At 66.5% G+C, this 56,727-nt stretch carries 49 protein-coding genes (1 of these 49 only partly in view); 16 read left to right on the top strand and 33 right to left on the bottom strand.

Annotation, left to right across the window (positions count from 1 at the left end):
- Window positions 1-109, top strand: partial view of a HEPN domain-containing protein gene (locus KBY86_RS12235; RefSeq protein ID WP_255141244.1) — the 3' end only. 440 nt of this gene lie to the left of the window's left edge; 109 of the gene's 549 nt are visible here — the last part of the coding sequence; its start codon lies beyond the left edge, outside the window; its stop codon occupies window positions 107-109.
- Window positions 110-417: 308 nt separating this feature from the next.
- On the opposite strand, the gene KBY86_RS12230 is transcribed toward KBY86_RS12235, so the two are convergent.
- The 3 genes from KBY86_RS12230 to KBY86_RS12220 are packed head-to-tail and all read right to left on the bottom strand — an operon-like array spanning window position 418 to window position 2,324.
- Window positions 418-1,257 carry a DNA-binding domain-containing protein gene (locus tag KBY86_RS12230; protein WP_255141243.1) on the bottom strand — a complete coding sequence of 280 codons (840 nt, stop codon included), beginning with the start codon at window positions 1,255-1,257 and terminating at the stop codon, window positions 418-420.
- Window positions 1,224-2,054 carry a DUF692 domain-containing protein gene (locus KBY86_RS12225; RefSeq protein ID WP_255141242.1) on the bottom strand — a complete coding sequence of 277 codons (831 nt, stop codon included), beginning with the start codon at window positions 2,052-2,054 and terminating at the stop codon, window positions 1,224-1,226. Before KBY86_RS12225 ends, KBY86_RS12230 begins: the two co-directional genes overlap by 34 nt.
- A 21-nt stretch (window positions 2,055-2,075) precedes the next feature.
- Window positions 2,076-2,324, bottom strand: coding sequence for a DUF2282 domain-containing protein (locus KBY86_RS12220; protein ID WP_255141241.1), 249 nt, complete (start codon window positions 2,322-2,324; stop codon window positions 2,076-2,078).
- 224 nt (window positions 2,325-2,548) lie between these two features.
- On the opposite strand from KBY86_RS12220, the gene KBY86_RS12215 reads away from it, so the two are divergent.
- Window positions 2,549-5,455 carry a valine--tRNA ligase gene (locus KBY86_RS12215; RefSeq protein WP_255141240.1) on the top strand — a complete coding sequence of 969 codons (2,907 nt, stop codon included), beginning with the start codon at window positions 2,549-2,551 and terminating at the stop codon, window positions 5,453-5,455.
- A gap of 30 nt (window positions 5,456-5,485) precedes the next feature.
- Here KBY86_RS12215 and corA read toward each other — a convergent pair whose 3' ends face one another.
- A complete protein-coding gene (gene corA, locus KBY86_RS12210; protein WP_255141239.1) occupies window positions 5,486-6,574 on the bottom strand; it encodes a magnesium/cobalt transporter CorA in 1,089 nt (362 codons plus the stop codon).
- Window positions 6,575-6,768: 194 nt separating this feature from the next.
- On the bottom strand, window positions 6,769-7,161 hold the full coding sequence (gene mscL, locus KBY86_RS12205; protein WP_094512204.1) for a large conductance mechanosensitive channel protein MscL: 393 nt from the start codon (window positions 7,159-7,161) through the stop codon (window positions 6,769-6,771).
- A 204-nt stretch (window positions 7,162-7,365) separates the two neighbouring features.
- Between mscL and KBY86_RS12200 the strand changes: the two genes are divergently transcribed.
- Window positions 7,366-7,707, top strand: a complete 342-nt coding sequence (locus KBY86_RS12200; RefSeq protein ID WP_094512211.1) for a YciI family protein — start codon at window positions 7,366-7,368, stop codon at window positions 7,705-7,707.
- Window positions 7,708-8,967 carry an RNA polymerase sigma factor gene (locus KBY86_RS12195; RefSeq protein ID WP_255141238.1) on the top strand — a complete coding sequence of 420 codons (1,260 nt, stop codon included), beginning with the start codon at window positions 7,708-7,710 and terminating at the stop codon, window positions 8,965-8,967.
- 472 nt (window positions 8,968-9,439) lie between these two features.
- Here the strand turns inward: KBY86_RS12195 and KBY86_RS12190 are convergent, their stop codons facing one another.
- From KBY86_RS12190 to KBY86_RS12170, 5 genes are all read right to left on the bottom strand, one after another.
- Window positions 9,440-10,861 (bottom strand): cell wall metabolism sensor histidine kinase WalK, encoded by a 1,422-nt coding sequence (locus tag KBY86_RS12190; protein WP_255141237.1) that lies wholly within the window; start codon window positions 10,859-10,861, stop codon window positions 9,440-9,442.
- Window positions 10,862-10,880: 19 nt separating this feature from the next.
- The gene (locus KBY86_RS12185) at window positions 10,881-11,576 is read right to left on the bottom strand and encodes a response regulator transcription factor (protein WP_255141236.1); all 696 of its coding nucleotides are present in this window, start codon (window positions 11,574-11,576) and stop codon (window positions 10,881-10,883) included.
- 195 nt (window positions 11,577-11,771) lie between these two features.
- A complete protein-coding gene (locus KBY86_RS12180; protein WP_255141235.1) occupies window positions 11,772-14,189 on the bottom strand; it encodes a T3SS effector HopA1 family protein in 2,418 nt (805 codons plus the stop codon).
- Window positions 14,190-14,962: 773 nt separating this feature from the next.
- The gene (gene ligA, locus KBY86_RS12175; RefSeq protein ID WP_255141234.1) at window positions 14,963-17,080 is read right to left on the bottom strand and encodes an NAD-dependent DNA ligase LigA; all 2,118 of its coding nucleotides are present in this window, start codon (window positions 17,078-17,080) and stop codon (window positions 14,963-14,965) included.
- Between the two features lie 37 nt (window positions 17,081-17,117).
- Window positions 17,118-17,540 carry a hypothetical protein gene (locus tag KBY86_RS12170; protein ID WP_094512234.1) on the bottom strand — a complete coding sequence of 141 codons (423 nt, stop codon included), beginning with the start codon at window positions 17,538-17,540 and terminating at the stop codon, window positions 17,118-17,120.
- Window positions 17,541-17,622: 82 nt separating this feature from the next.
- Between KBY86_RS12170 and KBY86_RS12165 the strand changes: the two genes are divergently transcribed.
- From KBY86_RS12165 to KBY86_RS12150, 4 genes are all read left to right on the top strand, one after another.
- Window positions 17,623-18,165 carry a SprT family zinc-dependent metalloprotease gene (locus tag KBY86_RS12165; protein WP_094512239.1) on the top strand — a complete coding sequence of 181 codons (543 nt, stop codon included), beginning with the start codon at window positions 17,623-17,625 and terminating at the stop codon, window positions 18,163-18,165.
- A 9-nt stretch (window positions 18,166-18,174) separates the two neighbouring features.
- The gene (locus KBY86_RS12160; protein ID WP_255100248.1) at window positions 18,175-18,303 is read left to right on the top strand and encodes a hypothetical protein; all 129 of its coding nucleotides are present in this window, start codon (window positions 18,175-18,177) and stop codon (window positions 18,301-18,303) included.
- Window positions 18,304-18,366: 63 nt separating this feature from the next.
- On the top strand, window positions 18,367-19,044 hold the full coding sequence (locus KBY86_RS12155) for a hypothetical protein (RefSeq protein WP_255141233.1): 678 nt from the start codon (window positions 18,367-18,369) through the stop codon (window positions 19,042-19,044).
- A gap of 99 nt (window positions 19,045-19,143) precedes the next feature.
- A complete protein-coding gene (locus tag KBY86_RS12150) occupies window positions 19,144-19,665 on the top strand; it encodes a DUF1269 domain-containing protein (protein WP_094512391.1) in 522 nt (173 codons plus the stop codon).
- A 13-nt stretch (window positions 19,666-19,678) separates the two neighbouring features.
- On the opposite strand, the gene KBY86_RS12145 is transcribed toward KBY86_RS12150, so the two are convergent.
- The 4 genes from KBY86_RS12145 to mnmG all read right to left on the bottom strand — a co-directional run bounded on the left by KBY86_RS12145 (window position 19,679) and on the right by mnmG (window position 23,848).
- Window positions 19,679-20,206, bottom strand: a complete 528-nt coding sequence (locus KBY86_RS12145; protein WP_198948272.1) for a hypothetical protein — start codon at window positions 20,204-20,206, stop codon at window positions 19,679-19,681.
- A 58-nt stretch (window positions 20,207-20,264) separates the two neighbouring features.
- Window positions 20,265-20,939: a chorismate lyase gene (locus KBY86_RS12140; protein ID WP_255141232.1), complete on the bottom strand. Its 675-nt coding sequence runs from the start codon at window positions 20,937-20,939 to the stop codon at window positions 20,265-20,267.
- 81 nt (window positions 20,940-21,020) lie between these two features.
- Window positions 21,021-21,899: a hypothetical protein gene (locus KBY86_RS12135; protein ID WP_255141231.1), complete on the bottom strand. Its 879-nt coding sequence runs from the start codon at window positions 21,897-21,899 to the stop codon at window positions 21,021-21,023.
- Between the two features lie 35 nt (window positions 21,900-21,934).
- A complete protein-coding gene (mnmG, locus tag KBY86_RS12130) occupies window positions 21,935-23,848 on the bottom strand; it encodes a tRNA uridine-5-carboxymethylaminomethyl(34) synthesis enzyme MnmG (RefSeq protein ID WP_255100256.1) in 1,914 nt (637 codons plus the stop codon).
- A 99-nt stretch (window positions 23,849-23,947) separates the two neighbouring features.
- Between mnmG and moaB the strand changes: the two genes are divergently transcribed.
- Window positions 23,948-24,550 carry a molybdenum cofactor biosynthesis protein B gene (moaB, locus tag KBY86_RS12125; protein WP_255141230.1) on the top strand — a complete coding sequence of 201 codons (603 nt, stop codon included), beginning with the start codon at window positions 23,948-23,950 and terminating at the stop codon, window positions 24,548-24,550.
- Window positions 24,551-24,600: 50 nt separating this feature from the next.
- Window positions 24,601-25,455: an MOSC domain-containing protein gene (locus KBY86_RS12120; RefSeq protein ID WP_255141229.1), complete on the top strand. Its 855-nt coding sequence runs from the start codon at window positions 24,601-24,603 to the stop codon at window positions 25,453-25,455.
- A gap of 13 nt (window positions 25,456-25,468) precedes the next feature.
- Here the strand turns inward: KBY86_RS12120 and KBY86_RS12115 are convergent, their stop codons facing one another.
- The 3 genes from KBY86_RS12115 to KBY86_RS12105 all read right to left on the bottom strand — a co-directional run bounded on the left by KBY86_RS12115 (window position 25,469) and on the right by KBY86_RS12105 (window position 31,010).
- A complete protein-coding gene (locus tag KBY86_RS12115; protein WP_255141227.1) occupies window positions 25,469-27,460 on the bottom strand; it encodes an alpha-amylase family protein in 1,992 nt (663 codons plus the stop codon).
- Window positions 27,461-27,855: 395 nt separating this feature from the next.
- Window positions 27,856-28,716 (bottom strand): HAD-IIB family hydrolase, encoded by an 861-nt coding sequence (locus KBY86_RS12110; RefSeq protein WP_255141226.1) that lies wholly within the window; start codon window positions 28,714-28,716, stop codon window positions 27,856-27,858.
- A complete protein-coding gene (locus KBY86_RS12105) occupies window positions 28,713-31,010 on the bottom strand; it encodes an HAD-IIB family hydrolase (protein WP_255141225.1) in 2,298 nt (765 codons plus the stop codon). The genes KBY86_RS12110 and KBY86_RS12105 overlap by 4 nt, the downstream gene beginning before the upstream one ends.
- A gap of 1,053 nt (window positions 31,011-32,063) precedes the next feature.
- On the opposite strand from KBY86_RS12105, the gene KBY86_RS12100 reads away from it, so the two are divergent.
- Window positions 32,064-34,331: an FdhF/YdeP family oxidoreductase gene (locus KBY86_RS12100; RefSeq protein ID WP_255141223.1), complete on the top strand. Its 2,268-nt coding sequence runs from the start codon at window positions 32,064-32,066 to the stop codon at window positions 34,329-34,331.
- A gap of 175 nt (window positions 34,332-34,506) precedes the next feature.
- On the opposite strand, the gene KBY86_RS12095 is transcribed toward KBY86_RS12100, so the two are convergent.
- The 3 genes from KBY86_RS12095 to KBY86_RS12085 are packed head-to-tail and all read right to left on the bottom strand — an operon-like array spanning window position 34,507 to window position 37,594.
- Window positions 34,507-35,697 (bottom strand): MFS transporter, encoded by a 1,191-nt coding sequence (locus KBY86_RS12095; RefSeq protein ID WP_255141222.1) that lies wholly within the window; start codon window positions 35,695-35,697, stop codon window positions 34,507-34,509.
- Window positions 35,694-36,077 (bottom strand): hypothetical protein, encoded by a 384-nt coding sequence (locus tag KBY86_RS12090; RefSeq protein ID WP_255141221.1) that lies wholly within the window; start codon window positions 36,075-36,077, stop codon window positions 35,694-35,696. The genes KBY86_RS12095 and KBY86_RS12090 overlap by 4 nt, the downstream gene beginning before the upstream one ends.
- A gap of 59 nt (window positions 36,078-36,136) precedes the next feature.
- On the bottom strand, window positions 36,137-37,594 hold the full coding sequence (locus tag KBY86_RS12085) for a glutamine synthetase (RefSeq protein ID WP_255141220.1): 1,458 nt from the start codon (window positions 37,592-37,594) through the stop codon (window positions 36,137-36,139).
- A gap of 13 nt (window positions 37,595-37,607) precedes the next feature.
- Here KBY86_RS12085 and KBY86_RS12080 point away from each other — a divergent pair, with 13 nt between their 5' ends.
- Window positions 37,608-38,219 carry a cysteine hydrolase family protein gene (locus tag KBY86_RS12080; RefSeq protein WP_255141219.1) on the top strand — a complete coding sequence of 204 codons (612 nt, stop codon included), beginning with the start codon at window positions 37,608-37,610 and terminating at the stop codon, window positions 38,217-38,219.
- Window positions 38,220-38,680: 461 nt separating this feature from the next.
- Here KBY86_RS12080 and KBY86_RS12075 read toward each other — a convergent pair whose 3' ends face one another.
- From KBY86_RS12075 to KBY86_RS12055, 5 genes are all read right to left on the bottom strand, one after another.
- Complete coding sequence (locus KBY86_RS12075; protein WP_255141218.1) at window positions 38,681-39,790, bottom strand: GTP 3',8-cyclase MoaA; 1,110 nt, start codon at window positions 39,788-39,790, stop codon at window positions 38,681-38,683.
- A 4-nt stretch (window positions 39,791-39,794) separates the two neighbouring features.
- Window positions 39,795-40,451 (bottom strand): molybdenum cofactor guanylyltransferase, encoded by a 657-nt coding sequence (locus tag KBY86_RS12070; RefSeq protein WP_255141217.1) that lies wholly within the window; start codon window positions 40,449-40,451, stop codon window positions 39,795-39,797.
- Window positions 40,448-41,188 carry an alpha/beta fold hydrolase gene (locus tag KBY86_RS12065; protein ID WP_255141216.1) on the bottom strand — a complete coding sequence of 247 codons (741 nt, stop codon included), beginning with the start codon at window positions 41,186-41,188 and terminating at the stop codon, window positions 40,448-40,450. The genes KBY86_RS12070 and KBY86_RS12065 overlap by 4 nt, the downstream gene beginning before the upstream one ends.
- A 23-nt stretch (window positions 41,189-41,211) precedes the next feature.
- Window positions 41,212-41,817, bottom strand: coding sequence for a phosphate-starvation-inducible PsiE family protein (locus KBY86_RS12060; RefSeq protein ID WP_315855863.1), 606 nt, complete (start codon window positions 41,815-41,817; stop codon window positions 41,212-41,214).
- 304 nt (window positions 41,818-42,121) lie between these two features.
- Window positions 42,122-43,225, bottom strand: a complete 1,104-nt coding sequence (locus tag KBY86_RS12055) for an META domain-containing protein (protein WP_255141215.1) — start codon at window positions 43,223-43,225, stop codon at window positions 42,122-42,124.
- A 412-nt stretch (window positions 43,226-43,637) separates the two neighbouring features.
- Between KBY86_RS12055 and KBY86_RS12050 the strand changes: the two genes are divergently transcribed.
- Complete coding sequence (locus tag KBY86_RS12050; protein ID WP_255100275.1) at window positions 43,638-43,793, top strand: hypothetical protein; 156 nt, start codon at window positions 43,638-43,640, stop codon at window positions 43,791-43,793.
- Window positions 43,794-44,632: 839 nt separating this feature from the next.
- Here the strand turns inward: KBY86_RS12050 and KBY86_RS12045 are convergent.
- The gene (locus KBY86_RS12045; RefSeq protein ID WP_255141214.1) at window positions 44,633-44,827 is read right to left on the bottom strand and encodes a hypothetical protein; all 195 of its coding nucleotides are present in this window, start codon (window positions 44,825-44,827) and stop codon (window positions 44,633-44,635) included.
- A 223-nt stretch (window positions 44,828-45,050) separates the two neighbouring features.
- Between KBY86_RS12045 and KBY86_RS12040 the strand changes: the two genes are divergently transcribed.
- The gene (locus KBY86_RS12040; protein WP_255141213.1) at window positions 45,051-47,195 is read left to right on the top strand and encodes a molybdopterin oxidoreductase family protein; all 2,145 of its coding nucleotides are present in this window, start codon (window positions 45,051-45,053) and stop codon (window positions 47,193-47,195) included.
- Window positions 47,196-47,198: 3 nt separating this feature from the next.
- Here the strand turns inward: KBY86_RS12040 and KBY86_RS12035 are convergent, their stop codons facing one another.
- The 7 genes from KBY86_RS12035 to KBY86_RS12005 form a co-directional block, all read right to left on the bottom strand.
- The gene (locus tag KBY86_RS12035) at window positions 47,199-47,789 is read right to left on the bottom strand and encodes a Crp/Fnr family transcriptional regulator (RefSeq protein WP_255141212.1); all 591 of its coding nucleotides are present in this window, start codon (window positions 47,787-47,789) and stop codon (window positions 47,199-47,201) included.
- A gap of 8 nt (window positions 47,790-47,797) precedes the next feature.
- Window positions 47,798-48,631 (bottom strand): nitrate ABC transporter ATP-binding protein, encoded by an 834-nt coding sequence (locus tag KBY86_RS12030; protein ID WP_255100279.1) that lies wholly within the window; start codon window positions 48,629-48,631, stop codon window positions 47,798-47,800.
- 34 nt (window positions 48,632-48,665) lie between these two features.
- The gene (locus tag KBY86_RS12025) at window positions 48,666-50,669 is read right to left on the bottom strand and encodes a nitrate ABC transporter ATP-binding protein (protein WP_255141211.1); all 2,004 of its coding nucleotides are present in this window, start codon (window positions 50,667-50,669) and stop codon (window positions 48,666-48,668) included.
- A 3-nt stretch (window positions 50,670-50,672) separates the two neighbouring features.
- On the bottom strand, window positions 50,673-51,518 hold the full coding sequence (gene ntrB / locus KBY86_RS12020) for a nitrate ABC transporter permease (RefSeq protein WP_255141210.1): 846 nt from the start codon (window positions 51,516-51,518) through the stop codon (window positions 50,673-50,675).
- 36 nt (window positions 51,519-51,554) lie between these two features.
- Window positions 51,555-52,865 (bottom strand): CmpA/NrtA family ABC transporter substrate-binding protein, encoded by a 1,311-nt coding sequence (locus KBY86_RS12015; RefSeq protein ID WP_255141209.1) that lies wholly within the window; start codon window positions 52,863-52,865, stop codon window positions 51,555-51,557.
- Window positions 52,866-53,040: 175 nt separating this feature from the next.
- Window positions 53,041-53,529, bottom strand: a complete 489-nt coding sequence (locus tag KBY86_RS12010) for a nitrate reductase associated protein (protein ID WP_094512317.1) — start codon at window positions 53,527-53,529, stop codon at window positions 53,041-53,043.
- Window positions 53,526-54,539 (bottom strand): anthranilate phosphoribosyltransferase, encoded by a 1,014-nt coding sequence (locus tag KBY86_RS12005; protein ID WP_255100695.1) that lies wholly within the window; start codon window positions 54,537-54,539, stop codon window positions 53,526-53,528. The genes KBY86_RS12010 and KBY86_RS12005 overlap by 4 nt, the downstream gene beginning before the upstream one ends.
- 221 nt (window positions 54,540-54,760) lie before the next feature.
- Here KBY86_RS12005 and KBY86_RS12000 point away from each other — a divergent pair, with 221 nt between their 5' ends.
- Both KBY86_RS12000 and KBY86_RS11995 read left to right on the top strand, forming a co-directional pair.
- Window positions 54,761-56,287, top strand: coding sequence for a ferredoxin--nitrite reductase (locus KBY86_RS12000; RefSeq protein ID WP_255141208.1), 1,527 nt, complete (start codon window positions 54,761-54,763; stop codon window positions 56,285-56,287).
- A gap of 69 nt (window positions 56,288-56,356) precedes the next feature.
- On the top strand, window positions 56,357-56,727 hold a 371-nt coding region (locus KBY86_RS11995), incomplete at its 3' end, for a hypothetical protein (protein ID WP_255141207.1).

The raw sequence follows: 56,727 nt of genomic DNA, 5'->3' as shown, positions 1-56,727 counted from the left end.
CCAGAATGACAATGCGGCAGACCTGACGCTGGATGACATTGTTGGGTATGCTGATCAGTTTCTTGTATACATGCAAGCCATTCACAATCTGGTTGTAAGTGGAAGATAAATCGCCATCCAACAATGCCATACACCTGGCCCGCCGCCAAAGGCTCAGGTATTTTGTGCAGTCCCACTGCGGCCAGGTGATGGCAAGCGTTGGATCAACCAAAGAAGCACCCCAAACGTCTACCTCTAAGCCCGCAATCTTCTTGCCTCTTCCATGTGGGCACTTGAACCTTCTCAACGTCAGGTCCCCACAGCAGTCCATAAACCTGTCCTACTGCCTCTCCCCTGAGTTCTCCCCACCCATCAACCCGATGGACACGGGCCACCCATTCAGACCATGACCTCCCGCGACTCTCCTCCTGAGAGTCGTCAGCCGCAGCCCACCTCAAACCCCTTCACCCAACCTCGCGCCACCACCATCGGCAGCAACACAGCGGCATCCACGCACCCCTGCCCATCCGCCTCCAGCGAGTTGCTCCCTGAATCCAGCTCCATGCAGAGGTTGCCAAAGCTCATACGGGCAGCAAAACCCTGCAACAGCTGCCACGCTCCAGTGTCAAGCCGCTCCATGCGCGTTTCCATGCCATCCCTCCAGATGAGGAGCGTCGCGCCGCCCTGATCCAGATCAATCGGTTCGGAATCCGTCGCGTCTGGCTGGTTGGCGGCCCAGATCCGATCCACCGGATAGGCCGAGGCCAGCAGCGCACTGGCTTGAGGCAGCTGGAACACCAGGTGCTCCCACTGCTCTGGAGCCACGCGGGAGAGGGCCGTCAGGTCGAGGCCGTGCTCATCGGGGGCATTGAACACCCGGTGCCAGTGCCATTCCAGCTGGGCCACATCGGCCAGGTAGGGCAAGCCAGCCGCAGGGGGGAAGGCGCGCAGAAAGGCCGGCAGCTCGCCGCCGTAATCCCCCAGATCCGGTGAGATGGAAGCGTGCGCGCTCGCGTAGCGGGCGGCCATGGCAGCAAAGAAAGGCTCACCCACCAGGCGCTCACAGACGGGATAGATCTCCTGCAGGCAACGGATTAACTTGCCCTTCACGCTGCCCTGATAGGCAGCGATGCCCTCATGCACGCTGAGGCTGCCGGTGCACAGCAGCCGCGGCGCCAGCGCCTCCAGGCTGGTCGGATCCCCCCCGCCGCTGATCGCCGCGTGGAACAACTGCTGCAGCTGGATCAGATCGCCTGGAGCTGGCGTTGGCGTTGGCATAAGCACTGCTCGGCTTTGTTGGCTTCGTCGAGGAGTTGATCGAAGCTGGGGATGTCGGTGTCCCATTCGATCAAGGTGGGCACCGGGCCAAAGTGTTTAAGGGCCTGGCGATACAACGCCCATACGCCGGGTTGCACCGGCCGGCCGTGCGTGTCAAACAGAAAGGAACCCTGCTGCTCATAACCCGCCAGGTGAATCTCCTTCACCCGATCCAGCGGCAGGGCCGCCAGATACTCCAGCGGGTCAAAGCCGTGATTGGCCGCATTTACATACAGATTGTTCACATCCAGCAGCAGGTCGCAGTCGGCCCGCCGGGCCAGCTCGGCAAGGAACTGCCATTCGCTCAGGTCGTTGCCGGCAAACTGCAAGTAGGGCGAAAGGTTCTCGATCAGGAGTCGCCGTCCGAGAAACTCCTGCACCTGTTGGATGCGATCAGCCACATAGATCAGCACCGGCTCGGTGTAGGGCAAGGGGGCCAGATCGTTGAAGTAATGCCCGTCGCACGACACCCAGGCCAGATGATCGGAGACGTGCACAGGCTCGACCCGATCGGCCAGGGCTTTCAACCGCTGCAGATACTCCCAATTCAGCCCATCGGTGGAGCCGATCGACAGACCCACGCCATGCAGCGTGAGTGGATAGCGCTCCCGGATCAGGCCGAGATGGTGCAGCGGCAGCCCCCCGCCGAGGTAGTTGTCGGAAAGCGCCTCGAACCAGCCGATCGGCGGCGTTGTGCTCAAGATCGTGGCGTAGTGCTGGGAACGCAGGCCCAGGCCCACCCCTTGAAGCGTCGTCACGGCTGGCTCCGGCGCTCGTGGTCAGCTGGCGGTCTTGAGCTTGCCGCCAACAATCTTGTTGCAGGTGCCGGTGGGCACGAACACCCACTCCTCGGGATCTCCCGACACGCTCGCCTTGCCGGCACAGCTGTGCTTGCTGGTGCCGCAGTCATTCATGCCCGCCTTGGCGATGCCGGCGCACTTTTCCATGCCGGCTTTGCCCGCCTGGGCTTCGCCGCCGGTGGCACCCACCAGGCCGAGGGCCAGCACGCCCGCGAGGGCTGTGTTCATGGCGGTTTTCGCAGCTGAAGATGTCATGGTCGAAAGGCTCCGTCAGGAGGCTGGGAAGGGGCGGTCGTGGGCAGCGCGCGCCTTGCCCGGCTGCGCTCCCGAGCTACTTACCGCTGGCAGCCACCAACGGATTGGCGCGGCGTCACCGGGCGCCCCCGCAAGCCGCCCCCACCGCTTGGCTCGCCGTCCTTTGAGAGCATGGACGGATCTCCCTGACCCCAGCTGTGACCGAGGCCTCCGCCGCCCCCAGCCCTGATGGCGCCGCTGCCGCCGAGGCCCTGCCCAAGACCTACGACCCGAGCGGCACGGAAGCCCGCTGGCAGGCGGCCTGGGAGGCGGCGGGCGCCTTTCACCCCGACCCCAACGCGCCCGGCGAGCCGTTCTCTGTGGTGATCCCGCCGCCGAACGTGACCGGCAGCCTGCACATGGGTCACGGCTTCGAGACGGCACTGATCGACACGATCGTGCGCTTCCAGCGCCTGCGCGGTCGCAACGTGCTGTGCCTGCCCGGCACCGACCACGCCTCGATCGCGGTGCAGTCGATCCTGGAGAAGCGGATCAAGGCGGAAGGTGGCAGCAAGGACGACCTGGGCCGCGACGCCTTCCTCGAGCGCGCCTGGGCCTGGAAGGCCGAGAGCGGCGGCACGATCGTGGGCCAGCTGCGCCGGCTCGGCTATTCGGTGGATTGGCGGCGCGAGCGCTTCACGCTCGATCCCGGCCTCAACAAGGCGGTGGTGGAAGCCTTCGTGCGCCTGCACGAGCAGGGGCTGATCTACCGGGGCGAATACCTGGTGAACTGGTGCCCGGCCTCGGGATCGGCGGTGAGCGATCTGGAGGTGGAGATGAAGGAGCTCGACGGGCACCTCTGGCACTTCCGCTACCCGCTCACCGATGTCGCAGCTGGTGAGGCCGCCGGTGACGCCGCCGGCCTGGATCATCTGGTGGTGGCCACCACCCGCCCCGAAACCCTGCTGGGCGACACCGGTGTGGCCGTGCACCCGGACGACCCCCGCTACGCCGCCCTGGTGGGCCGCACGATCACCCTGCCGCTGGTGGGGCGTCAGATCCCGATCGTGGCCGATGCGCACGTGGATCCGGCCTTCGGCACCGGCTGCGTCAAGGTGACCCCGGCCCACGACCCCAATGACTTTGCGATCGGCGCCCGCCACGGCCTGCCGCTGATCACGGTGATGGCCAAGGACGGCTCGATGAACGCCGCCGCCGGCCGCTTCGCCGGGCTGGATCGCTTCGAGGCGCGCACGGCGGTGGTGGCGGCGATGGAGGCGGAAGGGTTCCTGGTGAAGGTGGAGCCACACCGCCACAGCGTGCCCTTCTCCGATCGGGGCAAGGTGCCGGTGGAGCCGCTGCTCTCCACCCAGTGGTTCGCGCGGGCCGAGCCGCTGGCCGCCCGCTGCCGCGCAGCGCTCGATCAAGGCGAACCCCGCTTCGTGCCGCAGCGCTGGGAGAAGGTCTACCGCGACTGGCTCACCGACATCCGCGACTGGTGCATCAGCCGCCAGCTCTGGTGGGGCCACCGCATCCCCGCCTGGTTCGTGGTGAGTGAAACCGGCGGTGTGATCAGCGACGCCACCCCGTATGTGGTGGCCCGCGACGCCGAGGAGGCCCAGGCGAAGGCGGAGGCGCAGTTCGGCGCCGCCAGCCGCGCGGCAGGGCGGCAGCTGCAGCTGGAGCAGGACCCCGACGTGCTCGACACCTGGTTCTCCAGTGGCCTCTGGCCCTTCTCCACCCTCGGCTGGCCCGACGCGAACGCCGCCGATCTGGCCACCTGGTATCCCACCAGCGTGCTGGTCACCGGCTTCGACATCATTTTTTTCTGGGTGGCGCGCATGACGATGCTGGCCGGCGCCTTCTTGCAGGAGGACGGCGTGCCGGTGGGCGGCCGCGACACCTGGATGCCCTTCGCCGACGTGATGATCCACGGCCTGGTGCGGGATGAGAACAACCGCAAGATGAGCAAGAGCGCCGGTAACGGCATTGATCCGCTGCCGTTGATCGAGCGCTACGGCGCCGATGCCCTGCGCTTCGCCCTGGTGCGCGAAGTGGCCGGCGCCGGCCAGGACATCCGCCTCGACTACGACCGCGCCAGCGGCAACTCGGCCACGGTGGAAGGGGCGCGCAACTTCGCCAACAAGCTCTGGAATGCCACCCGCTTCGCCCTGATCAACCTGGGCGGCGAAACGCCCGCCAGCCTGGGGGAACCGGATCCGGCCGCGCTGACCCTGGCCGACCGCTGGATCCTGTCGCGGCTGGCGCGGGTGAACGGCGAAACGGCGGAGCGCTACGGCAGCTACGCCCTGGGCGAGGCCGCCAAGGGCCTCTACGAGTTCGCCTGGAACGAGGTGTGCGACTGGACGATCGAGCTGCTCAAGCGGCGCCTCAACCCCCGCCCCGCCGTTGAGGGCGAGCCGCTCAGCGCTGAAGTGCTGGCGGATCAGCGCGTGGCCCGCCAGGTGCTGGCCAAAGTGCTGAACGAGCTGCTGGTGCTGCTGCATCCGCTCATGCCGCACCTGAGCGAGGAGCTCTGGCACGGCCTCACCGGCGCCCCTGAGGGCACCTTCCTGGCGCTGCAGGCCTGGCCTGCGGTGGACGCCGCCGCCCTCGACGCCGCCCTGGAAGCCCAGTTCGCCGAGCTGATCGAGGCGATCCGGGTGGTGCGCAACCTGCGCGCCGTGGCCGGGCTCAAGCCCTCGCAGGCCGCGCCGGTGGTGTTCGTGACCGGCCGGCCGGAGCTGGCCGCCGTGCTGCGCGCCGGCAGCGGCGACATCACCGCCCTCACCCGGGCGGCGTCGGTGGAGGTGCGCGAAACCAGCACCAGCGCCGCCGACGTCGAAAGCACCCCCGTGAGCACGCGCTGCCTGGCGGCGGTGAGCGGCGAACTGCAGGTACTGCTGCCGATCGAGGGCCTGGTGGATCTCGACGCCCTGCGCGGCCGGCTGGAGAAAGACATCGCCAAGGCCGAGAAGGAGATCAAGGGCCTGGCCGGCCGACTGGCCAACCCCAACTTCGCCGGCAAGGCGCCGCCGGAGGTGGTGGCCGAGTGCCAGGCCAACCTGGCCGAAGCCGAAGCCCAGGCCGCCCTGGCCCGGCAGCGGCTGGCGGATCTCGACTGAGCCGGGGGTGTGAGGCTTGCTGGGCTTCGCTCAGATCCAGCGGCGGCTGCGGAAGTACACAATCAGCGTGCTGCTGATCGCCAGCATCACTGCCCACACGATGAAATAGCCGGCTCTCCATTCGAGTTCGGGCATGTATTTGAAATTCATGCCATACACACCAGCAAGAAAAGTGAGCGGGATGAAGATCGAAGACATCACGGTCAGCACCTTCATCACCTCGTTCATGCGATGGCTGAGACTGGAGAGGTAGGTGTCGTGCAAGCTGGCGAGAAAATCTCGGGACGTTTCTACCATGTCAATCACCTGCACGGTGTGGTCGTAGAGATCACGCCAGAACATCTTGTTGTGCTCATCCAGCAGAGGTGATTCGCTGCGCTGGATCGCTCCCACCACATCCCGCAACGGCCACACGGCCCGGCGCAGGATCAGCAACTGCTGCTTGAAGCGGTGCATTTCCTTGTGGTCATCCGGGCGAGGCTGGCTGATCACCCGCTCATCAATCAACTCCACCCCCTCACCGATCCGCTCCATCGCCAGGAAGTAGTGGTCCACCACCGCGTCCATCAGACAGAAGGCCAGGTAATCGGATTTCTGTCTGCGCGCACGACCACTGCCGTTACGCAGCCGCTGACGCACGCTCTCGAACACATCCCCTTCATCCTCCAGGAAGGAAAGAACCCAGTGGGGCCCAAGGATCACGCTCAGGTGTTCGATCGTCACGCCCCGTCTGGGGCCGCCGTCATCAAGCATCTTCATTGCCACGAAGCCGTAGCCCGGGAACTCCTCCCATTTCGGCCGTTGGGATGTGTTGGCAATGTCTTCACAGGTGAGGGGGTGCAGCCCGAAGGCCGTGCCCAGTTGTTCGATCAGCGCGGTGTCGTGAACGCCGTTCACATTGATCCAGATGACAGCGGAATCAGACAGGCAGCTGAGGCAGGTGCCCACATCCGCCTGTTGCCACTCCTGAATCGCCTCAGCGCTGAAGCGGATGATCTCGATCGTGGCCTGTTCGCGCCGCTGGCTGCCCACGAACACCGTGGCGCCAGGTGCCTGGAAGGCAGTGTTGCGAACGCCGCTGCGGGCAGTGACACGGGCGCCGCTGCTGCTGCTCGCCATTGCGTAAAGCCTCGGGCCTGGGAGTCTGGCCCCAGGCTGGCCAGATCTGCCAGGGGCTGGCCACGGACGTCACCGCCAATGGCCCACGACCCGGCCGGCACCCCGCCGGCCCCGCGCGTCAATGGCTTGATCCGATCGCTTGTGCTGAACCGCGGCGAGAGCGAGCCGCGCCCAACCAGCGTGCTCTTGCAGACCTACAGCCCCTTGCGATCGAGCGCGTCCGCCAGGCGGGTCACCGCTGAGGCCAGCTGGGCCTGCACATCGGGGACAGCGGCCGCCTCGGCCTTGGCCTCCTCCTTGCGCTTGGTGGCCTCGATGGCCTTGACGATCAGGAACACCACGAAGGCGATCACCAGGAAGTTGATCAGCGCCACGATCACGGCGCCGGCCGGCCACGAATTGATCGAATCGACGTTGGCCGCCTTCAGGGCAGGCGTGAGCAGGCTGCCCATCACCAGGCTCACCACTGCATCCACCACCTTGCCGAAGGCGCCACCGATCACCACCGCCACGGCGAGATCGACCACATTGCCCTTGTTGATGAAGGCCTGAAAATCGGCCAGGAAACTGGAGCGGCGCGGGGCCATCACTCAAAAGCAGAAGGTCGCCGACAACCTACGTGTGAAGCCACCTGACCACCCTCCGCCACTCCCCAACCCGCTCCGTCACTCCCGATCCAGCTCCGCCCCGCCCCAACCCGCTCCATCCCTTCCACCCTGTCGAAATGGGGCGCCGCCGTCCGTCATGGAGGTGAACCCCGACCCGGGGCCATCCCCTTCTTCTCGCGTCCCATGAACTACGCGGTCCTCATCTACGAAACCGAGCAGGATGTCGCCGATCGCCCCAGCCTGATGCCCGCCTATGCCGCCTACGCCCAGGCGTTGGCGGAGGCCGGCGCCCATCGCGGTGGCGAATGCCTCCATCCCACCCACACCGCCACCACCGTGCGGCTGCAGGGCGGCACCGCCCAGGTGCAGGACGGTCCCTTCCCCGACACCAAGGAGCAACTGGGCGGCTTCTTCCTGATCGATGTTCCCGATCTCGATGCCGCCCTGGCCTGGGCGGCGCGCTGTCCCGCCGCCGGCCGCTGCGCCGTGGAGGTGCGGCCCGTGCTGGCCATGGAGGGGAGCTGAGTGGAGGCGGCGCGCAGCGCCGAGCAGGCCGCCCGCCGCTCCTACGGGAAGCTGGTGGCCTGGCTCACGGCCCGCTGCGGCGATCCCGCCGCGGCGGAGGACGCCCTGAGCGAGGCCTTCCTGGCGGCCCTGGCCGACTGGCCCCGCCAGGGGGTGCCCCGCAGTCCGGAGGCCTGGCTGCTGGTCACCGCCCGGCGGCGCTGGCTCGATGGCCACCGGCGCACCCGCACCCAGGAGCGCCTGCTGCCGCTCCTCCTCGAGGAGGCGTTCACCATGCCCACCGATCCGAGTGCCGGCGCGGGCGAAACGGCGGCCATTCCCGACGACCGCCTGCGGCTGCTGTTTCTCTGCGCCCACCCCGCCATCGATGCGGCCATCCAGGCGCCGCTGATGCTGCAGACGGTGCTGGGCCTCAATGCCGCCCGGATCGGCGCCGCCTTCCTGGTGGCTCCCGCCGCCATGGGGCAACGGCTGGTGCGTGCCAAAGCGAAGATCCGCGAGGCTCGCATTCCCTTCGTGCTGCCCCCCGCCCACGCCCTGCCGGCACGGGCGGAGGCGGTGCATCAGGCGATCTACGCAGCCTTCGGCACGGGCTGGGAGGAACCCGGCGCAGCGGGCGGCAGCGACGGGCTCGCCCAGGAAGCCGTCCAGCTGGCGCGGCTCTGCGTTGAGCTGCTGCCGCAGGAACCGGAGGGGCGGGGGCTGCTGGCACTGCTGCTGCATGCCCAGGCACGCCGGCCCGCCCGGCGCGACCGCCACGGCGCCTACGTTCCGCTCCAGGGGCAGGACATGCGGCTCTGGTCGCGGCCGCTGCAGGCGGAGGCCGAGGCGGAGCTGCGGCAGGCGGAGGCCGAGGCGGAGCTGCGGCAGGCGGCGGCCCAGGGGCGGATGGGGCGCTTCCAGCTGGAGGCGGCGATCCAGTCGGTGCATGCCCAGCGGGCCGTGCACGGCCGGGTCGACTGGCCGGCGCTGCTGCACCTCTATGACGGCCTCATCCGCCTGGCTCCCAGCCTGGGGGCGCAGGTGAGCCGGCTGGCGGTGCTGGCCGAGCTGCGCGGTGCTGCCGCAGGGCTGGAGCCACTGGAAGCGCTCGGCGCCAGCGTGCCCGCAACGGCCTCGTATCAACCCTGGTGGGCGCTGCGGGCCGAGCTGCTCAGCCGGCTCGGCCGCTGGCCTGAGGCGCGGGAGAGCTATGGGCGGGCCATCGCCCTCACCACGGACCCAGCGGCCCTGGCCTTCCTGCGAGGGCGCTGCCCGTAGTGCCCGGCCTGTACTCCCCTACCGGGGTCCTGGCCTTCCTCTCGCTCCATGCCTTGCGGGTGAGCCGGTGGCCGCTCTGCAGCCACCGATCGCCAGCCGTTGAGTCCGTCCTGAGCAGAGCCTCTGCGCATGGAAGCTGTAGACCAGCTGGTGCCACAGACGTGCGAGCGTGGCCACCGCGGCATGAAGCAGCTGGGCAGTCATCTCCACCATCAGCAACGTGGAGCAAACCTGGAAGCCTCGGCTCCAGTGCGTGCAGGAAGCTGCGACCGAAGGAAGTGCTGGGGTGTCAGTAGACCATCTCGGTGTCCCACACCAGCCGCGGATCGATAGCCGGCCACAGCTCAATCACACCGATCAGAACCTTGACAGTGCAAGCCAGCTTGCCGCAGCCATTGCATCCCATCGGACCGACTGGAAGGCAAGGGATGCATCTGGATCGACAGATCCAGCGAACCGCCGAGGTCATCCATCAGGCTGATGCCAAACCATCCCGTTTGACGTCGAGGGGAAAACTGACCGTGAAGTTGGTGCCATGGCCAGGTTGGCTTTGGACTGTGATCGTGCCGTGATGGTGATGGACAATTTCCTGGGCGATGGACAACCCGAGGCCTGTGCCACCCGTCGCACGCGAGCGCGACTTCTCGACACGGTAGAAACGTTCAAACAGATGGGGTAGATGTTCCGGCGCGATTCCAACCCCAGTGTCACTGATGTCAACACGAATGCAGCCTTGCTGAATGGCAGCAACCACGCTGACGCGGCCCGGAGCAGGTGTATACTTAATGGCATTTTCAATAAGATTAAGAAAGAGACGAATCAGATGATCTGGACTGCCTTGGATCAACAGATTGGGGACGATGAATGCGCGGAAAGAAAGACCCGCAAGATCAGCCAAAGGTTGAGCCTGCACAGCAACTGCAGCCAGCAGATCGCTCAAGTCAATGAGATCCTGATCAGCATACCGGTGGCCCTGTTCCAGCCGAGATAGCAGCAGAAGATCACTGCTAAGACGAATCAGACGATCAACATCATGATCAATCAAGTGGAGAGATTCTTGATAGTCTGCGACGGTGCGGGGTTGACGCAGCGTCACTTGCAGCCGGCCCTTAAGAGCCGTCAGCGGGGTTCGAAGCTCATGAGAAGCGTCCATCAGAAACCGCCTTTCGAACTCAAAAGCCGACTGCAGTGAATCCATCATCTCATCAAACATCATGGCCAGGCGAGCCAGTTCATCATTAGAAGTTCCTTGGTAATGAATACGCTGGGCCAGATTTCCGCTAACCCTGATCTGCTTCGATATCTGCGTAATCTGCACAACCGGCTTAAGCGCACGGCTCGCCAGGAAGTAACCTCCCAAGCCCACCACTCCAAGAAGAATAGGAAGCTTGAGCAGATAGCGATTCGAGAGGTTCTGCAAGGTGGTGTCGATGGGCTGAAGAGAACGAGCCACCTTCAGCCATCCCGATGGCCTTCCACGACTCGTAAGGATTTCCTTCGTATACATTCGCCAGCGCCCTTCCCCAGTCAGCACGGTCTCAAAGCCAGGTTTTACGACTTGGTGAGCCGGAAGCATGGACGAATCGCCGAAACGCTCCTTCACAGCGCCATCATTCCCAAGCAACAAAATCACAACACCAGCATCACTCAACAAGGACGCAATGATCGGCGCATCCTTACGTGGATCAAACACCAAGGTGTTAACTTCGTCATCAAGGGACTTCAAGGCTTGGATGGCATTCACCTTCAAGGCGCCATCAACCTGCTCAAGCAGCGTTCGCTGAAACTCGTGATAGATCAAGCGATCGGAGCCCAGCATAGTTAGACCCGCCAGAAGGCTGTACCAGGCGACCAGGCGAAACCTGAGATTATGCCAGGGTTTCCAAAGCTTCATGGCGGTTTAAACGTTGGGGCTATGGGTCGGAAAGCTGAGCCTCACCATCAGCCCTGATGCAGTAACCCACTCCCCTAGCAGTTTGAATCAAAGAGAATGGCTCATTCTGATCAAGCTTTCGCCGGAGATAGCCAATGTAGACATCAATAACCTTGAAGTCTCCATAATAGTCAAAGTTCCAGACGTGCTGGGCAATTTGCGTCCGACTCAACACCTGGTTGGAGTGACGCATCAAGTACTCCAAGAGAGAAAACTCCCGCGGACTCAGATCAATGAGCCGATTGCCACGCTTCACCACCCGTTGGGCGGTATCCATCTCAAGACTCCCCACCTTGAGCAACACGTCTGTCTGAAGGGGAGGCCGCCTCAATAGAGCTCGCAACCGGGCCAGCAACTCCGTGAAGTCAAACGGCTTGATCAAATAATCATCTGCGCCAGCATCCAAACCCAGCACACGATCCTGGACGGTGTCCAACGCCGTCAACAACAGAACCGGCGTTTTTAATCCCTGTCTGCGCAGCTCCCTAAGGACGCTCAGGCCGTCCAGTACAGGAAGCATGACGTCGAGAACAACAGCATCGTAATCAGCTGCCATTGCATAGTTCACGCCATCGCGGCCATTCAAGGCAAGATCAACGGCGTACCCCGCTTCCCCCAGGCCTTGATGGATGAACCTGGAGATACCTACATCGTCTTCAACTACTAACACGCGCATAGCAGATCGGCAAAGAACCTCCACTGAGTCATGGCAACAGAAAGGCGGGCATGGGCTAACCGTCATGGTACCGCCGCGAGATGATCCTTCATGCTGTCCTCAGCGTAGAAACGGCACTGCAGCCTGATCTCCACAGCTTCCACGACACAAAGCCTTGACCACTTTCCAGTGGAAGGCCGTGAGGGCTTGATGGGGTCAGTGAGGGTGGCACAGAGCATCGCTCGCAGAGGGCAGCTCACCACAGTCACAGAGATCCAGTGGTGGGTAGGAAGCACGGGATCCCGGATTGAGATGGGGACGCTGCCAATCCAGATTGTGCTCAGCAAAGTGTTGCTGGATGGCCCACTGCCGAGGCCTGGGGAAGGGCTCAGCAGCCAGCAGTGCCCGCGCCAGGATCTGGCAGCGGCCCAGGCCAAAACCTTGTGCATCTCCAGGGGCTTCGGCGAGTCCGATGCCAGGGGCAAGTGGCGCGGTGAAGAGGGGGATCGGATCTTGTAAGTGAGGGCGGAGCCTGGGGTAGTGATGCTGCAAGACGGCCCGTAGATTCACATAGTGCCTGGATTCCAGAGTCAGAATTGCAGCATCAAAGCGCCCATAGGACAAAGGCTCGGTGAGGACCTTCAAGGTAAATGGACAGGATTCGCGATTGAGCTCGCAGCTCAAGATGTCCATCAGCAGGATCGCCCCCTCCACGGTGACATGGAAGAAGAGGTGAAAAGAAACTTGATCAGTGGCAGGTTGTCCACCATTGCCGACCGCCATGTAGTACTGCCCAACGAAAGAAGAATTGGGCAGACGCAAGGACAATCGAGTGCCAACAGATCCCTCGGACGAACCCAACGCCAGATCGGAAGTGGGATCAATCCAAAGATGCAGACCATCTTTCTGAACCTGGTAACGGCTTCCCTCCACTCGGGTCACGACCCAGTTGGGGTCGACGCACCCTGTGCCGCTATTGGCCGCCTGGATCTGGCCAATGAAATCAAGATCCAAGCCTGCATAGGTACTGTTCTTGTACTCTTTTTTCAGCGTAGGCATTGACAATCGCGATTCTTGCTCCCCGCTGAAGTAGATGTCATGCAGATAATTCCTAAGCTGACGCAATAGATCCGCCTGCTTTAGCTCATCTGGCAAAGCATTGTACCGTTCTGCCTCCGTTTCAGAGGCAGCACTGCCTCGCATTTGAGTGACATCGAGCAGTGCGTAAGATGGATGTTCAATCAGAGGAGGATCGATACGAACATTCTCAGTCAAATCGGTCAGCGCTGCATCGAGGGAATAGTGCCGCAGCCAACGGGGCAAGAACACCTCTGAGTGCGAAGCTGGATGGCTGTTGGTGCAATGGGCTTTGCTGAAGGCAACGTGAACCATCTCACTAGGAGGGGAATCTGGAGGCTCGATGCCTGAGCAGTGCGAACCGAGGTCACCAAACACCGTTGACATGGCGGCTTCAGGATGACACAACAGCGACCTTGCAACCTGCAATATGGAAATCTCCAGATTGCCAAATGGCTCTCGGTAAAACAACCGTTCCTGAATCACCTCGATCAACCCCAGGCCAGCAAACCGCAGCACCCGTTCCTGAAAGTCAGGAAAAACCTCAAGAATTGCAGGGAACTGTGCCAGATAGGCCTTGATCAAGGCGGCCAGTGAGGGCTGAAGTGTCTGCAACGGCACTGCCGCCAATTGCAGCGAGACAGCAAGATCAATATCCCTGCTGAGGGCAAGACTCTGAAGCCAGACTCTCAGATACTCAGTGATTATCGCCCCTACATCGAATGCCGGATCGCCCCATGCCCACTGCTCCCAATCAATCACCCGGATGACTCCTTGCTGATCAGGGAGGTGCAGAGCCGCCATGGAGGTGGGCAGGGGCGAGGGCTCCCACCGAGGCCAATCCTGGTGAACCAGGATGTTTCCAAACTTGAGGTCGTTATGAATCAGGCAGCATGGTGTGTAATCTGCTTGCAGACGAGAGAGCGCTTCCGAAAGCTGGGCAGAGCGCTGGTAAAGCTTGTAGAACATGAGGCCATCCAGCGACACTCGCCGAAAGAGACCAGGCGTCAGATTCTCCAATTCACCACAGAAGTCAGGCCCATTGCCCCTGTCCCCCTCCATACTGGTGCATTCCGGATCCAGTTGAAGCTGATAGTCCTGACGTTGAAATGTTGCCTGGTGGAGCGTAGCCAGGCAGATTCCGAGTGCGGTGGCGACGCGCAGGGGAAACTGCTGGGAGCCCGAGTAGAACTTGCCAAGATCCCAATACTTTTCTAAAAATCGGAGAATCAGGATGCCATTGACGGCATCATAATTCACTCCTTCGGGCATGATGGGTCCGAGCTCGCGGAGCTGATCATCAGTGCCAAGCAATTGATAAATGCGCCACTCTTCGAGAAAATCCTGATCGGGTCCTTCCGCATCCCGAAACGGTGCTTGCTTGACCAATAGGCTGGTTGTCATCCCATGGTGGCTACCGCCTGCAGAAAGCTGCACCAGGAGATTGAGATTTTTGCCAGAGAGTGCCTTGACACTCAGCACTTCATCATCAGGACCGCAATGGCCTTGCTGAACCAAGTAATCAAGGATGGTAGAAGATTCCAGGCGTAGTGCCATCGTCAGACGTTGATAAATCCAAGCGCATCCAACATGGACTGAAACTTGCTCCAAGTCGAGGTTTCAAAATGCCGCTGGACAATTTTGAAACCTCGACAGGCCCCAAAGTCGTTCTCAAGGATGCGCCACTGACTGCTTCCCCAACAGGGGTTGCATGCCTTGGATCATCGGCTCAGGAGAACGTCAGGACAGCCCGCTCCTGCGACGGGTCGGACGGCTGGCGCGGGTCGGACGGCTGGCGCGGGTCGGACGGCTCGTGCGGCTGCGACGGCGCCTGCCATTCCCACCGGAAATGGAGGCTTCATCCTCTGGGGTGAGATCAGTGAGGAAGCTATCTGCCCCTGACAGCAGATTCAGACCCAACAGGGCTGTATTGGTCGAAGATTCAGTTGCCATGGTGTTCTCCTTTGACTGGCTAGAATTTGGGACGGGGATAATGATGGTCAGTCGACGCCTCTGCCTGTACTGCATGATTAGCCGTGCAGTCAACAGATTGGTCATCTGTCCACCTGTTCAGCTTGAATGGCTGAACTGAATGAACAGTAAAAGTTCGGCGGTAAGAGGACGGAAGGAAATTGGCAAGAAAACTCTTATGTCGGCACAGGGTGAGAACGTCCCCCTGCGTCAGCGAGGTTGTGGCGTCATCAGCCCTGTCCAGCGGAGGGCGGTGCGCCTGCCAGCCTGGTCACGCACAGCAACGGCCGTGACCGTCGCAGCGAAGCTGCTGACGCGCCTGTCGCCTGCCCCGACGGCTGAGGAGACCGGTGAGACGCTCAGTCCGACTCGGAGGACCGTGGTGGCTCTGCAGCGAGCAGGGCCTGCAGACCCGCTTCGTCGATCACGGCCACACCCAGGCTCTCGGCCTTGCCGAGCTTGCTTCCCGCCTCCTCGCCAGCCACCACGAAGCTCGTCTTCCGGCTGACCGAGCCTGTCACCTTGCCACCGGCGGTCTCGATCAGCTCCTGGGCACGGTGCCGGGTCAGGCTGGGCAACGTGCCAGTGAGCACCAGCGTCTTCCCCGCTAGAGGCTGGGACTGGGACCTGCCGCTTCCGTCAGGAACGGCGCCGGTGCTGGCCAGCGTCAGACCCAGCTGCGCCAGGTCGTTGAGCAGGCGCTCGTTCGCGGGGATGGCAAACCACTGCTGCAGCGACTGGACGATCTCGACGCCGATGCCATGGACTGCGGTGATCGCCTCCGGGGCCTCGAATGCCGCCGTGGCGAGAGTGGCGGCCGAGGGGAACACCCTGGCCAGCGCCTTGGAGTTCACCTCGCCCACGTGATGAATCCCAAGGCCATAGAGCTGGCGATGCCAAGGCTTGGCCTTGGAGGCCTCCAGCGCCGCCGCCAGATTCGACGCCGACTTCTCCCCCATCCGCTCCAGGCTGGCCAGCAGCGCGGCGTCAAGCCGGTAGAGATCGGCGATCGAGCGCACCAGCCCCCGGTCGACCAGCTGCTCGATCAGCTTGCTGCCGAGGCCATCCACGTCGAGGGCCGCCTTGCTCACCCAGTGGCGCAGCGAGCCGCGCAGGATCGCCGGGCAGCTGCTGTTGACGCAGCGCGTGGCCGCCTCCCCCGTCTCCCGCACCAGCTCCGAGCCGCACTCCGGGCAGGCCTGGGGCAGGGCCAGCGGCGTTGCCTCTGCCGGCCGCAGTTCGACCAGCACCCGCACCACCTCTGGGATGATCTCACCCGCCTTGCGCACCACGATCGTGTCGCCGGCGTGGAGATCGAGCTCGGCCAGCCGGTCGGCGTTATGGAGGGTGGCGCGGCTCACGCTGGTGCCGGCGAGCGCCACCGGCTCGAACTCCGCCACCGGCGTCACGACTCCGGTGCGTCCCACCTGAGCCACCAGGCGCAGCAGCCGGCTGGGGGCCTCCTCGGCGGCGTACTTGAGGGCGATCGCCCAGCGCGGCGCCTTCTGGGTGAAGCCGGCCTCGGCCTGGAGTCGCAGGTCGTTGAGCTTCACCACCACCCCGTCGGTGGCGTAGGGCAGGGAGCGCCGTGTCTCCTCCCAGGCGCTGAAGAAACCCTCCACCGCGGCCAGGTCGGGCAGGAGTTCGGCATTGGGATTGACCCGGAAGCCGGCGGAGTGCAGCCACTCCAGCGAGGCCCACTGGCTGGTGGGCCTCGCTGGATCACTGGTCCCGCCGGCGCCGACCGGATCCCACTCCTCAGGGAGATGGAGGGTGTAGGCGAAGAAATCGAGACGCCGGGCGGCCACCACCTTCGGATCGAGCTGCCGCAGGGTGCCCGCGCAGGCATTGCGGGGGTTGGCGAACGGCGGTTCGCCGCGGGCTTCGCGCTCGGTATTGATGGCGCTGAAGGTGGCGTCGGGGATGAAGGCCTCACCGCGCACCTCCACCCAGGCCGGGGGGTGATCCAGCTGCAGCCTCAGCGGCACGCTCTGGATCGTGCGCACGTTGGCGGTGATCTCCTCGCCCCACGCCCCGTCACCGCGGGTGGCGGCCCGCACCAGCACCCCGTTGGCGTAGCTGAGAGCGAGGGCGTTGCCGTCGATCTTGAGCTCGCCCACCATCGGCAGGGCGGGCAGCGGTGCACCGACCTCGGGCAAGCGATCGATCGCGCGCAGCAGGCGGCCATACCAGGCCTCCAGGTCCTCCAAGCCGAAGGCGTTGTCGAGGCTGAGCAGTCCGACGCGGTGCTCCACCGTGCGAAAGCCTTCGGCGGGAGCGCCGCCCACCCTCTGCGTGGGGCTATCGGGACGCACCAGTTCGGGGTAGGCCGCCTCCAGCTCCAGCAGCTCGCGATAGAGCCGGTCATAGACCGGGTCCTCCAGCTCCGGGGCATCGAGCACGTAGTAGGCGTGCGCCGCGCGCTGCAGCAGGCGGCGCAATTCCTCGGCCCGATCCTCAGGCGATGCGTCGGGCATGGGAGGCGGCGCTGGCAAGGAGCGGCGGGATGGAGCGTCAGGCAGCGGCGAGTCTGTTGATGCGATCCACCCGCCAGGCTTCCTCCACCTTCACGAAGGTGAAATCGAGCGGCAGTTCCTCCTTTGCCTCCGACTTCAGCTTCACCGTGAGGATGATCTGGCCGTCCTGGATGCGGGGCCGGCCGGATTTGAGGTTGCGGTACTTGTTGAGCTGCAGGCCCGCCAGGAAACGGATGAACTGTTGCCGGTTCACATGGGAGCGGTAGTTCTTGGTGGTGAGCAGATAGGCGCCATCGATCTGGCCCGAGGCCACCTGGGTGAAGAACTGCTTGAGCAGCGGGTTGATGCCGCGGGCGCTGATCACCAGCTTCACGGCCGTGTAGGTCCAGTAGAGAAGCAGGGCGCCGGCACCGGCCAACAGGGCCTTGGTGCCGATCGTCTGTGCCAGACCCCAATCCATGGCGAAAGCGCGCATCCTGAGCCTGGAGTCTGACCGACGGCCCCGCCAGACTGCCTGGCTGGTGCCAACGCCCTGAAGCGGCATGCCCCTGGAGTCCTTGCTTCCGCTGTTCCACCGCCTCAACCGGGAGCACTTCGACGGCACCCTGGCGCCGCAGGGCCGCAGCCTGGTGGCGGTGCGCTGGAGCGATGGCCGCATGAACCGCACCGCCGGGCTCTACCGCAGCGGCCGGCAGCGCGACGGCACACCGCTGTGCGAGATCGTGCTGTCACGGCCGGTGCTCGAACCGCTGCCCCGTGAAGCCACGCTCGGCACCCTCTGCCACGAGATGATCCACGCCTGGATCGACCGGGTGCTGGGGGTGCGCGAGGTGCACGGCCCCCACTTCCGCGCCCGCATGGCCCGCATCAACGCCGCCCAGTCGGCGTTCGAGGTGAGCCTGCGCCACTCTTACCCGGTGCCGGTCAGTGCGGTGCGCTGGATCGCCCGCTGCCCCAGCTGCGGTGTCACGGCGCCCTACCGGCGGCGGGTGCGGGGCGTGGCCTGCCGCCTCTGCTGCGACCGGCTGCACGGCGGCCAGTGGCATGCCAGCTGCCAGCTCCTGTTCGAACCCGGTGGCGCCTAGGGTTCGCCGATGGATCGCGCCCTTGGCATGGAACTGTTCCTGGGGGTGCTGCAGTGCGGCGGCCTGGCGATCGCCGTGGTGGGCCTGGGCCGCGAACGCTGGCTGCGCCGCCGCTGGGCCCTGCGCCTCAGCCGTTAGGGTCAAGGCGAAACGGTTCTCAGGGAAGAGCCGGGCCCATCAGGACGGACACAGGACAGAGCCATGAACGGTTCCGGTGACCCTTCCCGCCGCGGCAGACGCCGCCAGGGATCGCCCACGGCGGGCGGAACCTTCGATCAATGGATGGTGGCGGGGCGGCAGCTGGTGAACGGCGTGTCCGGGGCTCGCCCGGGCTCGCGTGCCCAGGCGCGTGGAGCCTGGGGCCGCACCGGTGCACGACCGGGCCTGGATGGTCTGGGTCGCTGGGTTGGCGAACGCTTCGACTGGTTCCTCGAAGGCGACGACGACTGGCCCGAACCCTGGCAGGAACGCCCCTCCCCCCAGGAGCGGGAGGCGCAGACCCCACCACCCCGCCGCCGCAGCGACCTTCCCACCGACGAGCGTTTCCGCACCGCCAGCCGGGAACCCGCCAGCCGCAGCCCCATGGGCAGAGCGCCTGAGCCGGCCAGGGAGTGGGACAGGGGAAGCGGCCCGGCCGCAACACCGGCTGGCCCAACCGCCAGTGGCGGGCGGCGGCCACTGGAGGCGATCTCCCGTCGCAGCGCCCCGCTGCTGCCACCCGCGCCCGACACCAACGATTGGCCCGAGGACGACAACTTCCGCCTGCCCCGCTGGCAGCGCCCCAGCGGGGCAGCCGCTGGGAGCGAGACCCCGCCGTCGTTGCCGCCGGCACGCACGCCCCAGCGCCCCCTGCCCCGCTCCAGCCGCCGGCGGGATTGAGCGGGGCAGCCGCGAATCCTCAACGCAGGCCACCAGCGGAGCGCCACCGCATGCCACCTACATTCAATGGTGATCAACCGCTTCCAAGGATCTGCGTCCATGAGCAACCTGATCGTGGTGGGATTTCCGAAAACCGAGGACGCTGACGCCGTACGTCGCGAGCTTGTCAATATCCAGCAGGAGCATCTGATCTCACTGGAAGATGCGGTGGTGGTCGAGCACGATGCCTCCGGGGAGGTGCATCTGCGTCAGGCGATCAACCTCACCGCCGCCGGCGCGCTGGGCGGTGGCTTCTGGGGCTCGCTGGTGGGGCTGCTGTTCCTCAATCCGCTGCTGGGTGCTGCCCTGGGCGCCGGTGTCGGTGCCGCCTCGGGCGCGCTCAGCGATCTGGGCATCAGCGACGGCTTCCTGCGTGAGGTGGGCGAAACCCTGCCGAAGGGCAGCGCCGCCCTCTGCCTGCTGGTGCGTGAAGCCACCCCTGACCGGGTGGTGGAGCGCCTGCGCAGCTTCGCCCCCCACGCCAAGCTGCTGCGCACCAGCCTCAGCCACACCGACGAAGACCGGCTGCGCGAGCTGCTCGAGAAGACCCGCCAACAGGCTGAAGCCCTGCGGCTCGGCTGAAACCGGCAGGCTTTCAGCTAGCCGCTTTGCGGCGGCGACGGGCCAGGTCATCAGGATGGTTGCGGGCGCGCGGGGTGCCATTGGCATGGCCTTCACCGGCGCCGGCACCGCCACCGCTGTGGTGGGTGCGGGGCACCTGGAAGTCCCAGCCGTTCACACGCAGTTGTTGGTTGACAGGCTCCACCAGCTCACCGGGGAGATCTTCAGCCATCTGCTCGGCAGAGGTGCTGATCGCCGCTGATCCTTGCTTCATCGCCCAGAGCAGCTCGGCCCACTGCTCCACAAGCGTGCGCTGAGCAAGGGGCACTTGGCCTCGAGCTTCCAGTGCGGCGCGGCAGCCTTCTTCATGCCAGAGCGTGTCCACATTGCGGTGGCTGGAGCAGGCCACCTGGGCTAAGCCGCTGGCCAGAGCTTCGGCGCTGGGGCGTCCGTCGTGGTCGCGCAGACCGACCTCGCACAGCAGGCGGCCGCAGTAGATGGCGGAGATGCCGTAGAGGCGGCCCAGATCGGTGAGGCTGAGCCAGGACGTGGACGGGGCCATCGGGCGAACCGACGTGGAACATCAACATGGTGCCCGGGCTGGGGCAACTCGCAACTTGTCAATGCGTCCGCGTGACGGCTGGCAACAATGTTGATGATTCTTCACAGCGCTGACTGGGCCCCAGCCAACGCTCCAGTGCCGGGGAGAAGACCTCGCGGATCACTGTGAGCTGACGCCCGCCGCGAAAGAAGCGGTAGTGGCGGCTCCAGAACGGACCTCTGCAGCCAAAACCCTGTTCCAGCCAAGGTTCTGTCACCTGGGCCAACCCATCCACTTCACGGAACAGTTCGGCGCGATCCGCCGTCAGGCTTTGCCAGATCGGCAGCTGGCGGTCGCGGAGATTTTCTTCGGCCTGCGACTGGTTCCACCAGCTTTCGGCCCAGGCCAGCGGCTCTCCGTGACAGCGAAGCCACACCTGACGCCGCAGCAAGGGCGAGGCCAGACCAGCCACTTCTGCAGGCACCCGCTTGCCATCCCCCGCATCGCATGCCATGGCGATCAGCTCCACCTCCACCGGAGCGCCGGTGAGCAGCTGCAGGTGGCGGGTGGGGCTGCCATCACCCAGCAGCAGCAATTGCCAGGCACCGCTGAGGCCCGCCGCCGTGCAGCCGGCCTCCATGGCCGCCCGCGACGCCGACCACAGGGCATGCGGTGAGGGGAAGGGGGTGCCGTCGTCGCCGGGGATTGGCTCCTCGCGCGATCGGGCAGGGGTCGAGCAGAGTGAGCCGCTCATCGGGCTGAGCACCGGTGGTTCAGGCTACGAAGCCAGCCTGGGCAATGAGAGCGGGGGGACCGGCTGAGCAGTCACATCAGCTCAGAGGCCATCGTTGCTGATGCTCACCTGGCGCTGCTTGCCCTGGCGTTCAATCACCACCGAATCGCCACTGGCGGATTGCAGACGCCAGCCGCTGGCGCCGATCGGCTCTCCCACCGACACGTTCGTGCTGGTGCCGCCCACCTGGAAGATCGCTGCGCTGGATCGGCCCTGCACCTGCACCACTCCCATCAGCTCGGGGGCTGGGCCCGCGCTTGCACCAGCCGGCGACGGGGGAGCAGCGACCCTGGAGGTGGCGGAGGCACCCACGGTGTCGCCCACCGCCCAGCCGTTGCCACCAGCAGCAGCGGCGGGGGCTGGGCGGGTGATGGTGCCGCTAACGGGCACCCGCAGCGGCCGCGCGGTGGAGGCCTGGCCGGCGGTGCCACCAGAGAGGAGCGCCAGCTCCTGAACCCACGGCTCTTCCAGCGGCGGCGGCGGCAGGCTGGGATCAAGGGTGGGGGCAGCTCCTGCAATCTGACCAGCAGGCAACGCTGCCGGTTCAGCGGCGGCGGGCACCAGATCTCGCAGCCGCTCCAGCAGCTTGAGATTGCGTTCCTGATCAAGCGCGCGGTTGGCCACCTGCCAGTTGCGCCACAGCAGCAGCGAGGAGGTGATCCCCACCAGGGCAAGGGCCGCGAGAATCGGTAGCCAGGGACGGTGCCAGAGAGCCGTGGTGGCTGTGCGGGTAGCCCGTGAAGGTGGAGGCGGAGCCGGAGCGCGCGGGGGGGCCTCGCTCACCACCACATCGATCGGCGTATGGTCGAGCAGACCAACACTGGTGCGGTTGGCTCCATTGGCAAACACCCGGTGCACCACCTGCTCGGCCTTGAGATCCCAGAAGGCTCTGGAGGTGGGGACTGAAGGGGGGGTCGCCATGAAAGCGCAGGCTCAGGCGTGAGTGACGCGCGAGCTTAAGGCACTGACGTCCGTTTTGCGGCTTCCTGCCGCCGGTTCAGCTCCAGCCACAGCAGCAGGGCATTGGCATCGGCGGGGCTGACGCCGGGCGTGCGTGCGGCCTGGCCCAGATTCAGCGGCCGCACGGCCGCCAGGCGCTCACGCGCCTCTTTCGAGAGGGTGGCGATGGCGGCGTAATCGATGCCGTCTGGAATCGGCCGGTGATCCTGCTTGCGCACCCGCTCGATCTCCTGCTGCTGGCGGGCCAGATAGCCGCTGTATTTCACATCGATCTCGGCGCTGTCGCGCACATCGGCCGGCAGCTGCGGATCGCAGAGGCCGTGGCGCACCAGATCGGTGGCATGCACCCCGGAGCGGCGCAGCAGATCGGCCAGGGTGATCGAGCCGCGGATCGGCGCGCCGGTTTCCGCTTCGATCGCGGCGGCGGCAGGATCTGACGCCTTCAGCCGCACGCTGTCGAGGCGGCGCTGCTCGGCCGCGATCGCCGCCTGCTTGGCCTCGAAGATCTGCCAGCGGCGGCCATCCACCAATCCCAGCTCATGGCCCAGCGGCGTCAGGCGCCGATCGGCGTTGTCGCCCCGCAGCACCAGCCGGTATTCGCTGCGGCTGGTGAGCACCCGGTAGGGCTCCTTGAGGTCTTTGGTGACCAGATCGTCGATCAAGGTGCCGATGTAGCTGCCCTCGCGCGGAAAGTGCACGGGGCTCTGGCCCCGCAGCAGCCGCGCCGCATTCAGCCCCGCCACCAGCCCCTGCGCCGCCGCTTCCTCATAACCGGTGGTGCCGTTGAGCTGGCCGGCGCTGAACAGCCCCTCCACCCGCTTGGTCATCAGCGAGGGCAACAGCTGGGTGGCAGGCAGGATGTCGTAGTCGACCGCATAGGCGGGCCGCAGCATCACGCACTGCTCCAGCCCCGGCAGCGTGCGCAGCAGCTCGAGCTGCAGCCGTTCGGGCAGGCCGGTGGAGAACCCCTGGATGTAGAGCTCGGGCGTGTCGCGACCCTCCGGCTCCAGGAAGATCTGGTGGGAGTCCTTGTCAGCGAAGCGCACGATCTTGTCTTCGATCGAGGGGCAGTAGCGCGGCCCCTTGCTGTCGATGAAGCCGCCGTAGATCGGCGTGAGATGGAGGTTGTCGCGGATCAGCTGGTGGGTGGCCGCGGTGGTGCGGGTGATGTGGCAGGCCATCTGCTCCCCGCTCACCCAGGCGGCCGGATCGAAGGAGAAGAAGCGATCGGCGGCGTCGCTGGGTTGTTCCTCCAGCTGATCGAGGCGCACGCTGCGTCGATCGACCCGGGCCGGCGTGCCGGTCTTGAGGCGGTCGGTGCGGAAGCCCAGCGCCTGCAGCGCCTCGGTGAGCCCTTCGGCGCGGGCTTCGCCGGCGCGGCCGGCGGGCATGGAGCGGTTGCCCACCCAGATCGTGCCGCCCAGAAAGGTGCCGGTGGTGAGCACCACGGCGCCGGCGGCGTACACGCTGCCGAAATAGGTGCGCACGCCGATCACCCGGTCGTCAGCCACCTCCAGGCCGGTGACCATCGCCTCGCGCAGATGCAGGTGCGGCGTGTGCTGCAGCAGCTGCAGCATCTGGCGGGCATAGGCGCGCTTGTCGGTCTGGGCGCGCAGGGCCCACACTGCCGGCCCCCGGCTGGCGTTGAGCACCCGCTTCTGCAGAGCGGTGGCATCGGCCAGCCGCCCGATCACGCCGCCGAGCGCATCCACTTCATGCACCAGCTGGCTCTTGGCCGGCCCACCCACCGCCGGGTTGCAGGGCTGCCAGGCGATGCGGTCGATGTTGAGGCTGAACAGGGCGGTGTCGATGCCCAGCCGCGCCGCCGCCAGCGCCGCTTCGCAGCCCGCATGGCCGCCGCCGACGACGATCAGTTCAAAGCTTTCGCTCGGTGCCGCGCTCAGTGCCATCCGCCCAGGCTATGGGCCTGGCCCCAGGCCTGCCGAGCGCGGGTCGGGGGGCCCGGGCGCCGCACTGCCTAGCCTCAGGCCGTCGCCGCGCGTTGCCTTGTGAGTCTCGCCATCGCCCTGCTCACGGTGTCCGACCGGCGCAGCGCCGACCCCAGCGCCGACGATCCCTCCGGCGATGCGCTGCGCGATCGCCTGGAGCGCGAAGGCCACCAGCTGGTGGAGCGGTTGTGCGTGCCCGACGACCGCTACGCGATCCGGGCGGTGGTGAGCCGCTGGATCGCCACAGCGGCGGTGCAGGTGGTGATCAGCTGCGGGGGCACCGGGCTCACCGGCCGCGATGGGTCACCGGAAGCGGTCGCGCCCCTGCTCGACAAGACGATCGAGGGCTTCGGCGAGCTGTTCCGCCAGCTCTCCTTCGAGACGATCGGCACCAGCACCTTGCAGAGCCGCTGCCTGGCGGGGGTGGCCAACGGCACGGTGATCTTCGTGCTGCCCGGCTCGCTCGATGCGGTGAGCACCGCCTGGGACCGGCTGATCAGCGCCCAGCTGAACCCCGCCACCCGGCCCTGCAACCTGGTGCAGCTGCTGCCGCGGCTGCGCGAAGACCCCCACACCCCGGCCTGGAGCCCGGCGGCCAGCACCAGCAACAGCGGCACCGGCACGAGCTCCGCCAGTAACTCCGGCACCGGCGGTACGTCCTGAACGGCATTCGGCGCCGCTGAACGCTTGGATGAGGCCGTTGGGCGGATCCCATGAACGGCAGGCTGGTGGGACGGGTGGAAGCGCTCTGGCGCTATCCGGTGAAATCGATGCTGGGCGAGTGCCTGCCCCAGGTGGAGGTGGGCGAAGGGGGAATCTGCGGCGACCGCGCCTATGCCCTCTGGGACCATGCCACCGGCCGGGTGGCCAGCGCCAAGAATCCGCGCCTGTGGCGCTCCCTGCTCCAGTACCAGGCTCAGTTCGTGGCGCCACCGCTGCCGGGTCAGGCGCTGCCAGCCGCCGCGATCAGCGCCGCGGCTGATCGGGCGGCCGGTACGGAGGCGGCGCCCTTGCTCACCAGTGATCCGGAGGCGGGCGCCCAGTTGTCGGCGTGGCTGGGCCGGCAGGTGAGCCTGCTGGATCGGCCCCAGGAGGGCGCCAGCCTGGATCAGTACTGGCCGCCGGTGCAGGAGCGGGAGTTTCAGGACGTGGTGAATGAGCTGGTGCTGCCCGCCGGCACCTTCTTCGATTCCTGCCCGATCCATGCGATCAGCACCGCCACGCTCGACCGCCTGCGGCAGCTGGAGCCCGACCTCGATTTCGCCGTGGAGCGCTTCCGCCCCAACCTGCTGATGGCGCCACTGGAGGGCGACGAGGGGTTCGTGGAGGAGGCCTGGTTAGGCCACCGCCTGCGGATCGGTAAGCGGGCGTTGCTGCAGGTGGACACGGCCTGCCCTCGGTGCGTGATCACCACCCTGGCCCAGTGCGGCCTGCCGGAAGACATCGAGATCCTGCGGGCCACAGCACGCCACAACAAGGTGATCGCCGGCATTCGCCTGTCAGTGCTGAGCCCGGGGCCTGTGGCGGTAGGCGACCCGATCACGCTGCTGGAGGGGGGCGCGGGCTGAGCCGAGAGGATCGTCAGCCTTGCTGGCGCAGCCAATAGAACTGATAGCCGCTCAGCACGATGCCGCCGTCGAACTGGGTGGGGGCGGCACCGGTGTAGAGGTCGGTGAGAGTGCAGTGGCTGTTGAAGCCTGGATTGGCGCCATGGCTGAGGCCCTGCTGCATGCCATGGCGGCACAGATCGCTCAGCTCCACCTGCTGTGGGCTGGCATCGAAGTTGGCCAGCACCACCACGCTGTTGGCGCCCTGCTGACCATCTGAGCGCGCATAACAGAGCACGTGATCATTGGCCACGGGCAGCAGTTCGCGGTTGTTGAAGTCGGCGAAGGCGCTGGTCTGCTTGCGGATGGCGATCATGCGCTGCATGGCCGTGAAGATCTCGAACTCCACCGTGCCCGGCTTCTTGCGTTGCTCGGCCTGCTGCCAGTTGATCTTCGGACGGTGCACCCAGCGGCTGTCTTCGTGCTTGTCGGGGTCGTTGCGGAAGCTGTAATCGTTGAGCACACCAAGAGCGTCACCGTTATAGATGAGGGGGATGCCGCCGAAGGAGAGGATCACCCCATGCAGCAGCAGGATGCGATCAATGGCCTGCCGGGTCAGTCGCGCATCCTGCCGCTCCAGAGCGGCTTCGAGCCCCACCAACGAAGCCAGCGAGCCACAGATGCGCGCGTCGCCGGTAGCCTCGTTGCGCATGAAGACCAGGCCCCGGGCGCTGTCGTCGTAGTGGCCGGTGAAATAATCCACCAGGAACCTGCGATGTGCGGAGGGGTCGTAACCCGCTGCCCTGATATCGCTGTCATTGAAACCGAAGCCGATATCATCATGGCAGCGCACATAATTGAGCCAGGTGGCACGATCGAGCTTGCTGGGCAGGCTCTTGATCCCTTCCCGTAGCAACCGGGTGTTCTTGGTGGCGATGCCATCCCAGAGCAGGGCCATCAGCGTGGCGTTGTAGGCGATCTCGCATTCCTTGGCCACGATGGCATCTTCACCGAAATACTTGGCCACCTCCACCGGCGCCACGATGGCCTCAGCGATGAACAGCACCCCAGGGGCCGTCACCTGGCAGCAATCCTTCAGCAGCTGCAGGATCAGGTGGGCCTTGTGCTCGTTCTGACAGGAAGACCCTATTTTTTTCCACAGGAACGCCACCGCATCGAGCCGCAGCACATCCACGCCCTGATTGGCCCAGAAGAGCACGATATCCAGCATGGCGATGAACACAGCCGGATGGCTGTAATTGAGATCCCACTGATAGTCGTGGAACACGGTCATCACCCAGCGCTGCATCTCCTCGTTCCAGGTGAAGTTGCCTGGATCGGTTTCAGGAAAGATTTCCGGCATGCTCTGCTCAAACAGATCGGGGATACGCCGATCTGCGAACGTGTAGTAATACTCCTGATGCTCGAGATCACCCTGCTTGGCCATCAAGGCCCAGACGTGCTCATCCGAGGTGTGGTTCAGAACGATATCCAGCACCAACAGGATGCCATTGGCACGGAACTGCTCCGACAACGCCTGGAAATCCGCCAGATCCCCCACACGGCCATCAATTCTGCGAAAATTGCTGACCGCATAACCGCCGTCGCTCTTGCCCACGGGACATTCCAGAATCGGCATCACGTGCACCATGTTGATGCCAAGCTCCTGGAAATAACCCACCTTCCGGCTCAGATCAGCCAGATCATCAGCAAAACCGTTGGTATACAGCGCCATGCCCACCCAGCGCTGAGACAAGAACCAGTTATGATCGGTTTCCCGATTGATGTCCAACCGTTCAGATTCAGGTGACCGGTCGACATAGCCCATCGCCATCGTTTCAACCAGCTTCAACATCTGATCGGCGAAGTCGTCGCGATGGCCGTAAAGCGTGGAGAAGAGCGAGTGGATCGCAAAGAAGTTAGCCCCCAGCCGTGTATAGAAGTGCCGCAGATCCTGGCGGCGAATCTCCGGCTTCAGATCATCGAGGATCGCATTGAGAAGCGAATGGGAAATCTGTTCATACATGGCCGAAACAAGAAGCAGCGAAACGAGAGGCAGCGAAACAGGACGGCATCAGTGCCGGGCACTGGCGAAAGCGAAGCTGTGCCGGCCGTGCGGTCATGAGCCGGAGCAGCAGCGCTGGGCAGGGCCGCAGGAGCTGGGGGTTCGTTGGCCTGGCGAAAGAACAGAACGTGACAGCAACCGAATCACCCTCGGTGCTGTCAGATGGGAGGCAGCCTGCTGGTAGCAGCAGTTGGCTGAGCGCAGTGCATCGTTGCCTGGATGAACGCTAGAGCAGCGCGACCAAGGGGAAGCCGTCACAGCTGATCGGCCGCCAGGCCGGAGCAGCCTGGGCACCACAAAAAGCAGCGTTGGCGCCAGCGGCGGCAGACGGCATCCAGCCGAAAGGCCTGGGCGGCTCACGACTGCTGCAGCCAGTGGGCCACGCCGGGATGGAAGTGAGCCACACCTTCCAGAAGGCCGGCGCTGTAGTGACCGTTCATGCCCATGAAGCCACCGCGGGCGAGATAAAGCGCCTCGAGATGGCCGCTGCGGCCCGCGGCTGCCGTGGCCTCCGCGATCACCGCGGGGTGGGCGTTGGCCACCAGCACGGCGGGCACCGCGCTGGCCAGAAGCGGCAGGTCATTGCCACTGTCGCCGGCAAACACCGTGTGGCTGAGATCGAAGCCGGTGCGCTGCATCAGAAACTCCAGAGCGTGCCATTTGGTGGCACTGGCAGGACACACATCCAGCAGCCCCGTGCCCTTCGCTTCATCCACGCTGTAGATCCAGCTGCAGGCGGCGCCGTGGCCGGCCAGGCGCTCCAGCATCAGCAGCTTCAACGCCTCCAGGTCGACACCCAAAGGCACATAAAAGCTGAGCTTGCAGGCACTCTGGCGATCACTCTCCTGCAGCACAAGCTGGGGAAGATCCTCAAACAAAGCCTGCAGATCAGCAGACACACAGCCAGGCCAATCGCGGCGGATGTGCTGCTGCCATGCCGCGCAGGGCTGCCAATGGCCACGATCAAGCTGGTCGAGGCGGCTGCCCACATCACTGATCACCCACTGGGCTTCAGGGAGCGCATAGGTGGTGATCGCCTCCTCCACCAGGGCCCGATGACGGCCGGTGACATACGCCAGCGTGACCTCCGCGCGCGCCGCCAGCCGTGCGAAGAGAGGGCGCGCCAGAGGCGATTCCTCGGCAGCTCCGTTGGGCAGCAGGGTGCGGTCAAGATCGGTGGCGATCAGCAACCGCGCCAAGGGCGAGACAGACCTCACGCCACGGAGCAGCTCATGCGCTGGAAGAAGTTGTAGTGATGGATCGCATCAAGAATGCCCCAGGAATGGGCGCCAGCGGCGAAATACACCTGCTGCCATTCGCTGAGATTGGCGAGCTCCTCCTGGTGCCGGTTGGCCACCACCACCCCCAGCGTGTTGCCGCGCAGCATGTCCTCGTCGCCACCGGAGCCACCGGTCACGAGGATCTGCTCCAGGGGAATCTCATACTGGCTGGCCACGTAGCGCAAGGCTTGACCCTTGGACGCCCGTGCCGGCACGATGTCGAGGTATTGCCCGAAGGAATAAGTGGCATTCACGGAAAGCTCCTGCTGATGCAGCAGACCATGAATGTCTTCAATGGGAGGAGCGTGGGCGGCGTCGTAGTAATAAGAAAGCTTGTAGCGGCTCTGCTCACTCTTGGGCTGCAGTGTGAGGCCGGGAATTTCATCCATCACCCGCTTGAGCACCTGGGGAGTCCAGGCATGGTTGATGTGCCGGTTCCAGGCCACATCGGTGAACAACTGGCCGGTGTAATAGATCTCCGTCCCCAGGCTGGTGATCAGAATGTCGGGAGCTGGGATGGCCTTTCGCTTCAGCAGCATCAGCACTGAATCCAGGCGCCGCCCCGTGGCGACGCCGAACATGAAGGCACGGCGGTGCGCCGTGATCACCTTCACAAGTGCCTCGAGTCCCTCGTCATCGCCGAGCAGGGTGTTATCCACCGCGGTGAAGATAGCGCGATCAAACGACTGGCGGATTCTGCCGCTGGCGGGGGGGCGCTCCGGTGGACGGTGCTGCTCAATGATCGGTCGGATCGCCGTGAGGTAACGGCTGGCATGCGCCTCCCAGGAGTAGTACCGGGCGATGTTGATCAGCCCCTGCTGGGAATAGCGGGCCCAGAGCTGGGGATCCTCAAGAATCGCCAGCAGCGCTGAGGCAATCGCGACGCGATCGGTGGGATCCACGAGCAAGCCATTGCGGCAGTTGCCGAGGATGTCCACAGGGCCGCCGTTATCCGTGGCCACCAGGGGCAGCCCGCTGGCGGCGGCCTCCAGCAACGTGAGGCCGAAGGGTTCGGTGAGCGCCGGGTTCACGAACACGCCCCTTGAGGCCGTGGCCGATCGATAGATCGCCGGCACCTCCGAGGATTGATGGTGCTTGGGCAGCGCCACGACTCCATAGAGATCGAGCGCATCGATCACCAGCAGGATCTCCGTGAGCACATGCTGGGCCCCTTCATGGAGTTCCCGGATGTCGTCGCGGTTGCCCATCACGATCACCAGATTGGCCAGCGCCTTCAAACGCGGCTCCTGGCCGAAGGCCTCCAGCAGGGCAATGATGTTCTTGCGCTCATCCGCCCGGGAGAGCGCCAGGATCATCGGCTTGGTGGGATCGGCAAGAAACTTGTTGATCTCCTGCTGGATGGGCGACGGATCGGCGGCGGCAGGCTCCGGGCTGGGCGGAAAGAATTGCTGGAGGTCGGTGCCGGGCGGAATCACCGCCATCTTCTCGGGCGTGTAGTAATCGTAAAGTTCGTATTGGCTTTCAATCTCATTCCGCGTGCTCGTGATCACCAGGCTCGCGTGGCTGAGGGTATCTTCCTCGGCGCTGATGCGCTCAATCATGTGATAGCGGGCTTCGATCTGTTCAATCGCCATGCCCACAGCCAGCAGGCGGCGGGTCTTATCACGCCCGAGTGAATGGCCTGTGTGCACCAGCGGCAGGCCGGTGAGGTTGGCGAGCCGCACGCCCACATATCCCGCATCGGCGTAATGGGTATGGATCAGATCGGGCCAGCGCGGCTGCTGCTTCAGCCAGGCATGGAGGGTATCGGCGAAGTTGCCGAGATAGGGCCACAACTGCTCCTTGGCGATGTAAGCCTCTGGCCCCGCCGGCAGGCGCACGATCCGGCAGTGCTCCCCCAGGGGCTCGATGGGCTGCGCATAGTCGTCGCTCACGGCGGCATCCACCACCAGCCGCGTGACCAGATCCACCTGCTCCACATGCGGCTGCTGCGCCAGTGCCTTGGCCAGCTCGACCACATATTTGGTTTGCCCACCGGTGTCCGCATCACGCCCCAGCTCGAGCTGCTGGCCGCGGATCAAGCCATGCAGGCTGATCAGCAGCAGGTAGAGGGGTCGCTCGGAAGTGCCCGGCTGCGCCGAGCGCTCCAGCCGGGTGACGGCGGCAGCGGTCTGCTGGACGGGGTGCTGTGGCGTTGCGGCCGGCGGGGCGAACTGTGGAGACGCGAGCTTGGAAGACGCGAACTGGGTGGAGGCGAGCTGTTGCAGCACAACCGGTGCGGCTGGGAGCTGCCGGGCTGTGGCCCGGCTGGAAGCGCCATCGCGATGTGGGCCTGTCGTTTGCGGCGATCCGCAGGGGTGAATCAAGGGTTCAGTGGTGCTCAGACGACAACAGACGCGAAGCGGAAGCAGAACGCATCAGAGCTCTGCAACCACCCTTAGCCACCGATCCAGATCGATGCCAACACTGAACGAGGCAGGCAGCCATGGCCAGAGCTGCTCGCCCCGACCCGGCCTGAAACCATGGAAATCAGCAGAAAGCAGGCGCCGAGCAGAATCCAGGCTGAAGTGGATGGCAGAGCAATCAAGAAGCAGAAAAGGACCGATCAAGGCACCATCTGATCCATGAGACGTCGGATCACACCAGAGCTGTCGCCAGCACGGAAGACGATCTGGCCAAGGCCATCTGCGCAAAGCGGGCAGAAGAATGCCACTCGAGCAATGCCCGCAGAACAATGCCCATAGAGCAGAACCCGTCGAGCAGTACCGGCAGACAGCCCCTCTGAGGTCAATGATCTCAACTCCTGCATAGCAGGCTCCAGTGTGATGGCAGGTCGGCAAGATTCAGCAACGCCCTGCGATTGCCACGCGCGATGCTCAACCATCAGAACCGCCGAAAAGTGGCAGCCATGAGAGACACAGAGGCCTGTGGCACTGCACACAGTTGCAGCCCTTCTTCAAGCCGAGATGATGACAAAGCTGGAACGCCCGGAACATAAGCATACCTTCTTATAATCTTTATACCATGGTTCCCCATTGTTTGTTCTTGCAGCGTCACTACCGCTGCGCAGACTCTCGGCCAGGCGCTGACCGGGCCAGCATCGGGGGAATGTCCCCGTTGGTGCCTTAGGCAATGACCAGGGACAGGCCCATCGTTCAGACCTTCGAGCGGGCGGGAACCCACAGCTCAGGACAGCCGGAAGAGCCCGCGGGCAGCCAACCAGGCGCGAAGAGCCAACGCGGCCCTGAGGCCGCCGGGGCTCCATGCCAGCACGGCCGCCGCCACACCCGCCAGAGTGGACATTCCTCAGGCGGCGGCTTGGCATGGAGCCCGGCAACGACTCTTCTGCAGCGAATGCAGCCACCCCGACGATCGGCGGCGGCTGGCCGGTGATCGACGGCTGGGCCAAGGCCACCCTCTCGCCCCGTGGCCCCCTGCTCTGGCAGACCCTCCTGCACAAGAGCGCCTGTCTCTCCTGCGCCTGGGGCACGGGCGGTCAGAACGGTGGCTTCGTCGATGAGCTGGGCGAGCCGCTGCAGCGCTGCCTCAAGAGCGTGGAGGCGATCGCGGCGGAACTGCAGCCGGCGGTGCCGGAGGGGGTGTTCGCCGAACGCAGCCTGGCGATGCTGCAGCAGCTCAGTTCGCTTGAGGCCGACCGGCTCGGCCGCCTCAGCCATCCGCTGATCCTGCGCGAGGGCCGCAGCCATTACGAGCGCCTCGGCTGGGACGACGTGTTCGAGCTGGCTGACGCCGCCTTCCGCCGCCCAGCGGAGCGGGTGGCCTCCTACAGCTCCGGCCGTTCCTCCAACGAGGCCGCCTACCTGCTGCAGCTATTGCTGCGGGCGATGGGCTCCAACAACCTGGCCGACTGCTCCGATCTCTGCCACGCCCCCTCCACCGTGGGGCTGGGCGAGGTGTTCGGCTCGGGCACCTCGATGGTGAGCCTCGAAAGCCTGCAGCAGGCCGACTGCGTGGTGCTGGTGGGCTCCAATGCCCCCGCCAACCACCCGCGGCTGATGAACGAGCTGATCCGCCTGCGTGAACGCGGCGGCAGCGTGATCGTGATCAACCCGGTGCTGGAGGTGGGGCTGCTGAAGTTCGGCTCGCCGGCCTTTCCGATCAAGTCGATGCTGCGGGGCTCGGAGATCGCGACGCTGTTCCTGCAGCCGGTGCCCGGCAGCGATACGGCCGTGTTCCTGGGCCTGCAGAAGGCGCTGCTGGAAGCGGGCCAGGTGCGCCACGACTTCCTGCGCGACCACACCGAAGGCTCCGAGGCAGTGCTGGAGCAGCTGCGCGCCACCCCATGGGAGGCGATCACTTCCTGCTGCGGCCTCAGCCGCGAGGAACTCAGCCACACCGCCGCGGTGATCGGCCGCGCCAAGGGCGTGGTGTTCGCCTGGGCGATGGGCATCACCCACCACAGCAACGGCACCATCAACGTGCACGCGATCGCCAACACGGCGCTGCTGAGCGGCAACGCCGGCAAGCCCGGAGCCGGCACCATGCCGATCCGCGGCCACTCCAACGTGCAGGGCTTCGGCTCGATGGGCGTCACGGTGAAGCTGCGGGCCGAGATGCAGCAGGCGCTGGAGCGGCTGCTCGGCCGCCCGCTCAGCCGCGTGCCCGGCTACGACACCCGCGCCCTGATCGCGGCCGCCGGCGCCGGTGCGGTGGACACCCTGCTGTGCCTTGGCGGCAACCTCTGGGGCGCCAACCCGGATTCCAGCGAAGCGAAGCAGGCCCTCGGCCGCATCGACACGATCTTCTACCTGGCCACCAAGCCCAACCAGGGGCACTTCCACGGGCTGGGGCGCCGCCGCACCCTGGTGCTGCCGGTGTTCAACCGCTTCGAAACGCCGCACGCCACCACCACCGAATCGGGCAACAACTTCGTGCGCTTCAACGATCCGGGCCGCTCACACCTGAAGCACGCCGACCTGATCAGCGAGCTGGGCTTCCTGGCCGAGCTGGCCCGGCGGCGGCTGGGCAGCGATCCAATCGACTGGGGCCGCCTGCAGGACCCCGTCTACGTGCGAGAGCTGATCGCCCGCACCGTGCCGGGCTACGGCGCGATCGCCACGATCGATGCCACCAAGCGCGAGTTCAGCGTGGCGGGGCGGGTGTTCGAGCAGCCCAGCTTCCCCACGCCGTCGGGGAAAGCACGGATGGAGCCCACACCCCTGCCGGCGCTAACGCTGCCTGAGCCGGCCCATTTCGGCGGCCTGGCGCCGGGGGAAGCGGGCCTGGTGCTGGCCCTGATCACCGCCCGCAGCTACTCCCAGCACAACACCGTGGTGTACAAGCCGGGCGATGCGTACCGCGGCATGCCACACCGCAACACCATCCTGATGAACCGGGGCGATCTGGCCCGCTGCGGCCTGCGCGCCCACCAGCGCGTGACCGTGCAGGGCGAAGCCGGCGCCCTCAGCGACGTGGAAGTGATTCCCGGCGAGATCCGCGCCGGCGCCGGGCTGATGTTCTACCCCGAGGTGAACGCGATCTTCCGCGCCGCCATCGATCACCGCAGCGGCACGCCAGCCTTCAAGCGGGTGCCGGTGCTGGTGCGCAGCGGGCCTGTCGCCACCGGTTAGGCCGACGATGGCGCCAGGCGCCACATCAGCGGGTGCGTCGGCAGGGCCCACCCCGTCGATCCACCACACAGGGCAGCGGGCGCAATGCCGTCACCGCCGGATCCAAGCTGGCTCCCAGCGACGGGGTGCATTGTCGCCGGAGCTTGGTGGTGGTAGGCCGCTGCAGCGGTCCCGTTCAGGCCAAGCCATCACGCCGTCCATCCCCCGCAGAGAGGCATGCTCCGGCAGCGAACGCCAGACCCGTCGCCGCGGCCACCAAGGCCAGCAGCGGTCCGGCGGCAACGGGTCCGTCACTGGTGAAGACCATGCTCAGCAGGGCGCCAGCGGCTCCCGCCCCCCCCAGCACCAGGCCAGCGCCCAACCCCGCGCTGGTGGCGGGCAGGGTGGCCAGGGCCGCGGCTGTGAGGCTGGTGGACACGAGGCTGTGGGCCAGACCCAGCAGCGGCAGCAGGGCTGGGCGCAAAACGGCTGGGCCAAGCACCATGAGGGCGAGCAGGGCCGCCAACGCGGCCAGGGCGATCCTCAGGCTGCGTTGCCTCCCCCAGCGGCTCACCAGATGACCTCCCCAGGGGGCCACCAGCGCCGAGACGATCAGCACGGCTGCCACCAGGTGTCCGCCGGAGGACAGCGACGACCCACCCAAAGGCACCCGGGGCAGGAGCGTCAGCAGACACGTTGTGACCACACCCACGGCAAGGGCCATGGCCAGCAGGTGCAGGGCCTGGCGGGGCGGAACTCGCACGGCAATGGCGGGCTCCCTACGTGCAGGAGGAAACGGCGGCAACCATCGCAGCACGACGAGCCCCAGGCCCAGCACGGCTGCACCCAGGGTGAAGGTGAGGGCTGGCCCCAGCCGCACGGCCGCGGCGGTGAGCGGAGCTTCAAGGGCTCCCAGCAGCCCCTGCGCACAGGTCAACAGCGCCGCGACGCGTGGCAACTGGCGCAGGGGGGCCGCCTCATGCAGCACCGCCAGTGCCGGGCTGGCCGAGCTCTGGACCGCCACAATCCAGGCCACCATCACCAGCGGCAGCAGCAGGCTGCCGGCGGGGATGCCGCGGTTCAACAGACCTACCACCCCAAGAAAGATCAGGCCGGCCACCAGTACCGCCACACTCACAGGCAGCAGCCGGCCCCGTGCGCTCGGGTCGCGGCGGTCGGAAAGCCAGCCCGTCAACGGTTCAATCACCAGCCCCATCACGCCGGGCAGTAGGGCAAAGGGGAGCAGTAGCCGGCTGAATCCATGGCTGCTGAGCAGGGCCGGCTGGTAGGCCCTGTAGATCATCCAGCCCAGCAGCAGGGCCATCTGCAGAGCCACCACGCCCCAGGCCAGACGCCAGTGGATGGAAGCTGAAGGTCCGGTGCTCATGGCCGCCAGTCGGGCTGGCTCCCATGCAGGGCGGCCAGGTCTGGGGGCCGGCGCAGGGCTGTCACCGCCGCGGGCAGGGGCGCCACGAACACATGCGGATCGGTGCGCTCACCGGGGCAGACCGCGGCGTGGGCCAGCACGATGGCAGGAGACTCGGATCGGGTCGCCAGTTCCACGCGATCGCCGCGGGTATCGCGTGGATGCCCACCGAAACCGGGCGGCGCTACCCCGTTGACACCGCGCAGCGCGAAGGGCGGACCGTCGTCATGGGGGGGGAGGCGCTGTTCACCGAAGCCAGCCAGGATCCCGCTTGACCGCAGCAGCTTCGCCAGGTGATAGCTCCTGGCGAAGCTGCGCTGCTCAAGCACTGCTGAGGCCATAAGGGGGTCCATGGGCGTGGGTCTCAATGGGGTCTCCATGGCGCTCGATTCATTCATGCTCAGAGTCCAGTGAGGGGCCAAGCGCGGGTGGAGGCGATCAAGGCCTCGTCGGAAAGGGCTTCGCTGCGGCGCACCTCCGCCTGGCGTGACTCCGCCACGGTGCGCAGCAGAACCTCCCCCATGACCTCCCGCAACACCTGACTGGCCTCCAACGCCAGCAGCGCCTCCGAGAGCGTCTTGGGCAGCCGCGGCGCTTCGGCTGGGGGCACCGAGGCGGGATCGCCGCTGAGCGGCGGGCGCAGGACCCGGGGGTGCCGCAGGGCGTCCTGCGCCACCCCAAGCACCGCGCCCATCAGCAGATAGGGGTTGGCGCTTAGGTCGGCCACCTTGAGTTCCAGGTGGCCGGGCTCGCCCCCGCCGGCCGGCACCAGCCGCAGGGCCGCCTCCCGGTTCTCCACCCCCCACACCTGAAACGGTGCCGCCCAGCGGCCTGGTGCCAGCCGCACATACGACACCGCCAGGCCGCAGGCCAGGGGCATCAGGGCAGGCAACTGCTCCAGCAGACCCGCCAGCAGCGCCTCCCCCCGTGCCGTGAGGCCGGCGGTGCCCGGACCGCCACCGAGGAGCGGCACGCCCTGGTCCGCCACGCTCAGATGCAGGTGGCCGCCGTTGCCCACCAGATCAGATGTCACCACAGGGGCAAAGCTGGAGATCCAGCCGAAGCGGCGGCTCACCTGCTGGATCACCAGACGTGCCGCCACGAGGCGATCAGCGGCCTCGAGCGGGGTCGCCGCCGCCAGCGACAGTTCAAACTGGCCGGCGCCGTACTCCGGATGCAGCTGCAGCCAGGGCAGCTCGGCCGCATCGAGAGCCTCGGCCACGGCCGTGAGGTAATCGAGCCCCTGCACCAGGCGATCGGCGCCGTAGGGACCGCCCATCACCGCCGGGGTCCAGCCGCCGGCCTCACCGCCCGGTTGGGGCAGTCCCACCATCCACTCGATCTCGAAGCCGGCCAGGGCGCTCAGGCCGGCCGCGGCGAAAGACGCCTGCTGCCGGGCACAGAAGCCGCGCTGATCGAGGGCATTGATCCCACCGCTGCGGTCGTGCCGCACGCCGGGAGCCCAGGCCCAGCCGGAGGCCGGATAGAAGGGGCGCAGGGCCGTGAGATCGGGCTTCAGGCGCAGGTCACCATCTGGCCGGGCCAGGCTCTGCTGCGGATCGATCAAGCCCGTGGCCCCGAAGGCATCAGCCACTGGTGAAAAGCCCACTCCCTGGTTGGCCACCAGCACCAGCCGCTCCAGCGGCACCCCCTTCACCAGCACCGAGCCGGCGTGGTTCACAAAGGTGATCGCCAACCGGCGCAGGCCGCGCTCCAGCAGCTCGGCCATCTGCAGAGCGGCATCGTCGTCTGCCACGTCACGACTGGCGATGGGAGGGGGGAGGTCCGGCACGGCATGGCAGCCACGGGCCCGGAAATCATTGCCCGATTCGGCGCCACAGGCCATCGTGGTGGCCACAGCCCCGGCTTCCTTGGCTCCCGCAGCCCTGCTCCTGGTCGATGTCCAGAACGGCACCTGTGGGCCGGCGGCTGGTCGTGCGGGCAGCGCTGAAACCAGCCGGCTTTCCCCATCGCCCCGGCCGCCCGGCTTCGACGCCCACTTCCAGGCGGCGGTCCTGCCTCGGCTGGAGCAGGCGCTGGACCATGCCCGCCGGGGCGGCCTGGAAGTGATCCATACCGTGATCGCCAACCTCACCGCCGATGGCCGCGACCGCAGCCTCGACTACAAGCGCTCGGGACTGGGTTTCGCGCCGGGCAGCTGGGAGGCCCAGGTGATCGCCCCGCTGGCACCGCTGGCCGATGAGCTGGTGCTGCCAAAAAGCTCCTCGTCGCCGTTCAACTCCACCAACCTCGATTACCTGCTGCGCAACATCGGCATCACCGAGCTGGTGGTGGCGGGCCTGCTCACGGATCAGTGCATCGACCACACCGTGAAAGATGCGGCGGATCGCGGCTACACCGTGACCTGCCTGATCGACGCCTGCATGGCCGAATCGGCCGAGCGCCACCGAGCGGCGCTGAGCTGTTTCCGCGGCTACGGGCGGCTGTGCACGGTGACGGAATTCATCGCCGTATCCGCCTGAAGCCAATACTTGCAAGCCATTTCCTTGCTGCAAGCCATGCCCTAACTGGAAGCGATGTCCTTGCTCGTGTGGCTGTATTGGCTATCACCTGGTGCAGAAATCGAACTGGAAGAGGGAGATGGGCCACCCCAAAGATGAGCCCCGGGCAAGGCAGCAACCGAGCACATCGTCCTGGACATATGCTCAGGATTCCTTTCGTTCTCAGTCTTTCGTTTCGCACGTGGCGTGGCATGCCATGACTGGTCGCGACGCTGATTCCATCCTTGCCGCCCTGCACTGACTGGCTGCTGGGCGGAAGGCATCGGCTCGCTGACGCGAGGCGGCAGAGACCGGCATGGCCATCGTGATGAGCGAGCTGAACAAGCGCCAGAACCGCAAGCTGCTTGTGGCCGATGTGACGCTCAACCGCTAGAGCTGCACCAGCTTCAAGCTCCGCAATCCCTGCACCCTCGACAGGGCGCTCACCCCCCGAGATAGGCCATTTCGGCGTGGGGGCGCTGCGCGCCCTCCAGCGTCTGCTCCTGACGCTCCTCGCTGTAGCGGTCGCGGCGCGCCCGCCACTGGCCGCTCAAAGCGGCGCCCAGGCCGGCCGGATCCGGGCCGGGCCGCAGCCAGGGCTTGAGATCGAGGCCAGCGGCGGCGAACAGGCAGCTGTAGGCCACCCCGTCGGCGGTGACACGCAGGCGGTTGCAGTCGCCGCAGAACGGCGCCGAGATCGAGGCCACCACCGCCAGGTGGCTGCCACCCGGGCCGCCGCTGCCACCGCCATCGCGGTAGCGCCAGCGGGCAGCGGTGCCATGGGCGCTGCGGCCCACCGGCTCCAGGGGCCAGCGTTCGCCGATCCGCTGCACCATCTCCTGGGCCGGCAGCACCTGCTCGGGCGCCCAGCCGTTGCGGTTGCCCACATCCATGTATTCGATCAGCCGCAGCTCGATACCGCGCTGCCGCGCCAGGGCCGCCAGGGGCAGCAGCTGGTCGTCGTTGCGGCCGCGGGTGATCACGGCATTGAGCTTCAGCGCCCCCTCCGCCGGATCGAAGCCTGCCGACTGGGCGTGATCAAGGGCCGCCAGGATCGTGGCCAGGGCCCGATCGCCGGCCGCCGAGCCGCCCCGCAGCCCGCCCATGCGAGCCACGCTGGCGCCGTCGGTGCCATCGAGGCTCACCGTGAGCCGGTCAAGGCCGGCCTGCCGCAGCCGCTGGGACCGCTCCGCTGTGAGCAGCAGGCCGTTGGTGGTGAGAGCGATCGCCTCGAGCCGCGTTGCGCCCGCCGCCTCTCGCAACGGCCGCAGCGCCGCCACCAGGGCCTCCACGCCGGGGTGCAGCAGCGGCTCGCCGCCGGTGAGCCGCAGGGTGCGGAAGCCGAGCGCCGCCGCCTCGCTCACCAGCAGCACCCGCTCCTCGAGGGTGAGCAGCTGCGGCGGGTCCTGGGCGTCCGGGCAGCAGTAGGGGCAGGCCAGGTTGCAGCGGGCCGTGAGCGAGAGGCGCAGCACCCCGGGGGGGCGGCCCAGCCGGTCACGCAGGGGTGGGGCGCCCGCTGAGGCAGGCGGCAACGGCGAGGAGGGCCCGGTCATCGGCTCACCCTGGCGGAATGCTCTGGGAACTGACGAGCCAGGGGCCGGGCCAGGCCGCCGGTCTGTTGCAGTTCCGCAACGCCGCCGCCGGCAGCGGCACGGGCCGGTGCCCACGCCGCTGCAGCCAGCCCAGCAGGCGCCGGTCACCGGCCGCGAGATACAGCCGCAGGGCGGCGCGGTTGGCCGCCGTGGCCGGATAGATCCCCAGCAGCGGCTGATCCCGACGTCCGTCATGGGCGGTGAGCAGGGTGCCGGCGGGAACGGCCGTCCCGCCTGCCTCTGTGCCACCTGCCTCCGTGCCGCTTACCTCCGTGCCGGCCGCGATCAGAGCCTCCAGGGTGGGCCGATCGAGCCAGGGCATGTCCACCGGGCAGAGCAGCAGGTGGTCGCCGGGGTAGCGGTCCATCAGGCGGGCGAGGGCCGTGAGCGGTCCGTCCCAGGGGGGCGGTTCATCGATCACCTCCACCGGCGCCGGGGCCAGCAGGCGATGGGCGCGGTGGCGGCTGAGCAGGCAGACGGGCCGCTCCAGGCTCAGCAGCAGCCGCAGGCTGCGCTCCAGCCAGGTGCCGCCCTCGGGATGGGGCAGCAGCGCCTTGTCAGTGCCCATGCGCCGGCTGCCCCCCCCGCTCAGCAGACAGCAGCGCAGGGGGGCTGTGCTCATGCAGGGGGGGGCACCAGGGCCAGTCGCTGCTGCACGAAGCCTGCCACGCAGGCGGCGGCGGCCTCCCGCTCGCCATCACGGAACAGCTCGTGCAGGCTGCGCTCGAACCACACCACCTGCTGTTGCTCAGCCGGGCTGCCCAGTTCCTGCAGCAGGATCGCCACCGACGCCGGCGCCACCACCGGGTCGCGGCGGCCCTGCAGGATCAGCACCGGGGCCAGCACCGCCGTGAGGCGGATGCGGGTGTGGCGGATGAAATCGAGCAAGGTGGCGATCGCCCCGATCGGCGCCCACACGTAGCTGGTGTCGCCGGCGGCCAGGGCCGGATCGGCGTAGCGCTTGCGCAGCGGCCAGCGCGGCAGCACAGCCAGGATCAGGGGCGTGAGCGGGGCCAGGGCCCCGCCTGGGGCCAGCGGGGAGGTGAGCTGGATCGGCGCCGACGCCAGCACCACGCTGTCGATCAGGGTCGGGTGGTCGGCGGCGAGCTGCAGGGCGATCAGCCCGCCCATGCTGTTGCCCACCACGATCACCCGCTCGGCCCGGGTGCACAGCTCCTCCAGGGCGGCATTGGCTGCCGCCATCCAGGCGGGCCAGGTCACGCCCCGCAGCGCCTCGGGGCTGGCACCGCCATGGCCCGGGAGGGTGGGCAGAGCCAGGGGTACACCGAGCGCTTTCAGCGGGGCCACGAGCACGCGCACGGAATCCGGGCTCCCCGCGAATCCATGCAGCAACAGCACACCGAGGGGGGTCAGGGAGACGCTCAGGGGGAGTGATGGTCCAGTCTGACCCGCGCCGACATCCGCGCTTCTGGATTCACCCCGGCAAAGGTGGGCGGCAGCCACACGCGCACCACCATCAGCACCGCCATGGTGATCAGGAACAGACACACGGCCAGGATCTGGTGCCAGTCGGTTTCGAGCACGCCCTTCACGATCACCTCCCGCAACACCGACACGATCGCGATCTCCACCGACACCCCGATCGACACACGCTGCTCCTGCAGATAGATGATCAGCAGCCGGAACAACTCCACCAGGATGAGGATGAACAGGATGTCGGCTGTGATGGCGTGAAAGCGCGGCGTGGTCATCAGCGTGGAGTAGATCTCCCGCATCTGCAGCACCATCACCCAGAACAGGCCCACACACAGCGCCACCGCAATCAGGTCCTGCACCGCCTCCAGGGTCTGCACGATCTGCACGCGCCGGAACAGCTGATGCCAGGGAACGCTGCCGGTGGCAGTGATCGTGGCGGCTGCAGGGGTGGCCGGGGGTGGGGCCGCAGCTGGGGTGCTGTCGGGCGAACCGCGGCCTTGCTCGGTGATTGGGCTTGTCGGGCTTGTTGGGCTGGCGAGAGTGTCCTGCATGAACCTTGACCGAATGGATCGCAGCCTATGGGGCGCCAACTTATCGGTCAATTACCTATAGATAGGTAGACCTTATTGCATTGATTGGGGCGTCATTCACTTGGGGCTCCACTGACTGGGGGGGTCATTGATCGGGGGGCAGATTGAGAGGCCTTGCTCGTGGATCGGGGCGCGAGGCTCTGATCGCACTGTTCTGAGCGGCCTGAGCTGAACACCCCCGCCAGATCCGACCAGCCCCCGATTGTCCTTTCGCCTATCGCCCCTCCGCCTGATTCCCCCGCTTGACCGTCACTCCTGCCCCTGATCACCCCTCCTGCGGAGCCGGGCGGAAGCGCAGCAAGGTTGTTCCGCTGGCGTCCTGCAGCAGCAGATGGCGCTGATCGATGCGCCAGCGGCGCACCCGCTCCAGGGCATCGCTGTAGCGCTGCTCAAGCTCCATCACCGGCGGGCTGCAGCCCATGCGCGTGCTCGCCAGCTGGGGGAAGCGGATCGCTGTCCCCTCCAGGCTGAAGCCGCCCATCAGGCGATTGCAACCGCCACTGCCGGCCAGCTGCAGGCGCTCGGCCGAGAGCTGCAGCTCGATCGGCTGAGCGCCAGGCGGCGTAGCCAGCTTCTGGCCGCCAAGGCCCTCCAGCCGCCAGGTGGTGCCCCGCAGCGGGGGCGCCTCCCTGGGGCAACCCCGGCCGGGGGTGAGGGCCGAGAAGCTCTCCACCACCAGGGTGCGGCGTGGCGGCTGGCCCTGCTCCATCGACGGCCGCTGGGTGATCAGTCCCTCCAGGCTCACCAGCAGCGGCTGGCCCGGTCGGTCTGCCGGGCGGGCCGCCAGGTAGGCACGCTCCAGGGCCAGGTAGCCGGCCTCCATCGCCACGGGCAAGCGCTGGCCGGTGGCGCACAGGCGGATGCTGGCCGCATCAGCCATGTACGAGAACAGACCCGTGAGCTGCAGGCGCGGGTCGATGGGCGCGGCCTGGGGCAGGCGCGTCAGCCGGTCGTTGGCGCTGGCAGAGGTCGTAGCCGCCTGGGGGTCGAGCTGGCGCAGCGCCGCCCCGGCGGCAAGCGGCTGCAGGAGCAGCGGGGGCTCGCTGCCACGGCTGAGCTCCAACCGCCCCGTGCCGGGCTCCAGCCGCCAGCGGCCGATGGCATCGAACGCCTGGGGCTTCGGCCGGCTCAGCAACGTCTGCCGCAGTTGATACGTGCCATCGGCAGCCAGATCGAGGTGCCAGCGGACCGGGCCGCCCGCGCCGGGAAGAACCCCCTGCCAACTGGCGGGGAGAGGTCCGAGCGAGGCCGGTGATGAAGGCCGCCGCGTGCTGCTGTCGGTGGGGGGCCGCTGGCTGATCAAGGCGCCGGCACCGGTGGACGCGGCCAGCGCCGGTGCCGTGATCACAGCCACCAGGACGACCACCATCCCGCGCCCCATTCCGGGCAAAAGGCCCCGTGCCCGGCGAGCCTCTTCAGTGGCGCGGGCAACACGCCACCGCAAAGCGCGGTGCGGCATCGGCATCGGCACGGTTGGCGCGTTCAGGGTGACGACTTTGAACGTACAGGCGGCTGCCTCACAGCCAGACCATGGCTACCGACACCTGAGCGCCCGCCCGAACGCATGGGCCACCGCCTCAGAAACACAAAGGCAGCCGAACAGCGGTCAGGTCACGACACGATGATTGCCTGGAACGCCTGCCACATGAAATCAGGGCACCGCGAAGGAATGCCAGGAGCCATGCAAGACCGTGTGGCCAGTTCGCGATGGTAACGAGCTGAATCAAGAGGGCGAGCTACGTTTTCATCATGCGGTGCCTCGAGGTGCAATGGGAGGCGCAATGGCCACGATTGTCATTGCAGCAACGGCCAACGATCTCTGGGGAGCAGCGGTCACCGTGCGCTCAGCCTTGGAAGCCTGCAGCACAACCCTCAACATCTATGCCATCAGCGTCGATTTATCTTCAGCAGACAAGCAGCAACTCTGCGCTTCTTGACAACCTTCGAACTGAGGCACCATCAAGTTCATTGTTTTTGATCTTGTGAAAGTCCATGACTTTCGAACCACTCTACCCGTCAAGAGCAACTCTACCCATGCCCGTTGCTTTATTTCCGGGCTCTTGATCGAGGCGTCCCGCTGCATTAACCTGGATACGGATTTGATCGCTTGCTCAGACTTGAACGACTTGCAGATCCTGGATCTAGAAGGTAAATACAGCGCTTGTGCTATTGACGGCGGCATCGCAAGCCCAGAACAGTAGCAACGCCTCCGCTGCAACTTAAAGCTGAGAGATTCTCTCCACTATGTTAAATCAGGAGTCATCGTGATGCACTTGGACGCCTGGCGACTTCGCCAGATCCAGGTCAATGCTCTAAACATTGCCCAAGACAACCAAGACGTGCTTGAGCCAATGGACCAGAATGCTCGGACTATGGCCTTGGCAGGCGATTGACTAACGCTCGATCCGAAGTGGAACACGTCGAAAGGCATAGCCGATGCCAGCTTTTTCGATGGGATTATTCATTTCATGGACAAGATCAAATCATGGCATGCAGATGATGCAGGAAGTTTTCAAGATCGATGGTTTCACTATTGGATCGAACCGCTTTCGCCGGCCAGCGTCCCGTCAAGCCACTTGGAATAGCAGCCACCGATCAACGGCTAGCTCGCTCGATTCCCACCCTGGAAATGGCGCGGGGCAAACTGCGCAGACTGATGTATTCAGCTAGTGAGCTGCAGCCATGACTGCATGAATGGTCGCACTTTGCTCGATCAGAGGCTGCGAATCAAACCGGCAATCGCCAGCTGGCCACCAAACAGCGAGCCTATAGAAGGTCAGAGAAAGTGGAATGAATTGCGCATGGTTTCCATGCTGAGGCACTCCCTGATGCAGCTTGCGCGTTGATGGGCTCTCCTGGTGGCTGCCGTCACCAGCTGCTCAGCAGCCACACCTTTGATGGTGATCACCGCTATCGCCGCAGGGCTGGCGTCCTTCGCTGGCCTGCCGGCCATGCGCAGGGGCTGCTGCATCGCGCGTGGGCTTGACCCTCTGACGGAATCCACAGCGCCATGGTCCAGGCGCAAGGTGATCAGGCGGAGCATCCTCTTACCTTGCATAACCACACCCTCTCGGCGTCCACTCCGCCGACACCGGCACCTGGTGATCGCACGACTTGGTTAGGATCATCCGGCACGATTGGTGAGCGCTCCGACGGAGCCGTTGGCCGTCGCTGTGGTGTTCGAACCTTCTTCCGTGCTGTCTTCTGCTCGTGCCCAATGCCCCTACTGTGGGGTGGGTTGTGGGCTGGAGCTCAAGCCGGCGGCGGCGGCTCTTGACGCCACTGCCTACAGCGCTGATTCCTGGACGGTGCGCGGAGACCGGCTGCACCCTTCCTCCCTCGGCCAGGTGTGCGTGAAGGGAGCCACGGTGGCCGAAACCCTCGATCGCAACCGCCTGAGCACACCGTTGTGGCGCGAGCGGCGCGACCAACCCTTTGAGGCGATCAGCTGGGAGCGGGCCTTCACGATCCTGGTGGAGCGGATCCAGGTGATTCAGGCGGAGCGTGGATCGGGCGCGATCGCGATGTATGGCTCGGGCCAGTTCCTCACCGAGGACTATTACGTCGCCAACAAGCTGATCAAAGGAGCTCTCGGCACCAACAATTTCGATGCCAATTCGCGGCTGTGCATGAGCTCGGCCGTGTCGGGCTATAAGCTCAGCCTGGGCTCCGATGGCCCCCCCTGCTGCTACGACGACCTCGACTTAGCAGGCACGGTGCTGCTGATCGGCACCAACACCGCCGACTGCCACCCGGTGCTCTTTCAGCGGCTGCTCAAGCGCAAGCGGCACCAGAAGGAGGCGCTGCAGATCATCGTGGTCGACCCCAGGGCCACCGCCACCAGCGCAGCGGCCGACCTGCATCTGGCCATTCGTCCGGGCACGGATCTGGTCCTGCTGCATGGCGTGGGTCATCTGTTGCTGCAGCTGGGGGCGGTGGATCCGGAGCGGGTGGCGGCCTGCGCGGATGGATTCGCTGAGCTGGCGGCCCTCTGGGCGGGCTGGACGCCGGAGCGGGTTTGCGCCCTCTGCGGCATCGAGGAGGAGGCGCTGCGGCGCCTGGCGGCACTCTGGGCCGCCAGCTCCGGCGTGCTCAGCCTCTGGTCGATGGGGGTGAATCAGAGCGTGGAGGGCACCGCCACAGTGGCGGGGATCATCAACCTGCATCTGGTCACGGGCCAGATCGGCAAGCCCGGAGCCGGCCCGTTCTCCCTCACCGGCCAGCCCAATGCCATGGGCGGGCGGGAAGCCGGAGGCCTGGCTGCGCTGCTGCCCGGCTACCGCTCGATCCACGAGGCCAGCCACCGGGCCGCGATCGAGCAGCACTGGGGCTTTCCCCCCGGCGCGATCTCAGCGCGCGATGGGCTCTCGGTGTGGGAGCAGATCGAAGCGATGGAGCGCGGCGAACTGGGCCTGTGGTGGGTGGCAGCCACCAACCCGCTGGTGAGCCTGCCGTCGCTGGATCGGGTGCGTCAGGCCGTGGCCCAATGCCCCCTGGTGGTGCTGAGCGAGGCCTACGCGGGCACCGAAACCGAAGCGATGGCCCATCTGGTGCTGCCGGCTGCCCAGTGGAGCGAAAAAGAGGGCGTGATGACCAACTCGGAGCGCCGGGTCACCTTGTCGCATGCCTTCCGGCAGGCCCCCGGCGAGGCCCGCCCCGACTGGGCGATCTTCGCGGAGCTGGGGCGCCGGCTGGGGTTTTCCAAGCAGTTCGCCTACGGCTCCGCGGCCGAGGTCTACGCCGAGTTCGCGTCGATCACCGCCGGGAGGCTCTGCGATCACAGCGGCCTGAGCCACGCCCTGCTGGCCGAGCACGGACCCCAGCAATGGCCATTCCCGGCTGGCACAGCGGCGGGGGGCGGCCAGCCACGGCTGCACACCGAGGGGGTCTACCCCACCGCTAACGGCAAGGCCCGCCTGCTGGCCCAGCAACCGCTGGGGCTGGCGGAACCGCCGGATGACGGCTTCCCCCTGGTGCTCACGGTGGGGCGGTACCTCGGCCATTGGCACACCATGACCCGCACCGCCCATGTGGAGCGGGTATGCCGCAGCCATCCAGAGCCCCTGCTGGAGATCCACCCAGCAGATGCCAGCTGCTGCAACCTCGATGAGGGCGCCCTCGCACGGGTGAGCTCCCGTCGCGGCGAGCTGACCGTGAAGGTGCAGATCACCGATCGAATTCGCCCGGGCACGGTGTTTCTGCCGATGCACTGGGGTGCCGCCCAGGAGCAGGCGTGTGAGGCCAACCGGCTGATGCATGCCCTCGGCTGCCCGATCTCAAAGCAGCCGGAGCTCAAGGCAGCGGCGGTGCGGGTGGAGCGGGCGGAGATCGCCGGCTGAGATTCAGCTGATCGGCAGCATCGCCTCCACCAGCTCGGGCGAGAGGCGCAGAAGAGCTGAGCCCCGGCCAGTGAGATGGCCATCCACCAGGCCCGACTGACGCAAGCGGGTGAGCATCTTGGTGACGGTGACGCGGGTGTTCCCGATCAGCTCGGCCAGGCGCTCATGGGTGATCCGCAGCGGCAACTCGTACCAGAGACCATTGCGGCGTCCCAGGCGCTCCACCAGTAAGGCCAGCAGCGCCTTCAATCGCTGTTCGGTGTCGTGGTGGTGGCGGATCATCAGCAACTCCAGGGCCCAGGTGTTGAGGTCCGTGCGAACGCTCAGCATTTCGGTGCGCTCCACCCGTTCGATCTGCACCACGGAGAGAGCTTCAAGGCCCACCCAATCGCGGCGCAGGGCCAGGGCATCGCAGACTTCACCCGGTTGAAGAAAGCCGATCGTGATGTCCTGGCCCGAGGAGGCCAGCAAAAACACCCGCAGGATGCCGGAGTGGACGCGCATGGGCGAGGCTGCGGCGGCATGGCCGCCATCCAGCAGCAGGGTCTGGCCCACCGCCATCGTCAGCTGACGGAAGGACTGATGAAGTGGCAAGGCGGCCCTCACGTGTCGTCGTGGGCGTAGCGGCGGTAAAGGAAATCGAGGGCGCGATTGCGCAGGTCGAAGTATTCGGGCTGCTCCAGCAGGCGGGCCCGCACACGCGGGCGGGCGAACGGCAGCTCGAGCACCTCACCGATCGTGGCGGCGGGGCCGTTGGTCATCATCACCACCCGGTCGGCCAGGAACAGGGCTTCATCGATGTCGTGGGTGATCATCAGCACCGTCACGCGGTGATCGGCCCAGATCTTGAGCAGCTCCTCCTGCAGTTCCTCGCGCGTGATCGGATCCAGCGCTCCGAACGGTTCATCAAGCAGCAGCACCTTCGGTTTGAGCGCCAGGGCGCGGGCGATCGACACCCGCTGCTTCATCCCCCCGGACAGACTTCCCGGCTTCTTGTGGGCTGCTTCGCTGAGGCCCACCAGCGCCAGATGCTCCTCCACGATCGCCTTGGCCTGGCCGTTGCGCTGCAGTTCGGGGAACACATTGTTCACCGCCAGGGCGATGTTGTCGTAGGCGCTCAACCAGGGCAGCAACGAATAGTTCTGGAACACCACCATGCGGTCGGGACCGGGATCAACGATGCGCTCCCCGTTCAGCCGCACCTCGCCGGTGGTGGGCTGGCGGAATCCCGACACCATGTCGAGCAGGGTGGATTTACCGCAGCCGGAATGGCCGATCAGGCACACGAACTCCCCCTCCGCCACGGACAGATGCACCCCATCCAGCACGGTGTGGGGCCCCCGGGCGCTGGGATACACCTTGGTGACCCCGTCGATCTCCAGATAGGCGCCGGTGGCACGGCTGGCGCTGGCCGCCGTTGAGCTGAGGGTCTGCATGGGGGAGCGGGCAGGGTCGGATGGCGGGGCGGGGTCAGGTGGCGGCGGCGGGAGCCGGTGGCAGCACCACGGCCTCGATGCGGAGCGGGCGCTGCTGCTTCAGCCCCTGCACGTAGGCGGCGGGGTCGGCGGGATCGAGCTGCTCGGCGCCGAAGAAACCCACGGAGGTGGGGCGAGGTGGCTCGGCGGGCAGGCCCAGGGCGGCGGCCGCCTTGCCGAACAGATCCGGGCGCTGCACCCGGTTGAGCACCTCCTCCCAGTTGCTTGGGAAGGGGCAGACGTTCCAGCGCGCCAGCTGGGTGAGGATCCAGGTGGCCTCGGCGCGATCGGGAGCATTCACGCCAGGCCCGAAGAAGCGGTTGAAGCCGGGAATCAGCGCCGGCGCACCGGTGCCGCGGTCGTAGGCCTGGGCCAGGCCGGGCAGCAGCACAGCGGGGCTGGTGCCCACGTATTCAGGGCGGGCCAGCAGCTGGGCCAGCTCCTGGCGGTTGGCCGGGTCTTCGCAGTGGCGGCAGGCCTCCAGCAGGGCGCAGAGCAGGGCCTGATGGGTGTGGGGGTGGGCGGCGGCCCACTCTTCCCGCACACCGAGCACCTTCTCGCCATGGCCATCCCAGAGGTCGGTGTCGGTGGCGATCACGGTGCCGTGCCCCTCCTGCACGGCGCGGGAGTTCCAGGGCTCGCCCACACAGAAGCCATCGATCGTGCCGGCCTTGAGCGTGGCCACCATCTGGGCGGGCGGGATCACGATCAGCTCCACGTCGCTGCTGGGGTCGATGCCGGCGGACGCCAACCAGGCCCGCAGCATCAGGTTGTGCATGGAGGCGGGGTGCACCATGGCCAGCACCGGCTTGTGGCCGGGTTTGGCGGCGATCCAGGCCTTGAACTCCGCCGCGCTGCGCACGCCGGCCTCATGGAAGCGGCGGTGCAGGGTGATGGCATTGCCGTTGCGCGAGAGCGTGAGCGCTGAGGTGATCGGCACCGGGCGGCGCCCCTGGCTGCCGAGGGTCATGGCGAAGGGCAGACCCGCCACCATCTGGGCCGCATCCAGCACGCCCTGGCGCAGGTTGGCCTCCAGGGTTTTCCAGTTGGTTTCGCGCCGCAGCGTGACCTGATCAAGCCCATACCTGGCGAAGAAGCCGCCCTCAAGGGCCATCACCAGCGGGGCGCAATCGGTGAGTGGCACGAAGCCGATCTCCAGATTCACCTTCTCCAGCGTTCCTGAGGCCACAGCGCCCCTGGGTTTGAGGCGCTGCTGGCGGGCATCACGCTGCTGGTTGAGGAAGGTGACCACCTCCGCGCGCAGGCCGTAGTAGGTGGGGTCTTCGACGGCGGTGAGCTGGGAGCGGGGCCGGGCCAGCGGCACATCGAGGATCTGGCCGATGTAGGCCTCCGGGCCGTTGGTGAGCATCACCACGCGATCGGAGAGCAGTAGGGCTTCGTCCACGTCGTGGGTGACCATCACGGCGGTGACCTTGGCCTCCTGGCAGATCTCCATCAGCTGCGTCTGCAGGTTGCCGCGCGTGAGCGCATCGAGGGCACCGAAGGGCTCATCGAGCAGCAGCAGCTTGGGGCGGATCGCCAGGGCCCGGGCGATCGCCACCCGCTGCTTCATGCCCCCGGAGATCTCAGCGGGATACTTATCCGCCGCAGGCGTGAGCTTCACCAGCTTGATGTTGCGGTCCACGATCTCGCGCCGCTCTTCACGGGAAAGCCTGGGCATCACGTTGTCTACGGCGAGGGCGATGTTCTCGCGCACCGTTTTCCAGGGCAGCAGCGAATAGTTCTGAAACACCACCATCCGGTCGGGGCCGGGTTCGGTGACCTCCTGACCGCTCATCAGGATGCCGCCCTCCGTGGCCAGGGTGAGGCCCGCCAGCAGATCCAGCAGGGTGGATTTGCCGCAACCGGAATGGCCGATCAGGGTGACGAACTCACCTTCCGCGATCTGCAGGAAGATGTCCTTGAGGGCCACATAGGTGCCGCCGTTCTTGAGCGGAAACGCCTGGGTGACGTTGTCGACGGTGAGCAGGGCAGGCATGGCTCAGGAGGCTCCGCTGCTCACACGCCGGCCGGCAAACGCCACCAGCCGATCCAGGCACAGGCCGACAATGCCCACATACACAATCGCCAGCACAATCTGGCTGGCGCTCGACTCACCACCGGCGTTGTAGGCATCCCAGATGAAATAGCCGATGCCGCCATCGGCCTTGAGCATCTCCGCCGCCACGATCGCCAACCAGGCCAGACCCACGGCGATGCGCAGACCGGTGAACACATAGGGAACGGTGGCGGGAATCACGATCTCCCGAATGTACGCGCGCTTGCGCAGCCGCAGCACGCGCGACACGTTGGTGTAATCCTGAGGGATCTCACGGATGCCCACGGCCGTGTTGATGATGATCGGCCAGATGGAGGTGATGAAGATCACGAAGATCGCCGACTTATCGGCGTTCTGAAACACCATCAGGGAGATCGGGAACCAGGCCAGTGGCGGCACCGTGCGCAACACCTGGATCACCGGATCGAAGCCCTTGCCCACGAACCGGTTCAGGCCCAGCAGGCCACCCATGGCGATGCCCACGATGGCCGCCAGGCCATAGCCCAGAGCCACCCGTTGCAGAGAAATCAGAATCTGCCAGCCCAGCCCTTTGCTGGTGCCGCCATCATCAAAAAAGGGCTGGCTGATGTAAGGGTCCCAGGTGTCTGTCACCACCTTGATGGGCCCCGGCAGACGATCGGCGCCCAGCAGGCCGGAGAGCACCTGCCAGACGATCAGGAACCCACCGATGCAGAGTAGGTAAGGGAGGATGGTGGTGAGAAGGGTGGAACGGCGTTGGCCTTGGCGCTGGCGAGGGCGCCGCCTGCCGTTCACAGCGGTGAGGGTCATGAAGGGTGGGGGTGATTAATGGCGACGAACAGTCGCTCAGGCCAGGGCTTTGATCTTGAGGGCGTCGAGATAAGCCTTGGGATCTTCAGGATCGAAGACCACGCCGTCAAAGAAGGTTTCCTTGCCGCGGGAATCGGAGGCGGGAATGGAGGCTTCCTGGCCGATCGCTTTGGCGGCCTCCTTCCAGAGATCGGCGCGGTTCACCTTGTCCACCAGCGCATCGATATCCGTAGAGGCGGGTAGATACCCCCAGCGCATGTCCTCGGTCACGAACCACTTGTCATGGCTCTTGTACGGGAAAGACGCATTGTCGGCCCAGAAGCGCATCTTGTAGGGGCTGTCCTTCACCACCCGGCCATCGCCATAGTCCACATTGCCGGCCAGGCGGGGCTTGATGTCGCTGACGGTGGCCTTGATGTATTTATCTTTGGCGAGGATGGTGCACATCTCGTCAAGATTGGCGGGATCATCACACCACATCTGAGCTTCCAGCACGCCCTTCAGCAGGGCCAGAGTGGCCTTGGGGTTCTGCTCCACCCAATCGGCTCGCATGGAGAAGGCCTTCTCCGGATGGAGCTTCCACAGTTCACCGGTCTGGGCCACGGTGTAGCCCAGCTTCTTGTTGACCAGGCGCCCATTCCAGGGCTCACCCACACAGAAGGTGTCCATCGTGCCGGTCTGCATGTTCGCCACCATCTGCGGCGGCGGAATCACCACCAGGTCGGCAGCTGTGTTGGGATCAATGCCATTGGCCGCCAGCCAATAGCGCATCCAGAGGTCATGGGTGCCACCGGGGAAGGTCACCGCCGCCTTGAATTTCTTGCCTTTGGCGCCTGCAGCGGCCACGGCCGCCTCCAGGCCGGCCTTGTTGTCGATCGTGAGCTTTTCGGGCAGGAAAGCCTTGGCCGCGGAGATGCCCTGGCCCTGAAGATTCAGGCGCGCCAGCGTCACCATCGGCAGCGGCTGGTTCGACTTGGTGATTTTGCCGGCCGTGAGCAACAACGGCATCGGCGTGAGGATGTGGGCGCCATCAATGCCGCCGCCCTTGGTGCCGAGTTCCAGGTTGTCGCGGGTGGCGGCCCAGGAGGTCTGCTTGACCACCTTCACCTCAGGCATGCCGTGCTTGGCGAAAAAGCCCTTTTCCTGAGCAATGATCACCGGCGCCGCATCGGTGAGGGCGATGAAGCCGAGCGTGGCGCCCTTCACTTCCACATCCCCGCCGCCGCCGCTGGCGGCCGGCGCTGAGGCACTGTCCGGCTTTTTGCCGCCGCAGGCGCTCAACCAGAGGGCGCCGGCCGTGGTGCCGGCGGCGGTCACGAGGAACTTACGGCGCGAAAGATTCGGCATGGGGCTGGGGTGTCACGAAGGTCTGGATGCGATTCACGCAATCCGGACGGGCCTCATGAACGAAGCGCACCGAGCCGGCAAGGTTGGCGCACAGGCTGACCAACCCGCCTACGTCATCACGGCCAGGGCCCGATTGATGGTGCCGGTTGTTACCGATGGCCGGACTGTGCAGCGTTCAGCCACACGACAGCCCGAATTCCTGTAGCGCCCGCGGCAGGTTGCGGTGCTCATGGCCCGGATGGCTGAGCTTCACCAGGGCGAAGCGCTGCAGTTCATCGAGGCCCTGCCATTGCGCCAGGTTGAGCGGCGTGCCCAGCTGCCGGCAGGCCGCCGCCAGCACCGCCGGCAGCGCCTCCCCGTCGGCCGCACTGGGCAGAGCCTCCAGCTGGGCCGGCGGCAGGGGCCGGGCCGGGCCGGCGGCCATGGCAGCCGTGCGTTGCAGCAGCCATTGGCGCAGGGCCTCGATCGCGAGGGGCTGATCGGGCCAGGCCAGCAGCCCCTCACGCTCCGCGGTGCCCAGGGCCTGCCAGTGGCTGAGCTTGAGCTTCACTCCCGCCAGATCAAGCTTGCGCCGCACCGCCATCGGCAGGCAGCGCAGATCGGCGACGAAATCGGCCTCAAAGCCGAAGCAGCGGTCGTGGCTGGCGCGCGCAGGCAGGCTCATGGGGCAAGATCCTGGCGCAGCTTTTCGCCGCAGCGGGCGGCCAGCAGGGCGCGGGCCTGCTCAAGCCCCGCCGGCAGGCTGTCGCAGCGCTCGGCCAGCCAGAGGTACACCCCCAGGTTCCACAGCAGCGACTCCGCCAGCGGTCCTTCGCCCTGCAGCGCCGCCAGCGCCTGCTCGCGCCAGAGCTCCAGGTTCTGCCAGGGAACCTCGGGGCCGCAGAGGCCATGGTCGCGGGGATGGACCAGCAGGCGGGTGATCACGCCATCGCGGCCCCGGGCGGTGATGCCGGCGCGGCTGGTGGGCAGGTCGGTGGAGCCCTCCAGCCCCTTGACCGTGAGCAGATCGGTTTCGCCGGCGTGGGCCAACGCCTCCCAGGCGCGGGCCTCGGTGGGGGGATGAACGAAGCCGCTCACCAGCAGGTGCTCCCCCTGGTGGGGGGTCCAGAGGAGCTCCAGGCTGGCCACCGGCGGCCGCTTGCCGATGTCCTCACGGATCGGCAGCAGCCGTTCGGCGGCCGGGAAATGGCAGGGCTGGTGGGTGAGAGCCAGGCCCTGGATCTCAAGCCGCTGCTGCAGGTCGGCCAGGCTGAGCCGCCGCCAGTCGATGCCGAGGGCAGCGAACAGCTCGGCGAGGCTGATGCCGTACTTCACCGGCATCGGAGCTCCGCCGTGCAGCACCACCGGCTGGCCGGCGGCCGCCAGCAGCAGGGCCAGCAGCGGCAGCAGCGGGGCGGTGCGGCTGCGACCGTCGTACGGCACCCCGAAGCAAAGCGGCCGCTGGCCGGGGGTACGCAGCACCGGGCCGTGCTCGCGGTAGCTGTCAAGCATGCCGGCCAGCTCCAGCGGCGACGGCCGGCGAATGCGATGGGCGATCAGGAACGCCCCCAGCTGGGCATCGCTCACCGGCCCCAGCAGCATCAGATCGGTGGCTTCGCGAGCCTCGGCGCGGGTCAGGCCGGTGCTGGTGTGCTCACCGCTGCCCACCTTGGCCAGCAGCTCGCGGAAGCGCATCACCTCCGGCGCCAGCGCCGGGCGGCGGCCGGCGCCTGGGGCGCTGGCGCCCTTCACGGCAGAAATCGGTATCACCTGCGACAAGACTTCGGCACTCCGGCTGAAAGGGTGAGGATTCCGATCATTAGGCATGCGCAGGCCCGCTGCGAACTCTGCAGGGGTTCCCGCGCCATGCGGCCGGCGGCCCGATCGGTGTTTCCCCTCTCGTTTCCCTTCCCTCCATGGCGACGCTCAACAAGGTGGAGCAGGCCAAGGCCGGCTTCTGTGGTCTGGATCTGGCGCCGCGGCTGAGTGAACTGAGCGCCGCCGGCTGGGAATCCCTCGATGAGGCCACCCTCACCATCCATCTCAAGTGGCTGGGCATCTTCTTTCGGCCGGTCACGCCCGGGCGCTTCATGCTGCGGCTGCGGCTGCCCAACGGCGTGATCCACGCCGACCAGCTGGACGTGCTGGCAGAGGCCGTGGATCGCTGCGGCAGCCACGGGAGCGCCGACATCACCACCCGTCAGAACATCCAGCTGCGCGGCCTGCTGCTGGAGGACATGCCGCCGCTGATGGCGGCGCTCGAGCGGGTGGGCCTGACCAGCCGCCAGTCGGGCCACGACAACCCCCGCAACGTGACCGGCAACCCCCTGGCCGGCATCGACCCCGAGGAGTTCATCGACACCCGGCCGCTGGTGGACCGCATCCAGGCGGCGGTGCTGGGGCCCGACGGTCCGCGCAACCTGCCGCGCAAGTTCAACGTGGCGGTGGGCGGCGCCCCCGACTCCTTCCTGCTGCACAACGACCTCGCCTTTCTGCCCGCGTTCCACGACGGCACGCTGGGCTTCACCGTGATGGTGGGCGGCTTCTTCTCAGCCCAGCGCAACGAGCTGGCGATCCCGCTGGGGTTGTGGCTGCAGGCCGATCAGCTGCCGGCCTTCACGCTCGCGGTGCTGCGTCACTACGAACGGCAGGGCGATCGCAGCAACCGCAACAAGACCCGCCTGATGTACCTGATCGATGCGCTCGGGCTCGACTGCTACCGGGCGGAGGTGGTGGAGAGCTACGGCGCCGTGGCCGGCGCTGATGCCGCCGCCCTGGTGCCCCATGACGGCTCCCATCTGGTGTGCCGCGCTCCGCGGGACATCTGTGGCGTGCACGCCCAGAAGCAGCCGGGTCTGCACTGGGTGGGCCTGCATGTGCCGATGGGTCGGCTGCACGCTGATGGGATGGGCGACCTGGCCCGGCTGGCCCGCACCTACGGCAGCGGCGGGCTGCGCCTGAGCGAAAGCCAGAACGCCCTGATCGCCGATGTGCCGGGCGACCAGCTGGAGGCACTGCTGGCCGAACCGCTGCTGCAGCAGTTCCGTGTGGATCCCGGTGCGCTGGCGGCGGAAGCGGTGAGCTGCACCGGTAACCGCTACTGCAGCTTCGCGCTGATCCCCACCAAGAGCACGGCCCAGGCGGTGGTGGAGGAACTGGAGCGGCGCCTGGAGGTGCCCCATGGCGTGCGCACCCATTGGACCGGCTGCCCCAATGCCTGCGGCCAGCCCTACATGGGCTCGATCGGGCTGATGGGGGCCAAGGCCCGCAAGGACGGCGAAATGGTGGAAGCGGTGAAGGTGTTCCTGGGCGGCTCGATGGCGGCCGATCCCCGGCTGGCGGAGCTGCATGACAAGGGCATTCCGCTCAGCGAGCTGCCCGAGGCGCTGGAGCAGATTCTGGTGGAGCGGTTCGGCGCCCGGCCGCGGGCGCTCCCGGCCTGACCCGCAGTGGGCCGGTGGCGCAGGCTCCTGATTGCTAGAACAGCCAACCAGCCAGCCACCGCGAACCCGATGCTGCCTCGCGACGGCGATCCGAGCGGCGATCCGGCCCAGCTGCCACCGGCGGGTGATCCCGCCCGCTGGCCGTGGCTTCAGCAACTCCGGCGCCGGCCGCAGCTGGAGCTGGCCCCCTGGCTCACGGCGCTGGAAGCGGGCAGCGTGCCCGCGGAGGCCGACCTGCTCACCGTGCTGGCCGAGCGTTTGGATTCCAGCAGTGCGCCCCGGCTGCTGGCCTGGTGGTTGCGGCAGGACCCGCCAGATCCGGCCCTGGGCGAGCGGATCGGGCGGCGGCGCGAGGCCGGCTGCGCCGAGCTGTTGCGGCAGGCGCTGGCGCGCGCTCCCCAGCAGGCCCCCCTGCTGCTGCCGTTGCTCGGCCACCAGCG

Source organism: Synechococcus sp. Lug-A (assembly GCF_024345655.1).
In the GTDB taxonomy this organism is placed as follows: domain Bacteria; phylum Cyanobacteriota; class Cyanobacteriia; order PCC-6307; family Cyanobiaceae; genus MW101C3.
This window is presented reverse-complemented; position numbering and strand designations above follow the sequence as displayed.

What these genes read in the sequence shown, in the direction of transcription:
- KBY86_RS12185 (WP_255141236.1), bottom strand. Translation starts at nt 11,576, where the DNA reads ATGCGCGTGTTAGTAGTTGAAGACGATGTAGGTATCTCCAGGTTCATC.
- KBY86_RS12060 (WP_315855863.1), bottom strand. Translation starts at nt 41,817, where the DNA reads ATGCAGGACACTCTCGCCAGCCCAACAAGCCCGACAAGCCCAATCACC.
- KBY86_RS12220 (WP_255141241.1), bottom strand. Translation starts at nt 2,324, where the DNA reads ATGAACACAGCCCTCGCGGGCGTGCTGGCCCTCGGCCTGGTGGGTGCC.
- KBY86_RS12120 (WP_255141229.1), top strand. Translation starts at nt 24,601, where the DNA reads ATGAACGGCAGGCTGGTGGGACGGGTGGAAGCGCTCTGGCGCTATCCG.
- KBY86_RS12140 (WP_255141232.1), bottom strand. Translation starts at nt 20,939, where the DNA reads ATGAGCGGCTCACTCTGCTCGACCCCTGCCCGATCGCGCGAGGAGCCA.
- KBY86_RS12005 (WP_255100695.1), bottom strand. Translation starts at nt 54,539, where the DNA reads ATGCGCTTCCGCGAGCTGCTGGCCAAGGTGGGCAGCGGTGAGCACACC.
- KBY86_RS12170 (WP_094512234.1), bottom strand. Translation starts at nt 17,540, where the DNA reads ATGGATTGGGGTCTGGCACAGACGATCGGCACCAAGGCCCTGTTGGCC.
- ntrB (WP_255141210.1), bottom strand. Translation starts at nt 51,518, where the DNA reads ATGACCCTCACCGCTGTGAACGGCAGGCGGCGCCCTCGCCAGCGCCAA.
- KBY86_RS12135 (WP_255141231.1), bottom strand. Translation starts at nt 21,899, where the DNA reads ATGGCGACCCCCCCTTCAGTCCCCACCTCCAGAGCCTTCTGGGATCTC.
- KBY86_RS12045 (WP_255141214.1), bottom strand. Translation starts at nt 44,827, where the DNA reads ATGCAGCAGCCCCTGCGCATGGCCGGCAGGCCAGCGAAGGACGCCAGC.
- KBY86_RS12090 (WP_255141221.1), bottom strand. Translation starts at nt 36,077, where the DNA reads ATGGCCTCAGCAGTGCTTGAGCAGCGCAGCTTCGCCAGGAGCTATCAC.
- KBY86_RS12015 (WP_255141209.1), bottom strand. Translation starts at nt 52,865, where the DNA reads ATGCCGAATCTTTCGCGCCGTAAGTTCCTCGTGACCGCCGCCGGCACC.
- KBY86_RS12165 (WP_094512239.1), top strand. Translation starts at nt 17,623, where the DNA reads ATGCCCCTGGAGTCCTTGCTTCCGCTGTTCCACCGCCTCAACCGGGAG.
- KBY86_RS12155 (WP_255141233.1), top strand. Translation starts at nt 18,367, where the DNA reads ATGAACGGTTCCGGTGACCCTTCCCGCCGCGGCAGACGCCGCCAGGGA.
- KBY86_RS12055 (WP_255141215.1), bottom strand. Translation starts at nt 43,225, where the DNA reads ATGGTGGTCGTCCTGGTGGCTGTGATCACGGCACCGGCGCTGGCCGCG.
- KBY86_RS12230 (WP_255141243.1), bottom strand. Translation starts at nt 1,257, where the DNA reads ATGCCAACGCCAACGCCAGCTCCAGGCGATCTGATCCAGCTGCAGCAG.
- KBY86_RS12025 (WP_255141211.1), bottom strand. Translation starts at nt 50,669, where the DNA reads ATGCCTGCCCTGCTCACCGTCGACAACGTCACCCAGGCGTTTCCGCTC.
- KBY86_RS12100 (WP_255141223.1), top strand. Translation starts at nt 32,064, where the DNA reads ATGGAGCCCGGCAACGACTCTTCTGCAGCGAATGCAGCCACCCCGACG.
- KBY86_RS12050 (WP_255100275.1), top strand. Translation starts at nt 43,638, where the DNA reads ATGGCCACGATTGTCATTGCAGCAACGGCCAACGATCTCTGGGGAGCA.
- KBY86_RS12200 (WP_094512211.1), top strand. Translation starts at nt 7,366, where the DNA reads ATGAACTACGCGGTCCTCATCTACGAAACCGAGCAGGATGTCGCCGAT.
- KBY86_RS12095 (WP_255141222.1), bottom strand. Translation starts at nt 35,697, where the DNA reads ATGAGCACCGGACCTTCAGCTTCCATCCACTGGCGTCTGGCCTGGGGC.
- KBY86_RS12030 (WP_255100279.1), bottom strand. Translation starts at nt 48,631, where the DNA reads ATGCAGACCCTCAGCTCAACGGCGGCCAGCGCCAGCCGTGCCACCGGC.
- mnmG (WP_255100256.1), bottom strand. Translation starts at nt 23,848, where the DNA reads ATGGCACTGAGCGCGGCACCGAGCGAAAGCTTTGAACTGATCGTCGTC.
- ligA (WP_255141234.1), bottom strand. Translation starts at nt 17,080, where the DNA reads ATGCCCGACGCATCGCCTGAGGATCGGGCCGAGGAATTGCGCCGCCTG.
- KBY86_RS12180 (WP_255141235.1), bottom strand. Translation starts at nt 14,189, where the DNA reads ATGGCACTACGCCTGGAATCTTCTACCATCCTTGATTACTTGGTTCAG.
- KBY86_RS12150 (WP_094512391.1), top strand. Translation starts at nt 19,144, where the DNA reads ATGAGCAACCTGATCGTGGTGGGATTTCCGAAAACCGAGGACGCTGAC.
- KBY86_RS12190 (WP_255141237.1), bottom strand. Translation starts at nt 10,861, where the DNA reads ATGAAGCTTTGGAAACCCTGGCATAATCTCAGGTTTCGCCTGGTCGCC.
- KBY86_RS12010 (WP_094512317.1), bottom strand. Translation starts at nt 53,529, where the DNA reads ATGAGCCTGCCTGCGCGCGCCAGCCACGACCGCTGCTTCGGCTTTGAG.
- KBY86_RS12000 (WP_255141208.1), top strand. Translation starts at nt 54,761, where the DNA reads ATGGCGACGCTCAACAAGGTGGAGCAGGCCAAGGCCGGCTTCTGTGGT.
- KBY86_RS12145 (WP_198948272.1), bottom strand. Translation starts at nt 20,206, where the DNA reads ATGGCCCCGTCCACGTCCTGGCTCAGCCTCACCGATCTGGGCCGCCTC.
- mscL (WP_094512204.1), bottom strand. Translation starts at nt 7,161, where the DNA reads ATGGCCCCGCGCCGCTCCAGTTTCCTGGCCGATTTTCAGGCCTTCATC.
- KBY86_RS12160 (WP_255100248.1), top strand. Translation starts at nt 18,175, where the DNA reads ATGGATCGCGCCCTTGGCATGGAACTGTTCCTGGGGGTGCTGCAGTGC.
- KBY86_RS12115 (WP_255141227.1), bottom strand. Translation starts at nt 27,460, where the DNA reads ATGTATGAACAGATTTCCCATTCGCTTCTCAATGCGATCCTCGATGAT.
- KBY86_RS12070 (WP_255141217.1), bottom strand. Translation starts at nt 40,451, where the DNA reads ATGAGCACAGCCCCCCTGCGCTGCTGTCTGCTGAGCGGGGGGGGCAGC.
- KBY86_RS12075 (WP_255141218.1), bottom strand. Translation starts at nt 39,790, where the DNA reads ATGACCGGGCCCTCCTCGCCGTTGCCGCCTGCCTCAGCGGGCGCCCCA.
- corA (WP_255141239.1), bottom strand. Translation starts at nt 6,574, where the DNA reads ATGGCGAGCAGCAGCAGCGGCGCCCGTGTCACTGCCCGCAGCGGCGTT.